Here is a 55427-nt window from a genome sequence, read left to right on the forward strand (position 1 = left end):
TGCCGTGTTCGTTCCTCCATCATCCCCTGTCGCTGTCCCCCTGCCTCATGCGCCCTGTCTGGAAGCCCTTGGTGAGGGTGCCGCCAAGGATCAAGTCCGCGGCCTGGTCGCCGAGTTCGAGTCGGTCACCGACCCGAGAGGGACTTGCGGGGTGCGCTACCGGCTCTCCTCATTGCTGGCCCTGATGGTCTGCGCGATGACCCCGTCCGGCCATGACTCGATCACCGCGGCGGCGGAGTGGTGCCGACGTGCGACGCCGGAGGAATTGGCCGCCTTCGGCCTGCCCTACCACCCACTGCTTGGCCGCTACCGGGTGCCGAGCGAGAAGACCCTGCGCAGCGTCCTGGGACGCCTGAATCCCGGTGAGATCTGTGCGGCGGCCTACGACTACCTTCGGCCCTTGCTATCCGCACAGCCCTGCCGGCCGGAGCCGGTCATGCCCGACGGTGGCACCGAGCGTGAACAGCGCCGGGCCCACCGGGCAGCCGCCTGCGCCGATCCGGTACGAATCCGGCGGCGGGCGATCGCGGTGGACGGCAAGTGCCTGCGGGGCGCCCGCCGCCCGGACGGCAGCCGGGTCTTCGTCCTGTCCGCCGTCCGCCACGGCGACGGTGTCACGCTCGCCTCCCGCGAGATCGGCGCGAAGACCAACGAAATCCCCGAGTTCGCACCTCTCCTCGACCAGACCGACGACGCGGGCCTCGCGGGGACGGTCGTCACCGCCGATGCCCTCCACGCCCAACGCGACCACGCCACCTACCTGCGCGAACGCGGCGCTCACTACCTGCTGACCATCAAGAACAACCAACGCGCACAAGCCCGTCAACTCCACGCCCTGCGCTGGAAGAAGATCCCCGTGATCCACCGCGACGACGCCCGGGGCCACGGCCGCCACGAGCAGCGGCTCGTGCAGGTCGTCACCGTCGACGGCCTGCTCTTCCCGCACGCGGCCCAGGTCCTGCGCATCCAGCGCAGACGCCGCCGCGGCCTCCCGGAAGGACCCTCTCTACGCAGCCTTCGTGCTCGCCGTAGCCATGGGCTTGCGCCGGGGAGAGATCGTCGGTCTCCGCTGGTCTGACCTCGACCTCGACAACCGCGTCCTCTACGTCCGCCAGCAGGCCCAGCGCCGCCGTGGCCTCCTGTACGACGACGATCCGAAGAGCCGCCGTCGCCGTGCCGTCCCGCTACCCGCCCTCTGCAGCGCGCCCCTTCGCTGGCACCGCATGCGGCAGTCAGCCGCTCGCACCAGGGCGGGGGAGAAGTGGCACGAGTCCGACTACGTCTTCGCCACCCGCACCGGCCGCCAGGTCGAGCCTCGGAACATCTACCGCTCGTTCACGCGCGTCGCAGAGTCCGCCGGCCTCCGCGTTATTCGCCTCCACGACGCTCGCCACGGCACGGCGACCCTCCTCACGGCGGCCGGCGTGGCACCCCGCGTCGTGATGGAGATCCTCGGGCACTCACAGATCAGCATCACCATGGACGTCTATACGCACGTCGTGCAGGACACCCAGCGCGAAGCCATGAGCCACATGGACCGGCTACTGCGAAAGCGGCGGCCCGGTCGTCAGTGACCGACCCCGTTGATGTCAGAAGTAGATGTCAAAGGCCCCGGACCATGATCGGTCCGGGGCCTTTTGCCTGGTGCCCCCGGCAGGATTCGAACCTGCGACACCCGCTTTAGGAGAGCGGTGCTCTATCCCCTGAGCTACGAAGGCGGGGATCTGTCGACAAACGTATCTAAAACGAGGTCGGTCACGCGACCGCGTTCTTGACATGTTCGGACAGGGTGGTGATCGGCCGGTGAGGGCCTGCTCGCCGCCGCCAGTGTAGCGGGTGGCGCGCTCGACGCCCTGGAGATGTGGCTTGCTGGCGGTCCCGTGCGAGGTGCGGGGTGCTTGGGGTGGCCGGGTAGGAGCGGCCTGCTGTGGGCGTCAGGAGAAGATCGCGTCGAGTGCTCGGGTGATGGGGTTGTTCAGCCAGGCGTATCCGAGACAGATGGCGTGGATCACCGTTGGCGCTCGGGGCGGACGCGGCTGGTCCTCTTGCCGGTGTCACAGAGCATGTCGTGGGCCAGCCAGGGCCCGGTCGATCCACAGGTCGCTGCCGATGTCACGGATCTTGTCGTGAGCGGGCTTGAGGTGTCGACGGAAGTAGTGGCTCCAGTTGCTGCGGGTGGGGCCGGTCGGCTTCAGCGCGTTGGCGGCCTCGTCGCCCATGTGGGTGCGGATCGCCGAGCGGACGGGCTCCCACCAGTGGGGTGCGAGGACTCCGGTGGTGCATTGAGTCCCCGGGCCGAGGCGGCGATGGCTCGCGGCGTCACGCGACGGGCCGTTGCCCGAAGTGCGAGCGCTGCCTGGGCGAGGCTGCCTGCCAGGACGATCCGCAAGGGCAGTGCGACATCGGCCTTGGGCTGCGTCCTTGTGCATGGGCCGCTCGGCTGAGAACCGATCACGCACCGTCCGAAATATAGCGGACGTCGATCGGTTTCAGTCTGTCGACATATGCAGGACAGGTTCATCAGGGAATCGGAAGGCCCGCTACAGGGGATTGACATGGAGTGGGCTTTTCCTTGCCTGCGTTAAAGCCGCGAAATACATTTACCCCACTCGAAATGGGGGCAACATGACACGCGAATTCAATGACACGACACGAGTGCCCTGCGCGGTGGCGGACCTCGCGGAATGCGCGGGCGTCGCATGCCGCAGCAGAAGTGGGGCAGCGGGGCGTCCCCGAGACCTCGCCGTGGCTGGAACCCGGCTCTGCGCGGCCTGCGTCCGCCGCCTGACCGGCGATCTGACGCGGCTGCCTCGCCTGTACGACGAGTGCGGACTGCTCCTTGGGGGCTCCGACCGGCCGCGCGAGCGTACTTCCGGCGGCGGCTCGTTGCCCGGACTCCCCTTCAACACCGCGGCGGCCGAGGCCCGCTCGGTGATCCTCGGTGTGCTGCGCGCCTGGGCCGGGCTGGTCGTCGGGGAGCGGGTCGTCGCCGCGCCCCGGGACACGGTGGCCGGCGTCGTGGAGTTCCTGATCCGGCACGCCGGGTGGCTGGCCGCCCACGAAGCCGCGGGGGAGCTGTCCGAGGAGGTGGCGCGAGCGATACGCCGGGCGCGGTATGTGATCGACCCGTCTCCCGGCCGAGGCTTGCGGGTCGGGACGTGCGTCGTGGCGGACTGCGAGGGCGGGCTGACGGCCGCGGTCAGCGTTGACCGGGCTGATTCGCAGGTCGAGATCAGCTGTGCCGCAGTTCCCTCGCACCGCTGGTCCGCACCGGAGTGGATGGCGCTGAGCCGCGGCGCGTCAGCGGTCGGGACGGAGCGGCCGGCCAGCCCGGCGCTCCCGGCGCCGACGGTGCGGTGGCTGAGTGCCCGGGACATCTCCCTGCTGTGGGGGATCCCCTCCGGCAGCGTGTATCGCCATGCCAGCGAACAGCGGTGGCGGCGGCGCACCAGCAAGGGCCGCACCTTCTACCACGAGGAGGATGTCCTGCGGTCTCTCGGAGCGCGCACTGGCGGTCGCTCCTGACGGATCGGTCCTCCGGAACGAGCGGGCACGGCCTCGGCGCCGTGCCCGCTCCTGTTTTCCGGCGAATATGCGGGCGCGTGCGAAACGGCGTCGCATCTGCACCCTGGCCAGGTGAAACAGCGTTGCCTGCGAAGCGGGATTTAACAATTCTCTGACACCGCCCTGTCGCTGCTTTGGGGAAGCGGCATTGACATCATCCCGTTCTTCGAAGAAGCTGTTCCATAACTTCCTCAGCGCTGTGTCCAGTCACCGGCTGGGTAATCGAAGGCCGTTTCGGAGTATTCCTCATCCGGCCCGAATGGAAATCTCTGTATTTCTTGCGCGGCGCACCGAGATGTATCTGGCGGACATCGAGGGCGAGGACCTGGAGCCACGCCTGATCGGCGAGACCTTCCCCGCGGCATGGCCGTGTCCGGCCCACTCGGCGACCGCGGCGTCACCCGCATCATCGTGTGCCGGTGAGGCACCCAGTCGTCGAGGTACCGAACCGCCGTCGTACGCGGAGGTCGCCGCAGCCTGCCAGCGGATCACCGGCATCGACATCTCGCACGCCGAACACGCACAAACGACTGCACGCGGGGCGGGGCGTTCCGCTCGGCCTTGGAGGACAACGCCGTTCTCCGCAGCCGGGCGTCGGGCTGGTCCGACCGTGTGGACATCGTGACCGCGGCTCCCTACGGGCTCCGGCCCGGCAGCCCGGTCACCGGCACATCGGCCCTCCTCGTCCGCCCCGACGGGCACGTGGCATGGGCCGCGCCCGCAGCCACCACGACCTGCCCATGGAACTCGAGCGCTGGTTCGGCCTCTCTCTGACCGTCCCGACAAGGAGATGTGGATGCACAGCACATTGATCGTGGCCCGGATGGAACCCCACTCGGCCACGGAGGTCGCGAGCCTCTTCGGCGCGTTCGACGACACGGAGATGCCGCATCGGATGGGAACCAGGCGCCGACAGCTCTTCTCCTACCGAGGTTTGTACTTCCACCTGCAGGACTTCGACGGCGAAGACGGTGGCGAGCGCATCGAGGAGGCGAAGACCGACTCCCGGTTCGTCACCATCAGCAACGATCTGAAACCGTTCATCACCGCCTACGACCCGGCGACCTGGCGCTCTCCCGCCGATGCCATGGCGGAGCGCTTCTACGACTGGACCGCACGGTGAGCGCGCCACACGGCCGGCGGGTCGCCATCACCGGAATCGGCGTCACCGCGCCCGGTGGTGTGGGCGTCAAGAACTTCTGGAGTCTGCTGACCGACGGCCGCACCGCCACCCGCCGCATCAGTTTCTTCGACCCGACCCCGTTCCGCTCGCAGGTCGCCGCCGAGGCTGACTTCGACGCCGAACTCCTCGGGCTGGGCACCCAGCAGATCCGGCGGATGGACCGGGCCGCGCAGTTCGCCGTGGTGACGGCACGCGAGGCGGTGGCGGACAGCGGACTGGACCTCACCGCCCTCGATCCGCACCGCACCGGCGTGACGATCGGCAGCGCGGTCGGCGCCACCATGGGGCTGGACGAGGAGTACCGCACCGTCAGCGACAGCGGCCGGCTCGAACTCGTCGACCACACCTACGCCGTCCCGCACCTCTACAACTACCTGGTGCCCAGCTCCTTCGCCGCCGAGGTGGCGTGGGCCGTGGGTGCCGAGGGTCCCGCCACGGTGGTCTCCACCGGTTGCACCTCCGGGCTGGACTCGGTGGGCCATGCCACCGAGCTGATCCGTGAGGGCTCGGCCGACGTCATGGTGGCGGGCGCGTCGGACGCCCCCATCTCACCGATCACGCTGGCGTGTTTCGACGCGATCAAGGCGACCACGTCGCGCAACGACGATCCGGAGCACGCCTCCCGTCCCTTCGACCACACGCGCAACGGATTCGTCCTGGGCGAGGGAGCGGCCGTCTTCGTCCTGGAGGAACTGGACAGCGCCAGACGCCGCGGAGCGCACATCTATGCGGAGGTCGCCGGCTACGCCACGCGCAGCAACGCCTTCCACATGACGGGCCTGCGCCCCGACGGACGGGAGATGGCCGAGGCGATCCGGGTCGCCCTGCACGAGGCTCGGCTCAACCCGGACGACGTCGACTACGTCAACGCGCACGGCTCGGGCACCAAACAGAACGACCGGCACGAGACCGCCGCCTTCAAACGGAGCCTGGGCGAGCACGCCTACCAGGTGCCCGTCAGCTCGATCAAGTCGATGGTCGGTCACTCGCTGGGCGCCATCGGTTCGATCGAGATCGCGGCCAGCGCGCTCGCGATGGAACACGGTGTCGTGCCGCCGACCGCCAACCTGCACACGCCCGACCCTGAGTGCGACCTGGACTACGTGCCGTTGACGGCACGTGACTGGCGGACCGACGCCGTGCTCTCGGTGGGCAGCGGCTTCGGCGGATTCCAGAGCGCGATGGTGCTGGCCCGTCCCGAAAGGAGCGCGGCATGAGCAGTGCCGCCGTCAGGACCGTGGTCACCGGTCTGGGCGTGGCCGCCCCCAACGGCTGTGGCACGGACACGTACTGGGCGGCTGCCCGCAAGGGGATCAGCGGCATAGGCCGTATCTCGCGGTTCGACCCCGCACAGTATCCGGCGCGGCTGGCGGGGGAGATCGACGAATTCGTCGCCGAGGACCATCTGCCGGGGCGGCTGCTGCCACAGACCGACCGGGTGACCCGGATCGCTCTGGCGAGCGCCGACTGGGCGCTCGCCGACGCGGGTGTCGACCCGCGGGAACTGCCCGAGTACGACATGGGCGTGATCACGGCCAGCTCGTCGGGCGGATTCGAGTTCGGCCAGCGGGAGCTGCAGGCGCTGTGGAGCAAGGGCGCTCGGTATGTGAGCGCCTACCAGTCCTTCGCTTGGTTCTACGCCGTCAACAGCGGCCAGATCTCCATCCGCAACGGCATGCGTGGCCCGAGCGGTGTGGTCGTCAGCGACCAGGCGGGCGGGCTGGACGCCATCGCTCAGGCGCGGCGTCAGATCCGCAAGGGCACCGGGCTGGTGATCTCAGGGGCCGTCGACGCCTCGATCTGCCCGTGGGGTTGGGTCGCCCAGATGGCAGGCGGCCGGCTGAGCACGAGTTCGGACCCGGAGCGGGCGTACCTGCCCTTCGACGCCGCCGCGAGAGGACATGTGCCGGGGGAGGGCGGGGCGCTGCTGGTCCTCGAGGATCTGGAGAGCGCCCGTGCCCGCGGGGCCCGGGTGGTCTACGGAGAGATCGCCGGATACGGCTCCACCCTCGACCCCCGGCCGGGCAGCGGCCGTCCCCCCGGGGTGGCCAAGGCGATCGAGCTGGCGCTGGACGACGCGGGCGTCGCTCCGGAGGAGATCGACGTGGTGTTCGCCGACGCGGCCGCGATTCCCGAGCTGGACCGTGCCGAGGCCGAGGCGATCTGCCGGGTGTTCGGTCCACGGGCCGTGCCGGTCACCGCGCCCAAGACCATGACCGGACGCCTCTACTCGGGCGCGGCACCGCTGGACGTGGCCGCCGCTTTCCTTGCCATGCGCGACGGAGTGATCCCGCCCTCCATCGGAGTCACCCCCGACCCCGGTTACGGCCTGGACCTGGTCGTTGAAGAGGAGCGCACCGCGACGGTCCGCTCCGCTCTGGTGATCGCCCGCGGCCACGGCGGCTTCAACTCCGCGCTGGTGGCACGCGCCGTCTAGCCCGGACCCGCAGACCAGACCACCGAGATGAAAGGACAGCCGTTCATGTCTGCCCATGAGTTCACCATCGATGACCTGAAGCGCATCCTGCGCGAGGGCGCCGGCGCGGACGAGGGCGTCGACCTCGACGGAGACATCCTCGACACCGACTTCGAGTCGCTCGGCTACGAGTCGCTGGCCCTGCTCGAGACCGGCAGCCGTATCGAGCGCGAGTTCGGCGTGACGCTGGACGACGACACGCTGACCGAAGCCAAGACGCCGCGAGCCCTGATCGACGCCGTCAACGGCGTACTGGTGCCGTCCGGCGCCGCCTGACCCCCGAGCGCGCCGCCGGTCACCGCTGATGCCCGGCGGGGCCAGCGGCGCGCCCCCCCACTTCACGCCCCCGCACGGCCGTGCCTCGGCCGGCGGTCCCGGCGTCGCCCACCGACGCAGTCAGGAGACAGCATGACGGAGCAGGAACCGAAGGTCGCCATCGTCACCGGCGCCACCAGCGGCATCGGCCTGGAGGCAGCCAGGCTGCTGGCCCGCCAGGGCCACCGCGTGTTCCTCTGTGCCCGCACGGAGGACGGCGTGACCCGTACCGTCAAGGGGCTCGTCAACGAGGGACTCGACGTCGACGGCGCCCCCTGCGACGTCCGCTCCGCGGCGGACATCCACCGCTTCGTGCAGCAGGCCGTCGACCGCTTCGGCACGATCGACGTGCTGGTCAACAACGCCGGCCGGTCCGGTGGCGGGGTCACCGCCGACATCGCCGACGAGCTCTGGTTCGACGTCATCAACACCAACCTCAACAGTGTGTTCCTGATGACCCGTGAGGTGCTCAACACCGGCGGCATGCGGCACAAGAACCGCGGCCGGATCATCAACATCGCCTCCACCGCCGGCAAGCAGGGTGTGGTGCTCGGTGCCCCGTACTCCGCCTCCAAGCACGGAGTCGTCGGCTTCACCAAGGCGCTCGGCAACGAACTGGGCCCGACCGGGATCACCGTGAACGCCGTCTGCCCCGGCTATGTCGAGACACCGATGGCCCAGCGTGTCCGCCAGGGGTACGCGGCCGCCTACGACACGAGCGAGGAGGCCGTCCTCCAGAAGTTCGAGGCGAAGATTCCGCTGGGCCGTTACTCCACCCCCGAGGAGGTCGCGGGCCTCGTCGGCTACCTGGCCTCGGACACCGCCGCCTCCATCACCGCACAGGCGCTGAACGTCTGCGGCGGCCTGGGCAACTTCTGACACGTGCGGAGAAGAGGACCGAGAGAAGAGGACCGATGACGAACCGCCTGGTCGAGCACGAGATCACGATCGACGCCCCGGCCGCCGCCGTCTACCGGCTGATCGCCGAGGTGGAGCACTGGCCCCGGATCTTCCCGCCCACCATCTGTGTCGACCCCGTGGAGCGCGGCGCCGACGAGGAGCGCATACGGATCTGGGCCACCGCCAACGGCGAGGCCAAGAACTGGACGTCGCACCGCACCCTGGACCCGCGAGAGCTGCGGATCACCTTCCGGCAGGAGGTCTCCAGCCCGCCGGTCGCCGCCATGGGCGGCACCTGGATCGTCGAGCCGCTGTCCGACTCGGTGTCCCGGGTGCGGCTGCTGCACGACTACCGGGCGGTCGACGACGACCCCGAGAGCCTGAAGTGGATCGACGAGGCCGTCGACCGCAACTCCCGCACCGAACTCGCCTCCCTGAAGCAGAACGTCGAACTGGCCCACGCGTCCGAGGAGATCACCTTCTCCTTCGAGGACACCGTCCAGATACAGGGCCAGGCCAAGGACGTCTACGACTTCGTCAATGAGGCGGGGCTGTGGGCCGAGCGGCTCCCGCACGTGGCGAGCGTCCGTCTGGAGGAGGGCACTCCCGGGTTGCAGATCCTGGAGATGGACACCCGCGCGCAGGATGGTTCCACGCACACCACCAAGTCGTACCGGGTGACCTTCCCGCACCACAGGATCGCGTACAAGCAGGTCACCTTGCCCGCCCTGATGACGCTGCACACCGGCTACTGGACCTTCACTCAGAACGAGCGGGGCGTCGCCGCCTCCTCACAGCACACCGTGGTCCTCAACACCGAGAACATCGCCAGGGTGCTGGGCCCCGAGGCGGCCGTCGCGGACGCCCGGGAGTACGTACGTAACGCGCTGAGCGCCAACAGCCGCGCCACGCTCGGCCATGCGAAGGACTACGCGGAGAACAAGCGCTGACCATGGCCGCGCACTCTGTGGACACCGACGTGATCGTCGTGGGTGCCGGGCCGGTCGGGCTGATGCTCGCCGGGGAACTGCGGACCGGCGGGGCGCGGGTGACCGTACTGGAGCGGCTGGCCGCACCCACCACCGAGTCGCGGGCGTCGACCCTGCACGCCCGCACCATGGAGATCCTCGATCAGCGCGGGCTGCTGGACGCGTTGGGGACGGTGCCCCACGACATGGCGGGGCATTTCGGTGGGATCCGCCTTGATTTCAGCGGCCTTGACAGCCGGTACCCGGGCCAGTGGAAGGTGCCGCAGGCCCGCACCGAGCACCTGCTGGGCAGCCGGGCAGCCGGTCTCGGCGCGGTCGTACGACGCGGTCACGAGCTCGTGGGCCTGCGGCAGACCGCGTCGGGGGTCGAAGCCGAGGCGGTGGGCCCCGGGGGCGGCGTCCGAATCCGGGCCGCCTACCTGGTGGGATGCGACGGCGAAGCCAGCGCCGTACGCCGGCTGGCGGGCTTCGCCTTCCCCGGCACGGACGCGACACACGAGCTGCTCCGCGCCGACGTGGCCGGTATCGACGTGCCCGACCGGCGGTTCGAACGCCATCAGCGCGGCCTGGCCATCGCCCACCGGCGGCCCGACGGGATCACCCGGGTGATGGTGCACGAGTTCGGCAGGGCCGCCGCAGCACGTGCCGGGGAGCCGGAGTTCGCCGAGGTCGCCGCCACCTGGGCGAGGGTCACCGGGGAGGACATCGGCGCCGGCGGACCGATCTGGGTGAACGCGTTCGGGAACGCCCGTCGGCTGGCCGAGCGGTACCGCATCGGCCGGGTGCTGCTTGCCGGGGACGCCGCCCACGCACAGATGCCGGTCGGCGGCCAGGCCCTCAACCTGGGCCTGCAGGACGCCGTGAACCTGGGCTGGAAACTGGCAGCCCAGGTGCGTGGCTGGGCCCCGGCGGGCCTGCTCGACAGCTACCACGACGAGCGGCACGCCGTGGGCCGCCGTGTGCTGGCCAACATCGATGCGCAGGCCACGCTGTTGCTCGGCGGCGCGGAGGTGGAGCCGATGCGCGCGATCCTGGCCGAACTGCTCGGCCACGACGAGGTGGCCGGGCACCTGGCCGGCATGATCAGCGGCCTGGACGTCCGCTACCCGGACGGAAAGGACGCCGCCCCGCTGGTCGGCCGCCGGGCGCCGCACTGGGAGCTGACCGCCGAGACCGGCCCCACGAGTACCACCGAGCTGCTCCGCACCGGCCGCGGGGTGCTGCTCGACTTCGCCGCCGGCCTGGCGTCGGGAGCCGTCGCCGGCTGGGCGGACCGGGTCCGCGTGGTGTCGGCCGCACCGTCGCGCGGTCCCGGGTCCACCACCGAGTCCGGCGGCACAACCAGCGGCGCGGTCCTGCTCCGTCCCGACGGTCACGTCGCATGGGTCGACGACGGTACGACACCACTTGGTGCCGCTCTGCACCGCTGGTTCGGCGCCCCGAGCACATGACCGAGAGGGTGTGCCCGCCATGAACGAGATCGACACGAACGTCGACCTGCCGGTGCGCGAGCACGGCGATCCGCCCCGGTGATCCGGGTGGAAAGAGGGCGCCCGACGGCCGAGGAGCCGGCCGCCGCGATGACGGTACTGCCGGCGCGGCAGGAGGCAGGCCCTCCCGCCCCTGGCCGGGCGTGCCGGGCCACCGCGGGCCGGCGGCGCCCCGAACGGGCACAGAGCCGGCCGTCGCCCCGCAGCCGGCAGTCGCCGACCGATGCGTGACGGGTGCGCTTCCGGTTCCCGGGCGGAGCCCAGAATCTGAACAGGAGACCTTTGATGGATGCCGCAATCGACGCCGAGGTCATCGTCGTCGGCGCCGGTCCGACCGGGCTCATGCTCGCGGGGGAGCTACGCCTCGCCGGGGTCCACGTCGTCGTGCTCGACCGGCTGACCGAACCCACCAGCGAATCACGTGGGTTGGGCTTCACCCCCAGGACCTCGGAGGTGTTCGCGCAACGCGGCCTGGTGGACAGGTTCGACGCGCAGGACACCTCGCTGCAGACGACCACCCGCGGGCACTTCGGCGGGCTGCCGCTGGACTTCGGGGTGTTCGCCCACGCCCATCCGGCCGTCGTGAACCTGCCGCAGGTCCACACCGAGACGATGCTGCGTGGCTGGGTCGCCGAGCTCGGATGCGACCTGCGCCGCGGCCACGAGGTCGTCGGCCTGACCGATGACGGCGAGACCGTGGAGGTCCAGGTCGAAGGGCCTGACGGGCCGTTGCCGCTGCGCACGCGATACCTGATCGGGTGCGACGGCGGCCGCAGCACGGTCCGTGGGCTGGCCGGGTTCGATTTCCCCGGCACCCCCGCCACCCTGGAGCTGTTCCTCGCCGACGTTCGCGGGTGCGCCATCCGGCCGCGCTTCATCGGTGAGTGGCTGCCCGGCGGCGTCGCGATGTCGGCCCCCCTCGGTGACGGGGTGGACCGGGTCGTCGTATGCGAACGGGACTCGCCCCCGCGACGGCGCACCGAGCCGCCGACGTTCGACGAGGTCGCCGCCGGCTGGCAGCGGCTCACGGGCGAGGACATCAGTCACGGCGAGGCGCTGTGGGTGAGCGCCTTCGGCGACGCCACGCGACTCGCGACCGAGTACCGCAAGGGGCGGGTGCTGCTCGCGGGCGACGCCGCGCACGTCCACCTCCCGGCGGGCGGGCTCGGCATGAACACCGGTATCCAGGACGCCTTCAACCTCGGCTGGAAGCTCGCCGCCGTGGTGCGTGGCAGGGCTCCGGGCACGCTGCTCGACACCTACCACGACGAGCGGCACGCGGTGGGCGAGCGGCTGCTCAACAACACCCGCGCCCAAGGGCTGCTCTTCCTCGGCGGCACCGAGATGCAGCCGCTCCGCGACGTGCTGAGCGAGCTCACGGACCACGAGGTCGTGCACCGGCATCTGGCCGGCATGGTCAGCGGGCTGGAGATCCGGTACCCGACGGGCCCGGGTGACCACCCGCTGCTCGGCCTGCGGATGCCCGACCTCGAACTCGCCGGCGAGACGGGGACGGTCACGGTCTTCCCGCTGCTGCGCGGCGCGCGCGGCCTCGTCCTCGACCTCGCCGACGACGCGTCCGTACGACAGGCGGCGCGGCCGTGGGCCGACCGGGTGGACGTGGTGAGCGCCAAGCCGGCCGCCGACTCCTCGGTCCCGCCGGTGGACGCCGTGCTGGTGCGGCCCGACGGGCACGTGGCCTGGGCCGCGCCCGGCGGGCAGGAGGAGCTGACCGACGCGCTGGGCCGCTGGTTCGGCGCCCCGGCCGCCCCGATGGGCTGAGAGCTGAGGAGGACGCACATGTCACACGACGCGGGCCGACTGCATCTGCTCGGCGACCGGATGGACGTCCAGGACCTGGTCGACCGCTATCTGGCCGGTCTGGACGAGGCGCGGTTCGACGACGCCTGGGCGCGGTCGATCTTCACGGAGGACGGCAGGTTCCAGTTCCTGACGGGTGGTCACAACGGTGTGGCCGGCATGGCCGAGTTCACCGCCGCGATGATGGGCAAGTGGCAGCGGACCCACCACGTGGCCGCCGGCCACCTCGTCGAGATCGACGGGGACCGGGCGCGAGTGAGGGGAAACCTGATCGCCACCCACGTGCACGCCCACGAGGCGACACCGGAGCAGTTGCCCGGGCAGCCAGGGGCGCACAAGACACCCGGGACACCCGAGCCCTTCCAAGTCGGGGACCGCTTCGAGGGCGAGGCGGTGCGCACCGACGCCGGCTGGCGCTTCGCCCGCCTCGCGTTCGAGGTGGTCTGGACCCGCGGCACGCCGCCGGGGCGCGTTGGCAACCACGACAACTAAGGCTGTTCACATGCGGATTCTCATCGCGGTCGCACCACTGACCGCTCACCTGTACCCCAGCGTCCCGCTCGCGTGGGCGCTGCAGAGCGCCGGACATGACGTACGGGTGGCCAGCAACACCGGTCTGGTCGAGCAGATCACCGCGGCCGGTCTCACGGCGGTCGGGATCGGCGAGCGCACCTCGCCGCCCCCGCCGATCACCGATGCGGAGCTGGACCGCTTCAGCGACGCGCTCGGGTTCGAGGCCGGCTCCGACTTCGACCGGCTCTGGCGGGCGACCCGCTACTACCTGGTGGCCGCGAACAAGCGATACCACCCGGACGAGGAGGGACGGCAGGAACTCGCCGACAACCTGGTCGAGTTCGCCCGGAACTGGCAACCGGACCTGGTGATCTGGGATCCGGCCTGTCCGGTGGGGGCGGTCGCGGCCCGCGAGTCCGGGGCCGCGTCCGCTCGGCTGATGTGGGGCCCCGACTACCTCGGCTGGGTCCGTAGCCGCTTGGTCGAACGCATGGATGACCCGGCGACCGCGGTGAGTGCGGACACCGACCCGCTGGCCGGGCTCCTGGCGCCGGTGTTCGGGCGGTTCGGCCACGACTTCTCCGAGGAGTTGCTGTTCGGCGACTTCACCGTGGACCCGATCCCCTCGCGGCTGCCCGGGCCCGAAGGGTTGCGCCGGGTCCCGATGCGCTGGGTGCCGTACACCGGGGCGGCCCCGGCGCCGCAGTGGCTGTCGCGGCCACCGTCGCGGCCCCGGGTGTGCCTGTCGCTGGGCGTCACGGGGCGCACGGTCCACGACGGCCCGGACCCGCGGGTCATGGCTGCCTTCGAGGCGGTCGCCGACATGGACATCGAGGTCGTCGCCACCGTCAACGCGGACCAGTTGGGGGAGGACGCGCGCGTCCCCGACAACGTGCGGATCCTCGACTACGTCCCGCTCACCCAGGTGATGCCGAGCTGCTCGGCGGTCATCCACCACGGTGGCTTCGGCACGTTCTTCGCAGCGGCCGCGCACCGGGTGCCCCAGATGATCGTCGGGGAGGAGTTGGGCAGCGCGCTGAACACCTCCCGCTACCTGGAGGCAAGGGGTGCGGGTGTGGTCCTGGCGAGCGACGGGCTGACCGCGCAGCAGGTGGGCGGCGAGCTGTCCAGGATGCTGACCGAGCCGTCGTTCCAGCAGGGGACCGCCGCTGTGTACGCGGACATGACCGCCGCCCCCGGCCCCGGCGAGATCGTGCCCGTACTGGAGCGGATGGCCGCGCAGTACCGGACCCGGGACTGAACCGGACATGGACGTGGTCGAGACCCGGGTGCCGGGTGCGTTCGTGTTCACCCCGCGGCAGATCCGCGACGAGCGGGGCGCGTTCTTCGAGGCGTTCCGCTCCGACCAGGTCGAGGCGGTCACCGGATGCCCGTTCCGGCCGGAACAGGTCAACTTCTCGGTGTCCCGGCGGAACGTACTCCGGGGTATCCACGGGGTGGCCGTACCGCCGGGGCAGGCCAAATACGTCACCTGCGTACGCGGGGCGCTCCGCGACATCGTCGTCGACCTGCGGGTCGGCTCGCCCACCTTCGGTACGCATCACGTGACCGAGCTGGACGCCGAGTCCGGGCGGTGCGTGTACGTGCCGGAGGGGGTCGGGCACGGATTCCTGTCGCTCACCGGCGACGCCTGCGTCTGCTACGTGGTCTCCACGGGCTACGTGCCCGGCACGCAGATCGACATCGATCCGCTCGACCCCGACCTGGCGCTCCCCTGGGGGTTCAGCGAGCCACCGCTGATCTCGGAGAAGGACGCGAAGGCACCCGGGCTGCGTGCGGCGCTCGCTGCGGGGTCGCTCGCGGGCTGGCACGACGTGCGGTCGTGACCCCGACCCGACGTCAGGTCTTCGGGTCCCGTAGTTCAGCCAATGACAACGCAAGGAGACTTTTCTTTGAGTACCGACGTGGGTACGGCGGCACCGCGGGCGACCCGAAGAGAATGGCTGGGGCTGGCGGTCCTCGCGCTGCCCACCATGCTCATCGCCATGGACCTGACCGTCCTGCATCTGGCTCTGCCCACTCTCACCGCCGACCTGCGGCCCGGCAACACCGAGTTGCTGTGGATCGTGGACATCTACGGTTTCCTCATCGCGGGCTTCCTCATCCCCATGGGCGCGATCGGGGACAGGATCGGCCGCCGGCGGCTGCTGCTGACCGGCGCGGTCGCGTTCGGAGCGGCCTCGGTGGTCTCGGCCTTCTCGGTCGACCCGGCGATGCTCATCGCCGCCCGGGCGCTGCTGGGAATCGCGGGCTCCACACTGATGCCCTCCACCCTCTCCCTGATCCGGATCATGTTCCAGGACCCCAAGCAGCAGGGTGCCGCGATCGGGGCGTGGACCGGCTTCTTCGGCGTCGGCACGGTGATCGGCCCGCTGGTCGGCGGCACGCTCCTGGAGTGGTTCTGGTGGGGATCGGTCTTCCTGATCGGCGTTCCCGTGATGGTGCTGCTGGTCATCCTCGGCCCGATCGTGTTGCCCGAGTACCGGGACCGCTCGGTCGCCCGTCCGGACCTCATCAGCGCGATCATGTCCGTCGTCGGCATGCTCGCCCTGATCTACGGCATCAAGCGGATCGCCCAGGAGGGCCTGGAGCCAGAGTCGTGCATAGCCCTCGTCGTCGGCCTGGCGCTGGCGGCGCTCTTCCTCTCCCGCCAGCGCCGGCTCGAGCAGCCGCTGGTCGACCTCACCCTGTTCCGTAACAAACTGTTCGGCATCGCCCTGGGCATGGTGGTGCTCGCCACCTTGCTCGCCGCCGGGTCACAGTTCCTCGTCCTGCAGTATCTGCAGCTGGTGCGGGGCCTGCCCCCGGTCCAGGCCGGGCTGTGGTCGCTGCCGATCACCTTCGGAGTGTTCGTCGGCTCCATGGGGGGACCGGCGCTCGCCGGACGGATGAAGCTGAGCAGCCTGCTGTCCGCGAGCCTGTTGGTCTCCGCGCTCGGCATGGTGCTGCTGAGCCGGGTCAACGGCCCCTCCGACCTGGTCATCGCGGTGGCCGGGACGTCCGTCATCGGTCTCGGGCTCGGCCCGTTGACCGTGCTGGGCACCGGAATGATCGTGGGAGCCGCCCCGCCCGAGCGGGCCGGCGCCGCGTCCGGGATGAGCGCGACCGGCTCCGAGCTCGGCAGCGCGCTGGGGATCGCGGTGATCGGCAGCATCGGCTTCGCGGTGTACCGGGCCAACTTGGCCGACAAGCTCCCCGAGGGGTTGCCCGCCCACGTCGGCAGGGCGTCCGAGGACACCCTCGCCGCCGCGGTGGACGTCGCTCGCACGCTGCCGGACGCCGACAGCTCCCGGCTGTTGTCGGCGGCCCGTGAGGCATTCGTGCATGGCCTGCAGACGACCGCGATCGTCGGTGCGGTGCTCGCCGTGCTGGCCGCAGCGGCCGCGACCCTGCTGCGCAACACCCGGTTGCCGGGCCCTCCGCCGCTCGCGGAGACGGCCGATACGGCGAAGTCCTCAGAGAAGACGGATGGCTGACATGCTGGATACGAACTCCGCGGCCGACGCGGGCCGGAGCCCCGTGGGTGTCTGGACCGGCTCGGTGCACCACGACGGTCAAACCGACCCTTACACCATCTCGTTCGCACCGGACGGAACGATCGCTCTGCGTACCCCCGTCACCGTGGGCACCGGGACCTGGGCCGCCGAGCAGGCGGGGCGCTTCACCTACGAACTCACCGAGACCTTCACCCCGGCGAGCGGCCACGCGGGGCATCTGCAGGCTCACGTCGAGGCCCACCTTGAGGGGGACGCGCACACAGGAGTCGGCACCGCCCGGATCTACACCCCCGACGGCGTGTTGGTGCACACCACCACGGCCGAGTCCGCGGGCGAACGAGTCGGTGACGAACCAGCGCCCTGGCACGACGTCGTGAGCCTGGGCGCACCGATCCGCGGACGCACGCTCCACCCTGGGGACGACGGGTTCGAGGAGGCGACCTCCGGCTGGCTGCTCACCGTCGAACACCGTCCTGTCGCAGTCGTGGTCGCCGCCGACGCCGACGATGTGGCCGCCGCCGTCCGGTTCGCCGCCACGGGGAACCGGCCGGTCGCGGTGGAGTCGACCGGGCACGGCAGGTCGGTGCCCGCCGCCGGCGCGGTGTTCGTCTCGACCAGAAACCTGCGGGAACTGTCCGTCGATCCGCGGGCTCGAACCGCCCGGATCGGGGCGGGGCTGCGTTGGGGCGAGGTGCTCGCCGCCGCAGCCGAGCACGGCCTCGCGCCGCTGTGCGGTTCCTCCGACCAGGTCGGGGTGACGGGCTACCTGACCGGCGGCGGACTGCCACTGACCTGCCGCACGTACGGCTTCGCCGCGGACCATGTCCGCTCCCTCGACCTGGTCACGGCAGACGGCCGCGTCCGCACGGTCTCGCCCACCCAGGAACCCGGCCTGTTCTGGGCGGTACGGGGCGGCAACAGCAACTTCGGCGTGGTCACCGCTGCCGAGATCGACCTGGTGCCGCTGCGGAGCGTCTACGGCGGCGAGCTCTACTACCCGGGTGAGAACCCCGCGCACGCGGCGCACGTGGTGCGGTCCTATCTGGCCTGGGCCAAGGAGCAGCCGGACGAGATGTCGTCCTCGGTGACACTGCTGCGGCTCCCGGACGTGCCACAGCTGCCCGATGAGTGGCGTGGCCGCTCGTTCGTGCAGGTGCACATCGTCTACACCGGCGACGAAACGCATGGCGCCCGGCTGGTGGAACCGTTGCGCGCGCTCGAACCGGAGAACGACACCTGCGCCGTGATGCCGTACGCGCGGATCACCGAGATGCACCACGACCCGAAGAACCCGGTCAGGGTGCACTTCCGCAGCGCACTGCTGTACGAGCTGGACGACGCGGCGGTCGAGACGCTGGTCTCGTTCATAGATCCGACGGCGCCCGAAGGACCGTTCCCCGGCATCGAACTTCGGCACCTGGGCGGGGCGCTGAGCCGGCCGCCCCACCGTGCGCACGCGGTGGGCACCAGGGACGCCGCGTTCCACATGTGGCTGCGGATGCCCGCCCCGGCCGAGGATGCGGACGCGGTGCGCCGGGCCGTGGACGAGGTGATGGAGCGGCTGAGGCCGTGGGACTCCGGCGCGCTGCTGCCGGGGTTCCTGTTCGACCACGACTCCGACCCCGAGCGGGTGCGACGGGCCTTTGCGGAGCCGGACTACCGGCGGCTGACCGCGCTGAAGGCCGAGTACGACCCGCACAACCTGTTCCGCATCAACCACAACATCCCGCCCGTCCGTGACGGTGCGTGAAAGGAGAACGACCGGCATGTCACTCTCGACAGAGACACAGGCGGCGCTGGCCGAGCTCGCCAAGCTGGCCGGGGCGCAGGCCGCGCAGGCCGACGTCGAGCGCAGGGTGAGCCCGGAGGTCATCCAGGCGATGGTGGACGCCGGGTTCGCCCGGTGGCGGGTGCCGACCCGTTGGGGAGGGCCCGAGCACAGCCACACGGACCTGACCGCCGCAGTGGCGAAGCTCGCTGAGGAGTGCCCCTCGACGGCGTGGCTCGCCAGCGTCGCCGCCTACTCCGCCCGGTACGTGTGCTGTATGCCGGAGCAGAGCCAGGCCGACATCTGGGCGGCCGGTCCCGACGTGATGTTGGCGATCGTCTTCAAGCCGATGGGTACGGCGGTCCCGGTGGATGGCGGGTACCGGCTCTCCGGGTCCTGGACCTACGTCAGCGGCGTCGAGCACTTCGACTGGGCGCTGTTGACCGGCCCCGCCCCGGGCCCGCAGTCCGGCGGGCAGCCGATGAGGCTCTTCGCGGTACCGCGCGAGGACTACACCTACGAAGACACCTGGTCCTCCCTCGGCATGCGGGCCACCGGCAGCCACACGGTCGTCCTGGACGACGTGTTCGTGCCCGAGCACCGCACCTGTCTGCGCGAGGACGCGATGCGGGGCGCGATGGTGGGCCTGCCGGGGTACACCCAACTGTCGAACCCCGCCGTGAGCGGGCTGATGTTCGTCGCTCCCGTACTGGGCGCCGCGCGTGCCGCGCTCGCCATCGCGGAGCAGCTCGTGGCGGTCGCCCCGACGGGTCCCCGGGCCGCGGCCGGCGAGCCCTACCAGGTGGACTTCGCCCGGGCCGCCGGAGAGATCGACGCGGCCCAGATGCTGCTGGAGCGGGCCGCCGCCGTCTCGGACGGTGCCGCCGTGCCGCCGGGGCTCGCGCTCCGCAACCGCAGGGACTGCGCGCTGGCGCTGGAGATGCTGGTCGGCGCGACCGACCGGCTGCTGAGGATCGGCGGCACCAGGGCCCAGGAGGACGGGCACCCGCTGGGGCGGTACTGGCGGGACGTGCGCTCGGTCGCGAGCCACGCGGTCATGCAGTTCGAGCCCGCGGGGCTCGCCTACACCATGAATCTCCAGGGTCTCGTCGGGCCGTCCTAGGGAGACAACAATGATCTTGGTAAGCGGAGCCACCGGGACCGTCGGCAGGCCGCTCGTGGACGAGCTGCTCGCGGCCGGTCGAAAGGTACGGGCCCTCAGCCGCGACCCGGCCAGGGCCGGCCTGCCCGCCGAGGCCGAGGTGGCCGCCACCGCCGATCTGCCCCTGGACGGCATCACCTCGGTGTTCTTCGTCATGAACGCCTTCCCGGGAGGCTCCGCGGAGCCCATCGCCCGGATGAAGGCGGCGGGAGTCCGCCGCATCGTCGCCCTGTCGTCCTACTCGGTCCTCGACGACGACCCCAAGAACATGATCGGCGTGAAGCACCGGGATCTGGAGCGTCAGATCGAGGAGACCGGTGTGGAATGGACCTTCCTGCGGCCCGCCGGAGGGTTCGCGGCGACCGCCCTGGAGTGGGCCGAGCAGATCAGGACCGACGGCGTCGCCCGTTTCCCCTTCGGGGATGCGTGGACCGCCCCCGTTCATGAGCGTGACATCGCGGCCATTGCCGCCCGCGCTCTGCTGACCGACGAACTCGTGGGCGACACACCGCTGTTCAGTGGGCCGGAGTCGCTCAGCTACGCCGACCGGGCACGGATCATCGGCGAAGTGACCGGCGAGCCGGTCCGATTCGCGGAGCTCACCCACGACGAGGCGCGGCAGGAGTGGCTCCGGGCCGGTGTCCCCCCGCATGCCGTGGAGGCACGGCTGCGGATGTTCGCGAGGATGGTCGGCCGCCCGCACGAGATCGCGCCGGTCGACCCCTATCTGGGCAGGCCCGGGCTGACCTTCGCCCAATGGGTGGCCGAACACATCAACACATTCCGAAAGGTGACGTCATGATTCTGATATCCGGAGCCACCGGCAACGTCGGCGGCGAGCTGCTGCGGCAACTGCGTGCCGAGGGGGTCGCCGTTCGGGCGCTCACCCGGGACCCGGCGCGGGCCGAGCTCCCGGCCGATGTGGACGTGGCCGAGGGGGACTTCAGCACACCGCGGTCGCTGGCCAAGGCCTTCTCCGGGGTGGAGTCCCTCTTCCTCATGATGTCCGGGAACGAGGCCGCGGTCCTCGAGGAGGCCGCCCGCGCCGGGGTACGGCGGGTCGTGCTGCTGTCCACCATGGCCGTGGAGACCCGCCCGGACTCCTTCATCGGCAAGGTGCACCAGGAGGCCGAGAGCGCCGTGGAGAAGTCCGGACTGGAGTGGACGTTCCTGCGTCCGGGCCAGTTCGCCTCCAACACCCGGTCCTGGGCGGCCCAGCTCGCGGCGGGCGACGTGATCCGCACGCCGTACGCGCAGGTGGCCCTGCCCGCCGTCCACTCCGGTGACATCGCGGCCGTGGCCCGAACCGCGCTCACCCAGGACGGGCACGCCGGCGCGGCCTACGCGCTCACCGGCCCCGCGCCGATCACGCCCGTCGAGCAGGTGGCGGCGATCGGCGAGGCGATCGGCCGGAAGCTGCGGCACGAGGAGATCACTCCGGAGCGGGCCCAGGAGTCGATGGCCGCGCACATGCCGGCCGAGATCGTGGCCGCCACCCTTGAGTTCCTCGGCAGCCCCACCGTGGCGGAGACCCAGGCCCTGCCCACCGTCGAAACGGTGACCGGGAAGCCGGCGAGGACGTTCGCGCAGTGGGCGCGCGACAACGCCGGCAGTTTTCGCTGACACCCGGGAAAGGGACGCGAGTGTGCTCACCCAGCGCAGTTTCCGCGATGTACTGGGATGTTTCGGCACCGGAGTGGTGCTGGTGACCGCGGAGTCGGACGGCGGGCCCGTCGGCATGGCGGTGAACTCCTTCACCTCCGTGTCACTCGATCCGCCTCTGATCGCGTTCTGCGCCGCGCTGACCTCGACCACGTGGCCGGCCATCCGGGCCACGGGCGGTTTCGCCGTCTCGATCCTCAGCGATACGCAGGAGGAGATCTGCCGGACCTTCTCGGCACCCGACGCGGACCGGTTCGCCGGCCGGGACTGGGCCCGGACCCCCGCCGGGCGCCCCGTGACAGTGGACGGACTGGGCTGGCTGGACTGCCGGATCAGGACCGTTCAGGTCGCGGGGGACCACCACCTGGTGATCGCCGAAGCAGAGGACTGGTCCCTGGGGCCCGGCGCGAGGCCGTTGATCTTCCAGGGCGGCCGCTTCGCCGGTCTGAGGGAGCGGTCACGTGCGGAATGACGTTGCCGAGGCTGATCCGGAGAGGCCGGAGACGGGGAGGGGTCCGTGTTCCTGGTGACCGGAGCGACCGGGAACGTCGGTCGTCATGTCGTCCGTCAACTGCTCGCCGCGGGCGAGTCCGTGCGCGCGCTGACCCGTAGCCCCGAGGGAGCCCGCCTGCCGGCGGGGGCCGAGGTGGTCGGTGGAGACCTCACCCGGCCGGAGACGGTGGAGCCCGCGCTGGAGGGCGTCTGCGCGCTGTTCCTGTTCCCCTCGCCGGGCACGGCGGGGCCGGTCCTCCGGGCCGCAAGAGAACGCGGGGTACGCCGGGTCGTCATGCTCTCGTCGTCCTCCGTCGAGTACACCACCGACGGCGCCGACAACGCGATCGTGGCGTACCACAGGGAGATCGAGCACGAGGTCGAGACGTCCGGGCTGAAGTGGACCCTCGTCCGGCCCTGCGGTTTCGCCGTCAACACCCTGCAGTGGGCACCGCAGATCCGCGCCGGTGGTGTGGTGCGCGGGCCGTACCCGGAGGCCGAGACGGCGCTCATCGACGAGCGTGACATCGCGGACGTCGCCACCCGCGCGCTGCGGACGGACGGGCACGTGGGCGCGAAATACGTGCTGACCGGGCCCGAGCCGCTCACCCAGGCCGAGCAGGCCCGGCGGATCGGCGAGGCCGTCGGACGTCCGGTGCGGTACGAGGAGGTGCCGCGGGCCGTGGCGCGCGAGCAGATGATCCGGAACCGGGTCCCGCCCGAACTCGCGGACATGACCCTCAGGTTCCAGGCGGGGCGCGCCGGCGTACCGGCGGAGATCTCACCGACGGTCGAGGAGGTCACCGGCCGCCCCGCACGCACGTTTGACCAGTGGGCCGCCGATCACGCGGCCGACTTCCGGTAGGGGGCAACGGGGGGCCGTCGGCGGTCGGCGGCCTCCCGCACACCCCGAGACGACTGCCGTGGAGCCGTCGACGACATCGCCTGCACGCAGATGCACGGCGGAACAAGAGAGGTGTCCTGTGGCGGATGTGATAGTCGCCGGTGCCGGCCCGACCGGGCTGATGCTCGCCTGCGAGCTGCGGCTCGCCGGAGTGGACGTGCTGGTGCTGGAACGGCTCGCGGAGCGAAGCGGTGAGTCCCGGGCCGGCGGCCTCCACGCCCGGAGCGTGGAGCTTCTCGACCAGCGCGGGATCGCGGACCGGTTCCTCGCGGTCGGCAGGACGGGGCCGCTCGCACACTTCTCCTTCATACCTCTGGACATCGGGAACCTCCCGACGAGACATCCGTACGCGCTCGCCCTCCACCAGTCCCGGGTCGAGCGACTCCTGGAGGAACGTGCGATCGAGCTGGGCGTACGGCTGCGCCGGTCCGCCGAGGTCATCGGCCTGCGCCAGGACGGGACCGGGATCGAGGTGGAGGTCGCCGGGGTCCAGGGCACCGAGCGGCTGCGCGCCGGCTACCTGGTGGGCTGCGACGGCGGCCGCAGTGCCGTACGCAAGCTGGCCGGCATCGGCTACCCCGGCACGCCGGCCACCGTGACCGCACTGCTCGGCGACGTCAAGCTCACCGACCCGCCCCCCGGAATCATCTTCGGACCCGAGGGCCGACGGGAGCACGGGTCCTTCATGATCTTCGACTCCGACCAGCCCGGCACGCACCGGGTGATCACCATGGAGTTCGACAAGGCCACGAGCCGAGACACCCCGGTGACCCTGGAGAGGCTCCGCGAGGCATGCGTCAGGATCGCCGGAACCGACTTCGGCATGCACAGCCCGCACTGGCTCAGCAGCTTCAGCGACGCCGCCCGGCAGGCCGACAGGTACCGCGACGGACGGGTCCTGCTGGCCGGAGACGCCGCGCACATCCACTTCCCCTCCAGCGGACAGGGAATGAACCTTGGGGTCCAGGACGCCGTCAACCTGGGCTGGAAGCTCGCCGCCGTCGTGCGCGGGCAGGCCTCCGAGGAACTGCTCGACAGCTACCACGACGAACGGCACCCGGCCGCCGAGCGCATGCTCGGCAGTACCCGCGCACAGACCGCCCTCTGGCGCCCGGACGCCCAGACCGAGGCGCTCCGCGAGGTGTTCGGCGCCCTTGTCCGGTTCGCGGACGCCAATCGGTACCTGGGCGGCGCCTGCACGCAGCTCGACGTCCACTACCCGGTGGGCGACGGGCATCCGGCCCTCGGTCGCCGGATGCCCGACCTCGACATCAAGTCACCCTCGGGGCAGACACGCGTCTTCGAGCTGCTGCACACCGCACGACCCGTTCTGCTCGACCTCACCGGACGACCCGAGCTCCGTGCCGCCCTCGACGGCTGGACGGACCGGGTGGACCTCGTCGAGGCGGAGTGCCAGGACGATCACTGGACGTACCCGGTGATCGGCGACGTCCCGGCCCCCGCGGCCGTTCTGATCCGCCCCGACGGCCATGTCGCCTGGGTGGCGCCCATCGGCCCCGCCGGCCCGGCCACGCCGGAAACCGCCACCGCGGCCCTCAAGACCGCGCTCACCAGGTGGTTCGGCCCTGCACACGAACAGGGCTCGACATCGCCCACGTCGATCGGAGAATCACATGTCCAAGGATGAACTGACGTCCCCCTCCGTGGTCGCTGAACTCCCCCCGGAGTTCGCCACGTTGATGCGGCTCGGTGACCTTGTCACCCCCATGGCGCTGCGGGTGGCCGCGAACCTGCGGCTGGTCGACCACATACAGGACGGCGTCCATGACGTCGAGTCGCTCGCGAAGGTGACCGATTCCCATGAGGAGACACTGGGGAGGCTGATCCGGCACCTGGTCGCCATCGACGTGCTGGCGGAGTCCACGCCGGGCCACTACGTGCCCACCACCCTCGGCGAGCTGCTGGCCCACGGTCACCCGGTGTCCCAGGTGGGGTGGCTGGACCCGACGCACATGATCGGGCGGGCGGACCTCGCGCTCATTCACCTCTTCGACGCCGTCCGCGACGGCGGCTCCGTCTACAGGAAGCGGTACGGCAGGGAATTCTGGGACGACGTCTCGGACGACGCGGTCCTCGGCTCCACTTTCTACGACCTGATGGCGCACGGCCAGAAGCGCATCTTCAACGAGGCGGTGGAGCGCCATGACTGGACCGGTGTGCGTCACCTCCTCGACGTGGGCGGCGCGGACGGTGACCTGATCGCCACCGTGCTGGCGAAGGAGCCCGGGATCAGCGCCACCCTGCTGGAACTCCCCGGCCCGGCGGCCAGGGCGCGAGCGAAGTTCGAGGAGACCGAACTGGCCGCCAGGGTCAGCGTGGTCGACGGCAGCTTCTTCGATCCGCTGCCGGTGACGGCCGACCTGATCACGGTGTCGTTCGTTCTGCACAACTGGTCGGACGACGACGCCGTGCGGATTCTGCGCCACTGCGCGGAGGCGCTGGAGCCGGGTGGCTCCGTGCTGCTCATCGAGTGCGCCGACCAGTCGCCTTCCAGGCCGGATCCGGGTTTCACGAGCGGGGATCTCCGGATGATGGCCTACTTCGGGGGGCGGGAACGCACGTACGCCCAGTGGCAGGATCTCGCAGCTGCCGCGGGCATGAGGATCGACTCGGCGTCCGATGCCCTCGCCTACGGCGCACGCGTGCTCAAACTCGGGAAGTCGTCCGGCTGAGCCTCGTGCCGCGATGGTTCCTCAGTGAATTCCCGGTTGCCTTATGGCCGAGAGTCTGATTCATGACAGGGCGGCTGGTCAGCCCCAAAAAGGGGTTGGTGAATAACCCCCGATCGACGCGAGCTCCATATGTCGGTACAGGAAACCCGATTCCTTGGCCGAATTTGATCGGAAGTTCCATGTCGGGTTTGACAAGGGAAAGGTGCGGGTGGCACAGTCCGGGCGCCTATGCCCAGAAATCGGTCCGACTTCACCCGGAGATCGGCCCGGATCGGCTGAGCGGACCGCCGGCGCATATTAAGCACATAGAGCGGAAGGGGAAGCACTGTGGCGCACGACGAGGTCCAGGCGGCAGCGATGGAGGACCGCGGATACGTCGTTCAACTCATGTTCGGGAGCTTGGCGGCGCACACCGTGCGCGCGGCCGTCGACTTGAGGATCGTCGAGCTGATGGGCGACAAGGAAAGGCTCGCCACCGACGTGGCCGAGGAAGCCGGCACGGCCCCGCAGCCCACACTTCGGCTGCTCCGTGCCCTGGCCGGCCTGCGCCTCCTCGAGGAGTCCGCGCCGGGCGCCTTCTCGGTGACGTCCGCGGGCACCCTCCTCGACCCGGGGCGCCCCGGCTCCATGGCTTCGCTGGTCACGTCCTCCGGGTTCATGGAGCGGCTCATGCAGCCCGGCTGGGAGCACCTGACCGACAGCATCCGTACCGGGGACACCTCGTTCGAGAAGGCCTTCGGCAAGGACTTCTTCAGCTATCTCAAGGACCACCCGGAGCGCTCCGCGGGCTTCAACGAGGCGATGAGCCAGGCGACTCGGGCCACCGCGGCGGTGCTGCCGGGCGCCTTCGACTTCGGCCGCTTCGCCACGGTCGCTGACATCGGAGGCGGCGACGGCACCCTGCTCGCCGGCGTCCTGCGGGAACACACCTCCCTCACGGGCATCCTCTACGACACCGAGGAGGGCTTGGCCCAGGCTTCGGAGACCATGCGGCGCGACGGCTTGACGGACCGCTGTTCCGTGGTGCCGGGGGACTTCTTCACCTCGGTTCCCGAAGGCGCCGACGTCTACCTGATCAAGAGCATCCTGCACGACTGGCCGGACGACCGGTGCGTCACGATCCTCGGCCACGTCCGCGAGGTGCTTCCGGCGGACGGGCGCGTCCTGATCGTGGAGCCCGTCCTGTCCGAGGTGGTCGACCCCCATGCCGTGGGGCTCTATCTCGGCGACATCAACATGCTGGTGAACTGGGGCGGCAGGGAGCGCACCCGCGCCGAGTTCGACGAGGTGTGCCACAGGGCGGGCCTCGACGTCGTATCCGTGACACAGCTCGGGGGGCCCGGGTTCTGCCTCATCGAGGCCAGGGCAATCTGAATAGGGCCTCTATTCGAAGCACTTCCTGGTGCGGCGCGGGAGCTCGTACTGAAATGGTTCCTCGGCACGCGAGAAATCCGCCGCGAGGGCACGTGTCCGCATGCTGGGCGTGGGCAACTCGATGTCACTCGATTTTGAGTGGACTTTCCTCTGGGGTTTGACAGGGAAAAGACTCGGGTGGCAGGGTCGGAGCGTCTGCAGAATCCCGTGGACCGGAGACGCAAATCAACCAGCGACGGATATTAAGGAGTCACTCTGTGACAGCACCTCTCGGCCGCATTCCCCTGTCTGTCGGGGAACTCACCGATGAGCAGTACGGACAGGTCATCAGGCCTGGTAGTGCCGAGTACGAAGCGGCGCGCAGCGTGTACGCGGGCGACATCGACCGCAGGCCCGCCGTCATCCTGCGCCCGGGGAACGCCGCACAGGTGGCGAGCGTCGTGGCGCTGGCGCGAGAGACCGGGCTCGAGTTGGCCGTCCGCAGCGGTGGACACAGCCCGGCCGGGCACAGTGTCTGCGACGGCGGCATCGTCCTGGACCTGTCCGACATGAGGGCGCTGGAGATCGACATCGAGGCCCGTACCGCCTGGGCCGAGACCGGCATCACCGCCGGCGAGTACACCACAGCCGCCGCGGAGCACGGGCTCGCGACCGGATTCGGCGACGGCGCCCTGGTCGGGGTCGGGGGCATCACCCTGGGTGGCGGCATCGGTTACCTGACCCGCAAGCACGGAATGACCATCGACGATCTCCTCGCCGCGGAGATCGTCACGGCTGACGGTGAACTGCTGGTGGTGGACGAGCACAACCACCCCGACCTGTTCTGGGCCATCCGTGGCGGTGGCGGCAACTTCGGGGTGGCCACCCGCTTCAAGTTCCGGTTGCACGAACTCGACGGCGTGTACGGCGGCATGATGGTGACCCCGGTGACCCCCGAGATCCTCGAGGCCTTCATCGCCGAAGCCGAGGCCGCCCCCGAGGAGCTCTCCACGATCGTGAACGTGTGGACCGCGCCCCCCTTCCCGTTCGTGCCCGAGGAGTACCACGGCAAGCCGATCATCCTCGCGATGATGTGCTACGCCGGCCCCGCCGAGGCGGGTGAGGAGGTCATCGGCCGGTTCCGGGCGATCGTCCCGCCGCTGGCCGACATGGTGCAGGCCATGCCGTACCCCGGGATGTTCCCGCCGGCGGACCCTTTGGAGCACCCCATCTCCGTGTCGCGCAACATCTTCGTCGACAAGGTCGACAGCGCGACCGCCGAGACCATCCTGGAGCACGTCACCGCCTCGAGCGCGATGGTCGCCGGGGCGCAGCTGCGGGTGCTGGGCGGGGCCATGGCACGGGTCCCGTCCGACGCCACGGCGTTCGCTCACCGACAGAGCAAGATCATGGCTCACCTGTCCGCCATCTACGCCGACGCGGCCGAGGCCGACCTGCACGCGACCTGGGTCGAGGAGTTCACGGCCGCCATGCGGCAGTCCGACTCCGGCGCCTACGTCAACTTCATCATGGACGTGGAGCAGGAGCAGATCCGGGAGGCGGTCTTCCCAGGGGCCACAGGGGACCGGCTCGCCCAGATCAAGGCGAAGTACGACCCGACCAACCTGTTCCGCTCCAACCACAACATTCTGCCCGCTGCATCGTGAGTTCTTCTTCCGGCTGACGTCTCGGAGCGATGCTCCGGATTGTCCCAGGGGACGCCGTTTTCCGGCGTCCCCTTTCTGGTTTCCACAGTTGAACACCACCCACCCCTTTGGAGAAAAGGTCATGACACAGGGATCGATGACCGTGGTGCTCGGCTACGAGGGCGGCCTCGCGGCCGTGAGGTCGCGGAGAGAGCAGTGACTTCCCTCGACAGAGCGGAGATACGCAAGCGGGGGGCAGGCCCGCAGGAAGGGGCGCCGCCTGCCCCGGCCGACCGTGCCAGGCTCGACTCGCTGACCGGGCTGCGTTTTTTCGCGGCGCTCTCGGTCTTCGTGAGCCACTCCTCGAGCCTGGTCTTTCCCACCTTCGCCGACCAGCGGACCCAGGCCTGCTTCAATACCGCGGCCGGCGCGCTGGGCGGCCTCGGCGTGAGCTTCTTCTTCGTCCTCAGCGGCTTCGTCCTTGCCTGGTCCGCACGTCCCACCGACCGCACCGGCGGCTTCTACCGCCGCAGGTTCGTCAAGATCCTGCCGCTGTACTACGTGGTCGGCGCCGCGGCGGCCGTGCTGCTGTGGGACGTGGGCATCCGGTGGCAGGACCTGCTCGCCTACGCGAGCCTCGGCCAGGTGTGGGTACCGAACCCGCAGGTCAACTTCAGTGTCCTGGCGCCGGGCTGGTCCCTCGCCGTGGAGGCCGCGTTCTACCTGGTGTTCCCCTTCGTCATCCGGAGGTTCCGCGGCGTGGGCCGACGCGCGGCCTGGACGGGCCTGGCCCTCTGCGTGGCGGGCGCCTTCCTCGTACCGATCCTCGCGTACGTCCTGCCCGCCGGAAAGCTCGTGGGCGAGCCGAACGTGGCGGGCTTTCAGATGTGGTTCGCCTACGTCTTTCCGCTCGGCCGCCTCTGCGACTTCTTCGCCGGAATATTCGCCGCGCTCCTCGTGACCTCCGGCCGCTTCCCGCGGGTGAGCCTGCCGTGGGTGCTGCTTTCGTTCGTTCCCTGCTACGTCGTGGCGAGCTACGGCCCGATGCTGTTCGGCTGGCGGGCACCCCTGCTGATCCCAAGTGTGCTGCTCATCGTCGCCGCCGCACAGCGGGACATCGCACGGCGCCCGACGTTTCTGTCGTCGAGCACGATGGTGCCGCTCGGCAACGCGTCGTTCGCCTTCTATCTCTGCCACTACCTGGTGCTCCACACCCTCAACATCAAGGTGCTGCACGGCCCGTTCGACTCCGTGGCCATGGTGATCGTCTATCTCACGTCGGCCCTTGTCTCCTCCGTCACCCTGGCATGGCTGCTGTACCGGTACGTGGAGATGCCGGTCGTCCGACGCTTCAGTACAGCCGCGGAGCGACACTGACCCGAGCCCATGCCACTGCTCGGGTCGGGCGTGGCACTCCGCCCCAGCGGCGCACCAGCCCTCCCCTTCGGCGATGCCCCCCGCCAGGTGACCGAGTACTGCCGCGGCCGAGGATCTGCGCCGCCCTGAGAACCACACGAACCGAGAGGACCTCTCGATGAAGGCTCTGGTGCTTGCAGGCGGATCCGGTACCCGCCTGCGGCCTTTCAGTTACTCCATGCCCAAGCAGCTCATCCCCATCGCGAACACGCCCGTCCTGGTCCACGTACTGCGGGGCGTCCGGGATCTGGGGGTGACCGAGGTCGGCGTCATCGTCGGCAACCGCGGGCCGGAGATCGAGGCCGTGCTCGGCGACGGCTCTCGGTTCGGCCTGCGGATCACCTACATTCCCCAGGACGCGCCACGCGGACTGGCCCACACCGTGTCCATCGCCCGCGACTTCCTCGGCGACGACGACTTCGTGATGTACCTGGGCGACAACATGCTGCCCGACGGGGTCGCCGGCCCGGCCGAGGAGTTCACCGCGCACCGCCCGGCCGCCCAGGTAGTCGTGTACAAGGTGCCTGACCCTCGCTCCTTCGGGGTCGCCGAACTCGGCCCCGAGGGCGAGGTGCTGCGCCTGGTGGAGAAGCCGCAGGAGCCGCGCAGCGACATGGCGCTGATCGGCGTGTACTTCTTCACGTCCGCCATCCACGAGGCGGTAAAGGCCATCGAGCCCAGCACCCGTGGCGAGCTGGAGATAACCGACGCCATCCAGTGGCTGGTCTCCTCCGGCGCGGACGTCCGGGCCAGCCGGTACGACGGCTACTGGAAGGACACCGGGAAGGTCGAGGACGTCCTGGAGTGCAACGGCCATCTCCTCGACGGCCTGACCCGGCGCGTCGACGGTCACGTCGACGCCGGAAGTGTCCTCGTCGGCCAGGTCGTGGTCGAGGTGGGCGCGCGCATCCTGCGGTCCCGGGTCGAGGGCCCGGCGATCATCGGTACCGGCACCGTCGTGGAGGCGAGCCACGTGGGCCCGTACACCTCCATCGGGCGGGACTGCCTGGTGACCGACAGCCGGCTGGAGAGCTCCATCGCCCTGGACCAGGCATCGGTCACCGGCGTCCACGGTCTGCGCGACTCACTGATCGGGCGCGCCGCCTCCATCAGCACCACCGGCCGGGGCACGGACCATCACCGCCTGGTCATCGGGGACCACACCAAGGTGGAGGTCGCGGCATGAGGATCCTGGTCACCGGAGCGGCCGGATTCATCGGCTCCCACTTCGTCCGCAAACTGCTGGCCGACGAGTACTCCGCCTGGGAAGGCGCCCAGGTCACCGCCCTGGACAAGCTGACCTACGCGGGCAACCGGGACAACCTGCCCGCTTCGCACGAGCGGCTGGTGTTCGTCCGCGGCGACATCTGCGACCGCGAGCTGACGCGCGAACTCGTACCGGGTCACGACGCCGTGGTCCACTTCGCCGCCGAGTCCCACGTCGACCGCTCCCTGGAGGGCGCCGGCGAATTCTTCCGCACCAACGTCCTGGGCACCCAGACCCTGCTGGACGCCGTGCTGGAGAGCAACGTGGAACGGGTCGTGCACGTCTCCACGGACGAGGTGTACGGCTCGATCGATGAGGGTTCCTGGACCGAGGAGTGGCCGCTGGCGCCCAACTCCCCGTACGCCGCCTCGAAGGCCGGCTCGGACCTGGTCGCCCGGACGTACTGGCGCACACACGGCGTGGACCTGTCCATCACGCGCTGCTCCAACAACTACGGGCCGTACCAGCACCCCGAGAAGGTCATCCCCCGGTTCGTCACGAACCTGCTGGAGGGCCGCAGAGTCCCGCTGTACGGCGACGGGCGCAACGTCCGCGAGTGGCTGCACGTGGACGACCACTGCCGTGGCATCCACCTGGTGCTCAACCACGGGCATCCCGGCGAGATCTACAACATCGGCGGCGGCAACGAGTACACGAACCTCACCCTCACCCACAAGCTGCTCGAACTGACCGGCGCGGGCGAGGAGATGATCCGCCGGGTCCCGGACCGCAAGGCGCACGACCTGCGGTACTCGATCGACGAGTCCAAGATTCGCGAGCAGCTCGGCTACGCTCCGCTGACAGGCTTCGAGGAAGGCCTGGCCGAGACGGTCGCCTGGTACCGGGACAACCCCGACTGGTGGAAGGCCGTCGAGCACGGGGCGAGCCGTGGCGCCTGACGCCCGTCCGGCGGCCGGGCTCTCGGTCGTCGTCCTGGGCGGCACCGGATTCCTGGGCCGCCACATCGGCGAGGCCTTCGCCGCGCTCGGCGCCCGGGTCCACCCGGTGTCCCGCACCGGTGGGTACGACCCCGCGAAGGACCGCACGTCGGTACGCCTGGATCTGCTCGCGGCGGCGCCGGAGGAGATCGCCGGGTTGCTCGACTCGACCGGCGCCGACGTGGTGGTCAACGCGGCCGGCCGGGCCTGGCGGGCAGACGAGGATCAGATGGCCGCGGGCAACGTCGAACTGGTCGAGCGCCTCGTCGCGGCGCTCGCCGAGCTGTCCGGTCCGCCGGTACGGCTGGTCCAGCTCGGCAGCGTCCACGAGTACGGAGCGGTCGCACTGGACGCGGCCACCGGCGAAGACCACGTGCCGGCCCCGGTCACCGCGTACGGACGCACCAAACTCCTGGGCACACGGGCCGTCCTGCGCGCCGCCTCCGAGCGGGGCGTCGACGGCGTGGTGCTCCGGCTCGCCAACGTGCTCGGTGCCGGAGTGCCGGAGGGCAGTCTCTTCGGCCGGGTCGCCGCCCATCTCGGTGAGGCCGCGCGCGCCGACGTGCGCGGCGGGAAGGCCGCCGAGCTGCGGCTCCCGCCGCTGCGCGCGGCCCGCGACCTGGTGGACGTCGGCGACGCCGTCGCCGCGGTGCTGGCTGCGGCCACGGCACCGGGAGCGGCCGTCACGGGCCGGGTGATCAATGTGGGCCGCGGCGAGGCGGTTCCGATGCGCGGGCTGATCCACCGGATGGTCTCGCTCAGCGGCTTGGAGATCCCGGTCGTCGAGGACCTCGACGGCCCGCCCTCGCGCACCGACGTCGCGTGGCAACGGCTGGACATCGCGCGCGCCGAGCGGTTGCTGGGCTGGCGGCCACGCCGGTCCCTCGACGACTCCCTGCGCGATCTGCTCGCGCCCGTACTGCCGCCCGGGCGCCCACCGCTCGGCGTCACGGCCAACGCACCGGACATGGAGGAGGAATCACCGTGAGCGATCGCAAGGAACAGGTACTCGAAAAGGTCCGCGAGTACCACCAGGAGGTCTCCGCGGAACGGGAGTTCGTCCCCGGTACGACGGAGATCTGGCCGTCCGGCGCGGTGCTGGACGAGGCGGACCGGACGGCCTTGGTCGAGGCCGCGCTGGAGATGCGCATCGCCGCCGGGCGGAGCTCCCGCAAGTTCGAGTCGGCCTTCGCCCGACGACTCGAGCGCCGCAAGGCGCACCTGACCAACTCCGGTTCGTCGGCGAACCTGCTGGCCGTGTCGGCGCTCACCTCGCACGTCCTGGAGGACAGGCGGTTGAAGCCGGGCGACGAGGTGATCACCGTCGCGGCGGGCTTCCCGACAACCGTGAACCCGATCCTGCAGAACGGCCTGGTCCCGGTCTTCGTGGACGTGGACCTCACCACCTACAACGCGACAGCCGACCGGGTGGCGGCCGCGATCGGCCCGAGGACACGGGCCGTCATCATCGCGCACGCGCTGGGCAACCCGTTCGCCGTCACCGAGATCGCCCAACTCGCCGAGGAACACGACCTGTTCCTGATCGAGGACAACTGCGACGCGGTCGGCTCGCTGTACGACGGGAAGCTCACCGGATCCTTCGGCGACATGGCCACCGTCAGCTTCTATCCGGCGCACCACCTCACCATGGGTGAGGGCGGCTGCGTACTGACCTCGAACCTGGGCCTCGCCCGGATCGTGGAGTCGCTGCGGGACTGGGGCCGGGACTGCTGGTGCGAGCCCGGCGAGAACGACAAGTGCCTCAAGCGCTTCAAGTACCAGATGGGCACCCTGCCCGCCGGGTACGACCACAAGTACATCTTCTCCCACGTCGGCTACAACCTGAAGGCGACCGACATCCAGGCGGCCCTGGGGCTGACCCAGCTGGCCAAGCTGGACGACTTCATCGACGCCAGGAAGCGCAACTGGCGGCGGCTGCGGGACGGCCTGGACGGTGTACCGGGCCTGCTGCTCCCGGAGGCCACCCCCCGCTCCGACCCGAGCTGGTTCGGCTTCGTGCTCACGGTGGACCCCGAGGCGCCGTTCAGCCGCGCCGAGCTGGTGGCATTCCTGGAGGACCGAAAGATCGGCACCCGCCGGCTGTTCGCGGGCAACCTGACCCGGCACCCGGCCTACATCGGCCGGCCGCACCGGATCGTGGGCGAGCTGACGAACAGCGACATCATCACCGACCACACCTTCTGGATCGGGGTCTATCCGGCGCTCACCGACGAGAAGCTGGACTACGTCACCGCCTCGATCAAGGAGTTCGTGGCCGCGCGCGGCTGAGCCCGCGGACCACTTCTCTCCCGGAGACCGGGACGACGTACGGACGTTGTGGGAACCGGATTCCTGATTCTGCGGGTGGGGCATCTGGTCGGGCCCACCAGCCGGAGCACCAGCTTCTGCCGTTGCTGACTCGGGTGCACAAGGGGGCCGCCCGCGACCTCATCGACGTCAAGGACGTGGTCGCCTCGCGTCCGGGCTTCGGGCCCGACAACCACCGGCGGACATCCGCCGACTTCACCCACGCCGTCGTGTCCGGCCCCCGCGGTCCGGCACACCGGACCCAAGGAGTCCTCTGATGCCTTTTCTGTCCCTTCGTTCGCCGCTCCAGGCGCGCGCGGACGTGCGCCTGCCGTCCCGCATCGCGCTGTCCGCGGCGGCCACGGAAGGCGACCAGCTGCGCACCAGGGACTTCGCTGCATGGCTGGCCGAGCGCGGCCGGGCCAACGATTTCCGCGTGGACCGCATACCGTTCGCGGAGCTGGACGGCTGGTCGTTCGACGAGTGCACCGGCAATCTCGCGCACCGCAGCGGCCGCTTCTTCACCGTCGAGGGGCTGCACGTCACGGAGGAGGACGGCCCCTACGGGGACGGTCCGTACGCCGACTGGTACCAGCCCATCATCAAGCAGGCCGAGGTGGGCATCCTGGGCATCCTCGTCAAGGAGTTCGACGGAGTGCCGCACTTCCTGATGCAGGCGAAGATGGAGCCGGGCAACCCGAACCTGCTCCAGCTCTCGCCCACGGTCCAGGCCACCCGCAGCAACTACACCAAGGCACACCAGGGCGCGGACGTGAAGTACATCGAGTACTTCGTCGGTCCGCGCCGCGGCCGGGTCATCGCCGATGTGCTGCAGTCCGAACACGGCTCGTGGTTCTACCGGAAGTCCAACCGCAACATGATCGTGGAAGCGACCGGTGACGTGCCGCTGCTCGACGACTTCTGCTGGCTCACCCTCGGCCAGATCAGCGAACTGCTGCACCGGGACGACATCGTCAACATGGACTCGCGCACCGTGCTGTCCTGCCTGCCCCACCCGGACACCGGAGAGCGAGCGCTGCTCAGCGACATCGACCTGTTCTCCTGGATCACCGGGGAACGCGCCCGGCATGATGTGCGGGTTGAGCGTGTCCCGCTCGCGAGCGTTCCCCGGTGGAAGCGCGGCGAGAGCGCCATCGAGCACGAGTACGGCCGCTATTTCCGGGTGGTGGCGGTGTCCGTGCGGGCGGGCAACCGCGAGGTCGCAGGCTGGACCCAGCCTCTCTTCGAACCGGTGGGCCAGGGTGTCACCGCCTTTCTCACCCGCGAGTTCGAGGGCGTGCCCCACGTCCTGGTGCACGCCCGTGTCGAGGGCGGCTTCCTCGACACCATCGAGCTGGGCCCCACCGTGCAGTACACCCCGGACAACTACGCCCACCTCGACGCGCGGGACCGGCCGCCCTTCCTCGACACCGTGCTGCGTATGCGCGGAGACCGTATCCGCTACGAGGCCGTCCACTCGGAGGAGGGCGGGCGCTTCCTGAACGCCGAGAGCCGCTATCTGATCGTGGACGCGGACGAGGCCGACGCACCGCAGGACCCGCCGCCCGGCTACGCCTGGGTCACCCCGGCACAGCTCACTTCCCTGGTCCGCCACGGCCACTACGTCAACGTCCAGGGGCGCACCCTGCTGGCGTGCCTCAACGCGATGGCGGTGACGGCCCGATGAGCGAACCGGTGCGCATAGGGGTGATCGGCTGCGCGGACATCGCGGTGCGCCGGATGCTGCCCGGCTTCGAGGCCGATACGGACACCGAGATCGTCGCGGTCGCCAGCCGCTCCCTGGAGAAGGCGGAACGGGTCGCGGAGCGCTTCGGCGGCCGCGCGGTGCGGGGCTACGCCGAACTGCTGGACCTCAAGGACGTGGATGCCGTCTATGTGCCGCTGCCCGCTTCGCTGCACGACCGATGGGTCGAGGCCGCTCTCGGCGCCGGCAAGCACGTGCTCGCGGAGAAGCCCCTGACGACGAACGCCGTCCGCACCGGGCAACTCCTCGGCCTGGCCCGGGACCGCGGGCTGGCGCTGATGGAGAACGTCATGTTCGTCCACCACCCGCGGCACGAAACGGTGCGGCGCCTCGTGGCCGACGGCGCGATCGGCGAACTCCGGGCGCTGCACGCGGCGTTCACCATCCCGGCCCTGGCAGACACGGACATCCGTCACCGGCCCGAGCTCGGCGGCGGCGCGCTGGCGGACGTCGGCCTCTACCCGCTGCGCGCGGCCCTGCACTTCCTCGGCCCCGGACTGGAGGTCGTCGGGGCCGAGCTCACGCGGGGGAGCGGTCGCGAGGTCGAGACCTCGGGCGCCGTCCTCCTGCGCACACGCGAGGGGAGTGCGGCACAGATCACCTTCGGTATCGAGCACGCGTACCTCTCCCGGTACGAGCTGTGGGGCAGTGCAGGCCGGATCACGGTGGACCGTGCGTTCACCCCGCCGGCGGACCTCGTCCCGGTGGTCGAACTGCACGGGGACGGGGGCCACGAGGAGATCCGGCTGGCACCCCACGACCAGGTGGCCACCACGATCGCCGCCTTCGTCGCCTCGGTGCGCGTCGGCGCCGCTCCGGCCGAGGAGACGCTGCGCCAGGCCCGCCTGCTGGACGACGTGCGCAACCGGGCCGCATGACCGCCCCACGGTCACCGCTCGGGGCCGCGCCACGGCTTCGGCCGGGCAGGCTGGACCTCTGGCTGCTGCCCGAGCCCGAGACGGCCGGCCTGCACGGTCCCCTCGCGCTGCACGAGCTGGACGAAGCCGAGCGCGGTCGCGCGGACGCGTTCCGGCGGCCCGCCGACCGCGAGCGGTACGTGGTCGCCCACATCGCGCTGCGGCGGCTGCTGGCGGCGTACTTGAGGACGGCGCCGCAGGACATCGCCTTCTCACGGGCGGAATGTCCTCGGTGCGGCGCTTCGCACGGGCGCCCGGTGCTGGTCGACTCGGATGCGCACTTCTCGCTGTCGCACAGCCGGGGCGCCGTCCTCATCGGTGTGGCCTGCTCACCGGTCGGCGTCGACGTGGAGCGGCTACCGCGACCGGAGCGCGTCGATGTGTGCGCTTCGGCACTCCACCCGAGCGAGCGGCACGAGCTGGAGGAGCACGCGCCCGGGGACCGCCCGGCCGTGTTCGCCCGGCTGTGGGCCCGGAAGGAGGCGTACCTCAAGGGGACCGGCATCGGGGTCGGCGGCTGGATGTCGGACGTGTACCTCGGCGACGGAGGGTCGCACACCCCGTCACGGCCCGCCGACTGGACCGTCGTGGACGTGCCCTGCGGCAGGGACCACGCCGCGGCGGCCGCGATCCGGGGACGCGCTCCGCGGCAGGTCGTGCGCCGGCTGCCGCCCCAGGCGGTGCTTGACGGCGGACGCGTCCGGGCGCTGCCGAGGCAGGCGCCACGCAACAGCCCGGAACAGTTGTGAGGAGAAAGGCAGATGACCGTCTTGGACGACCGCCCCGGGGAACTCGACGCCTTCGCCGCGCGCTACGGCTACCCGTTCATCGTCAAGCCGGCCGACGGCACCGCGAGCCCGGGTGTCTGCCACACCGAGGTGTGGATCGGCGCCAGAGGCCCCGCGGTCATCGAGAGCCTCAACCGCGTCGCCGGAGACGCCATCACCGACCCGGTGGCGGGGGCGTACGGCATCGGCCTGGTCACCCATGCCCTCGGCCGGCCCTTCGGGCCGGTGCTGGAGCCGCCCGGCAGACCGGAGGCCCGGGCCGGGGCGAGAACCCGGTTCCTGGGCGTCGATCCGGGGCGGGTTGTGCGCGCCCTGAAGGACAACTGGGACTTGCCCGGCCCGGTGGCCGTCACCGGACCGGACGCAGACGCTCACGTCACCAGGGGTGCGGCATGAGCGTGCTGATCCTGCACCGAGACCCGTTCGAGCCCTTCCCCTACGGGCGTTGGCTCGCCGACTACCCGGGGGGCATCGTCGTGCTCGCCGCCCGCGACAAGCTGACCGCGTTCGGTGAGCAGGCGCCGACCGGGGAACACGGCTTCGCGTACCTGGAGCTCCTCGACGACTTCGAGGACGAGGAGCTGGTACTCGCACGGGCCCTGAAGCTGGCGGACGGGTTCGCCGTCCGTCATGTCGTCGCGCACCACGAGGGCGACGTGATCCCGGCAGCCTGGCTGCGCGAGTGCCTGGGGCTGGAGGACGCCTGGACCGCCGACGTACTGCCGTTCCGGGACAAGGCGCTGATGAAGGAGCGCCTTGAGCAGGCGGGTATCGAGATCGCCCGGTACATCGTGCCGCAGAGCGCCGCGGAGGTCCTGGCCTTCGCCGAACGGCACGGATTCCCGCTGGTGCTCAAGGATCGGGCCGGCTTCAACGCCATCGGCCTGCGCATACTGCGCAACCGGGACGAGCTGCTCCGCCACGCCGCGCACGAGTTCACCGGCGCGCCACGCGACGACCTGATCCTGGAGTCGTACGTTCCGGGCCGCATGTGTCACGTCGACGGTCTCGTGCTCGACGGACGCACCGCGGTGGCCTGGCCCTCCCAGTACCAGTACGACCCGGCATCCTGCGGCTCGGACCCGGGCGTCCGTGTCGACCTGACCCTCGATCCGCACGACCCGCTCACCGGGCGCCTGCTGTCGCTGACCAACCGGGCGCTGGCCGCCCTGCGGCAGCCCGGCGGCAGGCTGCAGCACCACGGCTTCCACGCGGAGATCTTCCACACCTCGGACGACCGTCTCGTGGTGTGCGAGATAGCGTGCCGCCCGGGCGGCACCAAGGTCCGGGAGGTCTTCCACGCCTTGTTCGGCTTCAATCTCGGCGAGTATGCGACCCGGGCGGGCCTCGGGCTCCCGCTGCCGCTGCTGGAGCCGAGCCTGCGCGGCGGCATCCGGCCACGGCCGCGGTCCATGGCGGGACAGGTGCTGATGATGAAGCGGCCGGGCCACGTCCGCTCCCTCCCCGCCGTCCCGGACGACCCCTGGGTGGAACGCTTCTGGCTCTACGGCCGGGTGGGGCAGGTGATCCCGCCCGCCTCTGGCTCGTCGGACTTCCTCACCTGTGCCGTCGCGTCGGCGCCCACGCGCGCGGAGTGCGAGCTCAGGCTGCGGGACCTCGGTGCGCGTTTCGAGGCACAGACCGAGATCGCGACGACACCATGAAGTGCCCTGAATCCAGGCGGGATGCTTCGTCGCAGGTGGAGCTGGTGGCGCTCCTGGAACGGTTCAAGGCCGCTCGGTCGGGCCTCTGAGGGCCGCATGCGCGCGTCGCCGGCCGTGTCGTTCGGAGCTCACGACCGGGGCCCCAGGGGCTGTGCCGGCCCCGGAAACCGCGATCGCCGTTGATCGACGGGTCCCGGATCCTGTGTCACAGGGCCTGGAAAGTGCCGGAGTTCTGTGAGGAGTTCAGTCGGGGCGACAGCCGTGCGGCTGCCCGCCGAAAGATCAGAAAGGTCCGAAACGGAAACCGACACCGCGCACGGTGGTGATCCACCGACTGGAACCGAGTTTACTGCGCAGGCTGCTGACATGCGTATCTATGGTCCGGCCGGGCTTCCCTCTCGGATCGCTCCACACCTGGGTCATGATCTGTCGGCGCGAAAAAACGCTGCCCGGCCGTGAGGCGAGCAGGTAGAGTAGATCGAATTCCTTTCGGGTCACCTCTATGTACCGGCCGTCGAGGCGGATTTCCCGGGCGCGTTGATCGATGTGCAGCGAGCCGACCGCGATGACGTCATCGGGGACGAACGGCTGCAGCCGGACCCTGCGCATCACGGCTTCTATGCGAGCGGCCAATTCGGTCGGACTACATGGCTTGACGGCATAGTCGTCCGCTCCCGCGCGCAGACTGAGGACCCTGTCGAGTTCCGTGTCGCGAGCGGTGACGACGATGATGGCGACGTCACAGACGGCCCGGATGCTGCGGCACAGTTCGATACCTTCCAGGTCCGGCAGGTCCAGGTCGATGAGCAGCAGGTCGGCCTTCCGATACTGCTGGAGCGCCTCGGCGCCGGTTCGGACCTGCTCGGCCTCGTACCCATGTCGGCGCAGTCCCAGAATGAGCAGGTCGGCGTCCTCGGACTCGCTCTCCACGGCGAGTACGCGCACGGCCTTGCGATCCGTCCGCTCCTGCGGTCGAGTGGGCGCGGATTGTGCGGATAATTGATGCGAAATGCGTGGTGCGACCGATTTCGTGGACTGGTAATTCATGGCGAGACAGCCTCCACTTATTCCCAATAGAACGCTGTTTGAGTAAGCATCTCCATGCACGCATAGCAGGGTTGCGCATCGCCAGGCATCCGGCTGAAGTCGGAGGCGTGGCGGACGGCGAAGGAAAGGGATCCGGTTTTGCGTCGGAACGAAGTGAAAGCCGATGCGTACCGGGGTCATCGGTTGGTCCTCCACTCGGCAGCAGGGTCAGCGAAGGACGGCTCGGCCAGGGTGACGTGCCACGGTGATCGGTGGCATTGCTCGGCCAAGTCTTCGAGCACCTCTGGGGCGACGGGGTGAACGCCGTTCGGAACAGGGCGAATACACCCACGGCTTCCCCGCCGGGAGCACGGAGTTGCTGATACGCATGTGAAGCGCCTCCTCACCCGCGCCTCGGAGGTACGTGCGCGCCGCATCCTGGCGTCGCGACCTTGGTCACCGCATCCGTCCGCACTCGAGAGTGGTGCAGACTTATTGGCGAGACGTCCAATATATTAGCACGGAGCCGGAGTAAGATCGTACTAGACTGGGATGCGGTCCAACAAGTGCTGCAAGTTGACGGCTGCAGCATCGCGAACGTGACGGGTCGAACTGGCGCGAGGAGCGTGGCCATGGAGTCGGAGGGCGACCAGGAGCGGCAGCAGTCATTGGCCGAGCGTTTGAACTCGCTGTTCGCGATGGTGCGATGGACCGACGCCCACGGTCGGCAACGGGAGTACTCCACCCTTGAGGTGGCAAAGGCAGTCACCGCTGACCCGTCGCATCCGGCCACCTTGTCCCGGAGCTATCTGTCGATGCTCCGCAACGGCTCGCACACCAACCCGACGTTGAGCGTGCTGGAGGGTCTTGCGAAGTTCTTCGACGACCACCGCCCATCGGGGACACCGCCGATCACGGTGCAGTGGCTGGTCGCTCAAGAGGACCCCGAGGACGAGTTGTTGCGGCATCGACTCGCCGATCACCAGGTGCGGGTGATCGCGATGAGGGCGGGCGCGATGACGCCGGCAATGCGCAAGCAACTGATCAAGATGATGGCGATCCTCGATCAGGACGGCGCCCCCGACCTCGGCCCTGGAGAATGAGAAGGAAAAGTGTGACTTTACGGGAACGTGAACTCCGTCGCCACTGCAGGCATCTGTTACGGAAACTCGATATTCAACCGCGCCTGCGCGTTGACGAGTTATGCCTCAGGCTTGGCGAATATCTGAACAAACCCATCCGGCTGATTCCGTGGGCGCTTCCGGTGCCAGGTCCCTTCGGACTCTGGATGTCCCGGCCGCACGAGGAGGTGATCTTCTATCAGGAGGAGACCACGCGTGTTCACCAGGATCACATTATCCTGCATGAAATAGGCCATATCCTCGCCGATCACCAGGACGACGGTGGCCCAGGTGAGGACCTCCCCGATCTCGGCCCGGACTTCCCTCACGACTTGACCACGCGAGGCTTTCGTCGCACCTGCTACACCGAGGACTACGAGCGCGAGGCCGAACTCGTAGCGACGATCATCCAGGAGTGGGCGGTGGTCATCGACTACGTCACTCCCCGTACGTCCGAGGACCCGGCTCTCGGTCCGCTGCGTTCCGCACTGAACCCCCACTGGGGGTGGATGTGATGTTCCAACTACCTTTAATCACCCTGCTGAGCATCGGGGTGCTGTGGAAGGGCCTCGACCTGGCACGCGCCACACACGACAGGGTGCTGCGCTTCCTTGTCGCCTCCCTGCTCCTGCTGCTGGGCGGAGAAGTCCTCAGCTTTCCCGAGGTCAACGGCGCGATCGACGCGGCCACGGCCGTCGGTGTCGGCAAGGTGGCATTCAATGGAATCTACATGTCCGGCCTGTTCGCCCTCATCCTGTTCTTCGCCTCCTCCACGCGCGCCACGGACGCCGCTTATCGCCGGCGCCTACGGCTCAACGTCGGCCTCCTCGCCGGTGCCCTTATGGCCCAGGTGATTTTCATGATCGCCACACCCGCGACGATGCGCGGTCACTCATTGGGTACCCCGTACATGGCGGAGCCGGCCATCGCCTCGTTCTACATCGTCGGCAACGCCTACTTCGTTTACGCCTATCTGGCATCCGCACTCTGGGCCCTGCGCTACGGGTGCAGGGCGTCCCGGCACCTCGGACTCGGCTTGCGGACCATGGCCCTGGGACTCCTCGGACTGGCGATCACCTCGTTCAACCGAATGATCCTGGTGGTTCTGCGCATCGACGAACCCGGGTCGCACAAGGCGTTCAACACGGTGAACTGGTCCATCTCCAACTGGGCCATGGGAAGCGTCCTCATCGGAATCTGCTACTCGGCCTGTGTGCAGCTGATCACCCGCCTGCGGTCGATCGTGCACCACCGTCGCATGCACGAGGAACTCACTCCCCTGTGGACGGTCCTCACCACCGCGTACCCCGAACTCGTCCTGAACCAGGCACCGGCCGGTTCCAAGTGGCATCGTCTCCACCAGCGTCGTACCCACGAGCAGCGGTTCTATCGGCGGCTCATCGAATGCCGTGACGGACTGGTGCGGCTGAGCCCCTATCTGACACGTGTCGCGCCTGACGCCGATCTCGCCCGTGGCCCGGCCGACCGACTCGCTCGGCACATCACCGAGGCGCTGGTGCTGAAGCCGGCGACCGAGTCCCCGCACACCGAATTGCACGCCGCTCGCATCGCGTCACCAGCCAGCAACGACCTGGGCGCCGACGCCCGTGAACTCATCGCCATATCCCACGCCTTACGTGAGAGGGAATTGTGAACAAGGTACTGATCACTGCGGATCGTGTCATCGCCGGGCCCGCGGATCAGGTGACCGTGGACGGCGCCGTGCTCGTCGAATCCGGCGTCATTGCCGCTGTCGGTACCGCAGCCGAGTTGGACGCATCGGTGGATACGCACGTACCTCGGTTGCGGTGTCCCGGAGCGACAGTGATGCCCGGATTGCTGGACTGTCATGTCCACCTTGCCTTTGGCGCGGGTCCGGACCTGATCAGCGCGGTGGCGAACGCCGACCCGGGCGAGCTCTCCACCGCCATGGCGGAGCGCGCCAGGCAGCTGCTGGGCGCTGGGGTGACGACCGTACGGGATCTCGGTGACCGTGACGGGCTCACCGTGGAGTTGCGTTCCTCCATCGACTCCGGGGCCACAGTCGGACCCCGTATCGTCGCAGCGACCGCACCATTGACCTCGCACGGGGGTCATTGCGGCTTTCTCGGCGGTGAAGTGACCACGGACGACAACATCCGGGCACAGATCGCCCGCAACGCGGCAGCCGGTGCCGACGTGATCAAGGTGATGGCCTCGGGCGGCGCACTCACCCCGAATGGTCCACGTATGTGGCAGGCGCAGTTCACTCCCGGCCAACTCCGCCTGATCGTGGAGGAAGCGGCACGCCATGGCCTGGGAGTCGCCGCTCACGCTCACGGCACCGAGACCATTGGTCATTGTGTGGACGCCGGCGTCCGCACCATCGAACACTGCTCCTGGCGCACCGCGGAGGGCATCGTCTACGACCCGGCGATCACTCGGCGTATCGTTGACAACGATATCTCCGTCTGCCGCTGTGTCTCCGGGGACTGGCGGCTGTTCCTTGAGCAGATGGGACCCGAACGCGGCAAGGCCATGGCCGAGGTCATTCAGTCGATGCGCGAGGCCGGTGTCCGGTTCATCGCCGGTACAGATGCCGGCGTGCCGGGGGCGCGATTCGGCGACTACGTCGGAATGCTTGAGTTCTTCGCCTCGCTCGGCTTCGGGTTCGGCGAGATCGTCGACATGGCCACCGTAAACTCCGCCCACGCACTCGGACTCTCCGACACCGGCGTCCTGGCTCCCGGAATGCGCGCCGACCTCATCGTCGTCGACGGCGACCCTTTGGCTGAGTTGGGCGCCCTCCGCCGGATCCGGCACATCTTCACCGCAGGCCGCCCAGTCACCAAGTGAAGGATGATGGACGGGGCCTGTCCTCCCGGCCTCGATCCTGCATGACGGCCCGTCGGTTCTACCGGCGGGCCGATTCGCCGTTGCGGGCGGGTCATGAGGATGCCGGTGGCCGGCAGTCGCGTCGGGTGGGCGCCGGGTCCCGGAGCAGGGCCAGGGCCGGTCGCGTGGCGGTGATGTGGTCGGCGGGGGCTGTCGCTGCCCGCGTTCCCCGCCGGCGCGCGCCGGTGCCGCCCCGCGGCCTTGTCTGCGGAGCGGCACGGACACTGTGCTGCCGGGGTGTGTCCGACTGCAGTGAGTCAGCCGCCGTCGACGTAGGCACGCGCAGCGACCATGACGTCCCTGAAGCGTCCGTCGGCGATCACCGTAAGAGGGGCTTCGTCCTCCAGCTGCGGGTTCATTCCGATCATCCAGGCACGGGCGGTGTAGAGACTCTCGGCGTCCTGGATGAGTTGGAACACCTGCAGGGCCGCACGGAGGCGGTCTTCGGCTTCCTGGCGTGGTGCTGAATCGCCCGAAGCCCACTTACCGACCTGCCGGGGGTCGCTGATGTTGGTGATTCGAGCGGTCAGGCGCTGGCCGAGGTTGTCCTGCAGGAAACGGGCGATGTCCGCGATGGACATGCGCACGGTTGTGGCGTGGGCTCGCTCGGCGCTTGCTGCGCTCCTGGAGGCTGCAGGATTGTCGGCTGTGGTGGCCATGGCATTTCCTCCCTCGTGTTCTGACTGCACGCCTGGCTCTGGTGGCCGGCTGGTCGCGTGTCAGGCAACGGGTGCAGGACTTGATTGCGGACAACTCGGCCTGCCGCACGTCCGATGGCATGCAGATGCGGGCTCGGCGCCGCTAGCTGGTGTGAACGCTTCTGATAGGTGAATCCGCGGGGAAGCGTGACCTCTACGGAACCTGACGGCGCTGGACGCCTGTGGTCAGCATCGCTGCATGCCGGTCTCGGAGACAGATCCGGTGCTGGGCTGACTGAGAGGGTGCAGGCTGTGCAAGAGCTTGGTACGACGCCGGTTGCTCAGCCGGCCGGCCTGCGGAGCGCCGTCAGGGCGTATCAGCGCGATCGCGGGCGTGGCGATGGCGGCTGTTTGTAAGTGACGGCTGACTGTGTTCATGGTCCCTCCCCAATAGTTCATGCGTTAAGGCTACCCAGAATCCACCTCTAACTCCACCGTTTTTGCGCTAACTTCTACTGTCTGATGGTCTATCAAGATCAGCTGGCCGGGCTGAGGTTGGGCTGGTGACGTGCGGTTTCATTCTGTCCTGTGGTCTGACGTTGTCAGGTGGCGGCTGGGGTTTTCCTTCGTTCGGGTTACGGGATCGGTGGAGGTTTCAAGGTGGGTGCCACCAGGGGGTGGTGGGTGTGTGACGCTGCGGCGTCAGCGGATGGTGAGTCTGTACTCGTCAGCGACTCTGCGTAGCCCCTCGGTCTCCGGCCAGATGGGCTGCCTCTCCACCTCTTCCAGGTCGACATCGCTGAAGACGGCCCAGCACTGACGCATCCCGAAGCGGGAGCGGTAGGCGATTCCGTGGATCAGCCGGCCCTGTTGCGGGTCGCGCTGCGCGATCGCCCAGGCGGCGATCTGGCGCGTCACTCTGCGGTTCGTGCCCCGGATGTGTTCGGGGGTCAGGTCGGTGATGCCGAACTGCGTCAGCTCTTCCTTGAGTTCTCCCGACAACGTGCGCAGGGTCAGCTCGTCGTCGACGTCCAGGAACCGCGCTTCCTTGGCCGGCTGTAACCGCACCAGCGTGTGCCGGGTGCGCCAGTCCTGGGGAAGGTTGCCGGGATTCATGAAGTAGGGCTCGTTCCAGTCGTCCCCGATGAACTCACGCAGTTCGGGATCCACGCGGAACGGCGCCAGTGCCTCGGCGAAGCACCCGTCGAGGTCGGAGGCGCAGTACAGGGTGCCGTAGCTCACCAGGCTCCACCGGTTGCCCCCCGAGCGGCTGTCGTCTTCCCGGCTGATCTTGTTGTACTTGCGCGGGTTCTTCGCCTTCCCCAGGCGCCAGATCCCGCGCTCCGGTGCCGGTATGAGACTTACCTCTAACGGTGTGCCCTCGCTCATGGGCCGCTCCTCACTCGGATACGCACGTGCGCGTGTCGGTTCTCGGTCTGGCTCGTCGCCCGCCGCGTGTGCGGCAGGGGGCGCGTGCTTCGCCGCGCGCAGAGGTCAGGCTCCGTCATCAAGACACCTGCCTCTCACGCAGCGTTGTGACGGGTGTTGGGCAAGCACTCGCGGATGCCCAGGCGTCTGAACGCAGCCGAACGATCATTTTCTGCTGCCGGGAAGGCGAGAGCAGCTGATCCGGCCGATCCCATGAGGGGCGCACGAAGGATTTGAGGGGGCGCACGGCCTATCTCGTAGGTGACAGGTCTTCCAAGTCCACTGCGAGAACGGCCACCCCGGCCTCTCCCGCCATGGCGAGGACGACCCTGCTGGTGGATCCGTCGGCGAGATGCGCGGACAGCGTGTGCACAGGACTCCCCGTGGCCAACCGCAGAACGCAGCGCGATGTCGCCGCCTCCCAGAATCGGATCGTGCCGTCCCGGGAGGAGCTGGCGACGTAGGGGCGAGGGACATCGGCGGAGGTCGTCCAGGTGGCGATGGCCTCGACGGCATCCGTGTGCCCTTGGAGCGGCTCGCCGATGGGCGCGAGGGCGGAAAGGTCCCACAGGCGCACGGTGCCGTCATCTCCACCGCTGGCGAGAAAAGGGGGCAACGGGGAGGGGCCTGCGTTGACGGCTACGGCATTGATGATTCCCTGACGACAGTAGAAAACGTGTCTGGGCGCACCGTCTCCGGCGTCCCACAGGCGCACTGTCCCGTCGGTGCTGCCCGAGACGAACCAGTCTGCGCTGACTCCGTCGGACGCGGCGGCCACCGCTCGGACCGTGAAGGAATGCCGCCACAGCCGCAGCGGTCGTCCGCTGTCCAGGTTCCACAGCCGGACCGTGAAGTCGTCGCTGCTGATTGCCAACCGCCGGCCACCGCAGGCCACAGTCGAGGCCAGGCCGCGTATCGGCCGGGAGTGTCCCTTGAGAAGGGTGCCGGCGGCGGTGCTGCGCACAGGGTCCCAGGACCGGATGCTGTGGTCGGGAGCCGCCCAGAGGAGCGAGCGCCGGCCCTGGTCCTCCGGTGCCCAGGTGAGGGCGGGCGGAGGGTGCTCCGGTTCACCGCCGAAGGCGCCGGTGGCCGTCCCGCTGTGGGTGTCCCACAGCTGGGTCTGTGCGGTGGCGTAGCTGACGGCCAGGTGCGGTTGGGCAGCGGAGTCCGGGGTGATGGCCGCGGCTACCGCGGCGGGGGCTGTGGCGGTGCCCTGAATCGCGTGGTGGATGGCGCGTGTGTCCCACAGCCGGACGGTGTTGTCCCGGGCCGTGGAGGCGAGTCGGTCGGCGCCGTCGGCAGAGATCGTGCGCAGGGCGGTCACGGCGTCAGTGTGTCCGGTGAGCTGACCGGCCCGCTGTCCGGCGCCGATGTCCCACAGGTCGATCGGTGATCCGGAGCCTGCTGCGGCGAGCAGGTCCAGGCCGTCGATACGCAGTGCCACCAGGGCGGTGACGGGCTCTCCCTCCCCTGGGAAGGTGGCTCGGGCGCCTGAGCCCGTGTCCCACAGGGTGATGGAGCCGTCGCTGTGGCCGGTGGCGACACAGCCGGGCACCGTCGTGCCGGTCAGGGACCTGACCGGAGTGCCGACAGGGTACTCGTGCAGTAAACGATGATCCGCGATGTCCCAGATCTTCAGTGTGTGTCCGGCGCCGACCAGCAGCTGCCGATCGCCGGGGCCGGCGGCGAGGGCCAGTGCGAATGCGGCCCGTTCCGACGGGTGAGCGCTCATGTCGGCCAGGTGGTGTTCCTCGGAGTGCTCGCGCCACAGTCTCACGGCGCCGTCTCCGTTGACCGCTGCCACGGTCAACGCCCCGGCGTCGTTGCGGTATCCGGTGACGGCAGAGGCCCAGGTGTGTCCCCGAAACGTCATGTGGTCGAGCAGCGTTCCCCGGATCGTGTCCCAGACGCGCACCGTGCCGTCGGTGCTGCCTGAGACAAGCGCTCCACCGCCGGTGGAGTGCGGCACGAAGAACAGGCACCGCACGTCGCCCTCGTGTGCGGGAATCCGGTCCCCGACAGGTGCACCGGTGGTCGTGTCGATGAGCTCGATGCTGCCCGACACTGTGCCCACGGCCAGGAGTGCGGCACCACCGGGGCCTTCGGCCGTGGCCAGCGACAGACTGCGACGGCTGAGGGTCGCGAGCACGTTGGACGGGGGCGCCCATTGTGACCACAGGACACACAGTCGGGAGCCCGGGAAGTCGGTGGCCTCCCGGGGGAGGAGCCGGTGAGGGACGCCGGGGAACCGCAGAGCGGTGTAGGCCAGGTGCAGGCTCGAGCACCGGGAGGGAAGATCCGCATCCTGGGCATAGGGCTCGACGGCAGCCCATGCGGTGAGCCACGCGCGGTCCGCGCGAAGGGCGTGCGGGAGACCAAGGAGCCCCCGGACACTGTCGCCGGTGACCCACGGCAGCAGACCCGGCGGCACATGGCTGTCGTCGAGTGCCCCGCCGAGCGCGGCATGGTGAGCCAGATACCGGCTCAGATAAGGGTGGGGCACGGTCACCGCGTCAGGCCTGACCAAACGCGCCAGTGCGGCCGCGATGCGCGCATGAGCCTGCCGCTCGCCGGCATGGGGATCTTGCTGCTCGTCATCCGGATTCATCCACGGCCCCCCGCATCTCATACGGCGGCTGCGGCCACCGGCGCAGCATGACCCCGAGTCGCTCGTGGGCGGGCCGGTACACGACATGGTCATCCTCGATGTCATGCGTGAGATACCCGGCGAGCCGGCCTCCCAGCAGCCGCCGGATCTTCTCGTCGGCGTGATCGAGGCGGGCCCGCAGCAGCTCCGAGGCCACAGCCGGCCACACCTGGGCCCAGGGAATCCCCCGGCCCAGCCCGAAAGCGGTGGCGCGCAGCAGCGCGAGTGCCTCCTCACTGTTCAGGCCGTCGTCGGTGACCTGGTTGAGGTCTTGCTCGAACAGGCCCACCGTGCCCCGGTCGAGCTGTGAGAGCCACAGCGGGTCGCCGAGCAGCGTGACTCCGTCGCCGCGGCGCAATTGTTCTGCGGCCAGGCGCGCATCGAGGAAGGACCGGCCCGCATGACGCGCCACACACTCCGCCGCCGAGGTGACCACCGCCGCGTCGGTACCCCAGGCGGCCCCGGTCAGCAGAGCAGCCGCATAGGCGGCGATGTCCGCCCGCACCTCCTCACCATCCGTACGCACCACCTGCGCCGCAGGGAAGACGACCAGCAGTTCCTGCAACAGCCCTCGCAGGCCGCTGGCGACGGCCGCCTGCGGTGTACCCGGGCTGGTGCTGCGGACTCCGAGCAGAAGACGCAGGCCCCGGTGAGCGGGGGGCGGCACCGCGGGCGCGGGGCCGGCAGCCTGCGCGGGGATGGAGATCCTGCCCGCACTGCCCGGCCCACCGGCATAGGCGGCGAGGGGCACGAGAACATCGCGGATGCAGGCAACAGCGTCGGGGGATTCGTCGAGGCCGTCGACGACCACGGTGACCGTGTCTTCCTGACAGGTCGTGAAGAAGGCGCGCAGCCCTTCCTGCCACTGCCGCACGGCATCCGTCGCGGGTTGCGTGCGGTCCCGCTCACAGCCCAGTCGAGTGCCGATGGCCTCGATCAAGCTCAGCGGCCCGCGGTTGCGGGCGGACACCGCAACATCGATGGACCCCTCGTCCGGAACGCTGTCCGCGGCCGACTTGCTCGCGGCTTCCGCGTAGCGCGGTGACGCACGGAAGGCGGAATCGCTGAGGGTCACCGCCCGGGCCAGTACCGCGGACTTTCCGCTGGCGGCGGTGCCCGTCACGATGAGCACGCCCGCAGGACCTCCGACGAAGCTCGTCAGTTGCCGGTTGAGTTCACGGCGGCCGGAGAAGTACCAGCCGGGATCATCGGTGCCGGCGCGGCCGCTGGCACGGTCCAGCCAGTACTCGAGTTCCTCGGGCGTGGCCGCGACCTCCTCCCGGGCGCGGGTGACCACTTGCGGCTTGGGCCGGTAGCCCGGGTTGGGCAGAGTGGGGGTCGGCGCGCCGAGCCTCGCCTGGAGGACCGTTCGTGGACCGGCGAGCGAGAGATCACGTTCTTCGTTGAGCCGCTCGGTGGCCTGCTCCAAGGCCTGGACGAATTCGGAGATCGACAGGTGAGGGCGCGCGATGCCGGCCGCGTCCTGCAGCCAGTCGAAGGCCATGCGCAGGACGACGGCGAACTCGCGGCCCAGTACCGGGGAACGTGTCGCTGTTGTCGCCACGACGTTCAACGTCCTCTCACCGGTCCGTGGCTGGACAAGGTCGCGGGCGAGGGTCCTCAGCTCCACGTCGATGCCTTCCGCCTCACAAGCGTTGACGATCACCAGTACATGGCGGGCTCGTGAGTCGAGAGCGGCGATGACGACCTCGTTCGTCGGCATGCCCGTCGCCAGCAGGCGGTCGGTGTCGGTGCCCGGCAGGAGCAGAAAGTGTCTGGTGGACGTGCCGACGGCACCGTGTGAGGTGATGTAGACGACCAGCGCCTCGTCCTCTGCCGCCTCCCGGATGCCGGAGGTGTGCAGGAAACGCTCCACGTCGTGACGCTCTTCCGGCGCACGGAGAACCGTCTGGACGAATCCCTTCCCCGGTGCCGGCCCGGCCTGCCACCACGCGGTGACGACCGACAGTTGCTCCTCGATGGCTTTGGTGAACTCGGGATCCCCGTCCTCCACCGTCACGATGACGAGTGAGCCGGAGTGCGCCACCCCCATGCCCTCTTCGCCCTTGGACGAGCACGCCTGCCCGACCAAGCCAATCTCCCCGTGCTCCCCCGGCATGTTCTCTATTGTTCACAGCCATGAATCGCCATGGGCCAGAACATGCGAAGTCCGCCGCCGGCGCATCGGCTGTGATCGCCGACATCACCCAGGACGCCGTCGTCATCGTCCCGGGCATCATGGGCAGCGAGCTCTACGACACCGTCACACGGAAGACCGTCTGGGGCTTGTCCGGTGTGTCATGGCTCCTCAAGGCGTGGACCCGGCCCAAGGGCCTCGAGCCGCTGCGCCTGACCTCGGAGGAACTGGAAGGCAAGACCGGCCGCATCAAGGCCACTCAGCTGATGCGCCACTCGTCCTGGACGCCCTACCTCCAGGGGTTCGAGCCTTACACCGGCCTGGTCAAGACGGTCCGCGGCTGCGTCGCCGACCCGGCCGCCGTCCTGGAGTTCGCCTACGACTGGCGCCTGCCTGTCGGTCTCAACGGCCGCCTCCTGGCCGAGGCCGCCCGCCGCCACCTGACCACCTGGCGACAGCATCCCGCCCACGAAGCGGCCCGCCGCAACCGCGTCGACGAGCGCCCCGCACGCCTCGTCTTCGTCGCCCACTCCATGGGAGGTCTCGTCACCCGGTCCGCCCTCGATGCCACGTACGACAGCGACCTGGCCGAAGACACCCGCGCCGTCCTCACCCTCGGCACGCCCTTCTACGGCGCGGTGAAGTCAACCGCGATCCTCAACACCGGGCGCGGCGCCCCCGTCCCGCTCCCGCACCGGCAACTGCGGTCCATCTCCGCCACCATGCCCGGCCTCCACGACCTTCTGCCGCAGTACACCTGCCTCATAGACGGAAACAACATCCGTCGCCTCACCCCGAGCGATGTGACAAGCATCGGCGGCAACGCCGAACTCGCCCGGGCCGCAGCCGACTTCCATGGGAAACAAGCCCACGTCGCGCTGCCCGGCCACTGGGCCGTAGCGGGCACCAACCAGGCCACCCTGCAAAGTCTCACCGTCCGCGACGGCGTCGTCCACGCGCATCACCACGGAGCTCGCCAGCACTCCGGCGGCGATTTCATCCGCGACCCGCACGGCCGTCTGAGGTTCTACGACGTCAAGGGAGACGGCACCGTCTACAAGGATTCCGCAGCCGTCGGGCCCGCCGTCACGCCTCTCCCGCTCCAGCACGGAGCCATTGCCTCCGACCCGGTCGCACTCAAGGCGGTCGCGGAAATACTGCGGGACGACGAACATCTCGGTCCGCCCCAGGGCGCCCCCGGCTGCGGACTGGACGTCCCCGATCTGGTGGAAGCCGGAACGCCCTGGACCATCACGCTCAGCGGTGTGGACTCTTTGGCCGGCCTCCGGTGCGAGATCGCTGATGTGGCGGGTCGGAACCCGCAGTCCCCCAGACTGGGCTGGGGTGACGGACATATCAAGGCCAGGACGACCGTGGCCGTACCAGGCCTGTACCGCGTCACCATCCGCACCATCGACGCCCACACCGTCACCCAGCTCGTACTGGCCGGTGAACCCGGTACCGGGGAAGAAGCGGACTGAGAGACCGCGCCGACGGATCAGGGACGTCGGCTGGGGCCGGTGTCCCCGGTGGGTGGCCGGTCCAGGCCCGGACACAGAGCCGGATCAGCCACCGCCGGGTAACCGGCTTCCGGCGGGATGCCGAACAGGGCCGCGTGCGTCGGTGAACTCATGTGGTGCGAAGGCTTCTTGTGGTCACGATGCCGCGGTGGACGTCGAGGGCCGCAGTGGAGCGGTTGAGGGTGATGTAGTGCAGACCGGGGGCGCCCTCGGCGAGGAGGCGTTCGGCCATGGCGGTGGCGTGGTCGACGCCGATGCGGTGGCCGTCGGCGGGGTTGTCGCGGGCCGCTTCGAGACGGTGGGCCAGGTCCTCGGGGAAGGCCGCGTGGGACAGTTCGGCGAAGCGGCTGATCTGGCGGACGTCGGTGGCCGGCATGATCTCCGGGATGATCGGTATGGTGCAGCCCGCCGCCGCCACCCGGTCGCGCAGCCGTAGGTAGTCGTCGACGCGGAAGAACATCTGGGTGATCGCGTAGTCGGCGCCCGCGCGGCACTTGGCGACGAAGTGGCGGATGTCCGACTCCCAGTCGGCCGAGCGCGGGTGCATCTCCGGGAATGCGGCCACGCCGACGGTGAAGGCGCCCAGTTCCCGGACGAGTTCGACGAGTTGGGCGGCGTACGTGAAACCGTCCGGGTGTGCCGTCCAGGGGCCGTTCGGGTCGCCTGGCGGGTCGCCGCGCAGGGCGAGCACGTCGCGGATGCCCGCGTCGGCGTACTGACCGATGACGTGGCGCAGTTCGGCCGTGGAGTGGCCGACCGCGGTGAGATGGGCGACCGGGCGCAGAGTGGTCTCCGCGGCGATGCGCCGGGTCACGTCGACGGTCCGCTCACGGGAGGAGCCGCCGGCGCCGTAGGTGACGGACACGAAGGTGGGCGAGAGTGCCTCGACACGGCGGACGGTGTCCCACAGAGTGCGCTCGCCTTTGCCGGTCTTCGGCGGGAAGAACTCGAAGGAGAAGGTCGGTTGCCCATCGGCGAGGGCATCGCGCACCGCGGTCATGCATGGCCTCCTGCGTGGAAGTGGACACCGGTGCGCTGGGGACGGGGCAGGCCGGCGGCGCCGGGGCCGGTACGTGTTCCTTGACCGTGCGCAGACGCGCGGGCGGTCCGGGTGCGCGCCGCGCCGGCCCCGCGGGCCACGCCCGGGTGCCGCACCTTACCCTCCTCGTCGCGGCCCTCCCGAGAACCGCTCACGACACGCCCACCAGGCGCGGCTCGATCTCGCGGGCTGCGTCGCGTCCGTAGGCGCGCTCGGCCCGGTCGACCAGGTCTGCGGCGAGGGGCTTGTACTCCTGTGTACCGACCGACTCCAGAACCACGGAGGCGAGGGCGCAGCCGAGCCGGGCGGCGCGTTCGTAGGGCCAGTCCCAGGCCAGCCCGGCGAGGAACCCGGAGCGGAACGTGTCGCCGGCTCCCGTGGGGTCGGCGATCTTCTCGGTCGGTACGGCGGGCACGTCGAGGCGGGGCCGCCCCGAGCGGGACAGGCTGACGCCCTCGGCACCGCGGGTGACGACCCAGGTCCCGACCCTTTCCAGGATGTCCCGCTCACTCCAGCCCGTACGCTCCCGCAGCAGGGCGGCCTCGTACTCGTTGGTGAACAGCAGGTGCGCGCGATCGACCAGACGGCGGGTCTGCGGTCCGTCCAGGCGGGCCAGTTGCTGCGAGGGGTCGGCGGCGAGGCGGGTGCCCGCGAGGTGCGCGGCCTCGGTGTGCCGCAACATCGCCTCGGGATCGTCCGCGCCGACGTGGACGAGATCGAAACCGCCGACGCGTGCGGCCACCGCGGCGAAGTCGATCTTCGAGGCCTCGGCCATGGCACCGGCGTAGAAGGTGGCGATCTGGTTCTCCGCCTCATCCGTGGTGCACACGAAGCGGGCGGTGTGCAGGGTCTCACTGATCCGTACGGAGTCCGTGTTCACGCCGGCGGCACGCAGCCAGGCCCCGTACTCGGCGAAGTCGAGCCCCGCCGCGCCGACGAGGTGAGGGGTCAGCCCCAGACGGCCGAGCCCGAAGGCGATGTTGGCCGCGACGCCGCCCCGGCGCAGATCCAGGCGGTCGGCGAGGAAGGACAGGGACACCTGTTCCAGGTGGCCGGAGATCAGCTGGTCGGTGAACCGACCGGGGAAGTACATCAGATGGTCGGTGGCTATCGAGCCGGTCACTGCGATACGCACGGCGTTTCTCCTTGAACCCGTGGGCGGGACGGCCGGACTGCGAGCGAGGGGAGGTGCTGGGCCCTGTCGTCGGATTCCCGCCTGCCCCGCGACGCCGTGCACGCACTCTCGCCGCACCGGGGGCCCTTGCCCACGTACATCCAGTACGAGGGCAAGGGCCCGGCACGCCGAGCGCACGCACCTGACGGCGCGGGGCCCGCCCTCCGGGCGGACGACGGGATGTGACGACCGGATCTAGTGCCGCGTCAGCCAAGGATCGCCCCGTCGCGACGCCCGGCACGCTCCCCCACTGCCTCAAGGGCGTGGGAGGTGCCCCCACTCGCCGCACCGGCCGAAAGCCCAAGTACGTCC

At 69.8% G+C, this 55427-nt stretch carries 49 protein-coding genes, 1 tRNA gene and 2 pseudogenes; 43 read left to right on the top strand and 9 right to left on the bottom strand.

All coding sequences use genetic code 11. From position 1 onward, the window contains the following. Positions 1–4: 4 nt before the first annotated feature. Together ACZ562_RS35810 and ACZ562_RS35815 are read left to right on the top strand one after the other, a co-directional pair. A pseudogene (locus tag ACZ562_RS35810) lies at positions 5–982 on the top strand (ISAs1 family transposase); the annotation flags it as partial. Then, a pseudogene (locus tag ACZ562_RS35815) lies at positions 975–1574 on the top strand (site-specific integrase); the annotation flags it as partial. The pseudogenes ACZ562_RS35810 and ACZ562_RS35815, both read left to right, overlap by 8 nt. 68 nt (positions 1575–1642) lie before the next feature. Here ACZ562_RS35815 and ACZ562_RS35820 read toward each other — a convergent pair. Both ACZ562_RS35820 and ACZ562_RS35825 read right to left on the bottom strand, forming a co-directional pair. Beyond that, a tRNA-Arg gene (locus ACZ562_RS35820) sits at positions 1643–1718 on the bottom strand. Between the two features lie 336 nt (positions 1719–2054). After that, positions 2055–2219 (bottom strand): hypothetical protein, encoded by a 165-nt coding sequence (locus ACZ562_RS35825; RefSeq protein WP_471188274.1) that lies wholly within the window; start codon positions 2217–2219, stop codon positions 2055–2057. Between the two features lie 526 nt (positions 2220–2745). On the opposite strand from ACZ562_RS35825, the gene ACZ562_RS35830 reads away from it, so the two are divergent. The 36 genes from ACZ562_RS35830 to ACZ562_RS36005 all read left to right on the top strand — a co-directional run bounded on the left by ACZ562_RS35830 (position 2746) and on the right by ACZ562_RS36005 (position 39511). Further along, entirely contained in the window at positions 2746–3525 is a 780-nt protein-coding gene (locus ACZ562_RS35830; RefSeq protein ID WP_471188278.1) for a hypothetical protein, read from the top strand. Positions 3526–4041: 516 nt separating this feature from the next. Next, the gene (locus tag ACZ562_RS35835; protein ID WP_471188385.1) at positions 4042–4338 is read left to right on the top strand and encodes an aromatic-ring hydroxylase C-terminal domain-containing protein; all 297 of its coding nucleotides are present in this window, start codon (positions 4042–4044) and stop codon (positions 4336–4338) included. 22 nt (positions 4339–4360) lie between these two features. Beyond that, positions 4361–4687: a TcmI family type II polyketide cyclase gene (locus ACZ562_RS35840; RefSeq protein WP_471188280.1), complete on the top strand. Its 327-nt coding sequence runs from the start codon at positions 4361–4363 to the stop codon at positions 4685–4687. After that, a complete protein-coding gene (locus ACZ562_RS35845) occupies positions 4684–5964 on the top strand; it encodes a beta-ketoacyl-[acyl-carrier-protein] synthase family protein (protein ID WP_471188283.1) in 1281 nt (426 codons plus the stop codon). Before ACZ562_RS35840 ends, ACZ562_RS35845 begins: the two co-directional genes overlap by 4 nt. Continuing rightward, complete coding sequence (locus tag ACZ562_RS35850) at positions 5961–7184, top strand: ketosynthase chain-length factor (RefSeq protein ID WP_471188286.1); 1224 nt, start codon at positions 5961–5963, stop codon at positions 7182–7184. The genes ACZ562_RS35845 and ACZ562_RS35850 overlap by 4 nt, the downstream gene beginning before the upstream one ends. A gap of 45 nt (positions 7185–7229) precedes the next feature. Continuing rightward, positions 7230–7499, top strand: a complete 270-nt coding sequence (locus ACZ562_RS35855) for an acyl carrier protein (RefSeq protein WP_471188288.1) — start codon at positions 7230–7232, stop codon at positions 7497–7499. Between the two features lie 132 nt (positions 7500–7631). Continuing rightward, positions 7632–8417 (top strand): 3-oxoacyl-ACP reductase FabG, encoded by a 786-nt coding sequence (gene fabG, locus ACZ562_RS35860; RefSeq protein ID WP_471188291.1) that lies wholly within the window; start codon positions 7632–7634, stop codon positions 8415–8417. Positions 8418–8452: 35 nt separating this feature from the next. Then, complete coding sequence (locus ACZ562_RS35865; protein WP_471188293.1) at positions 8453–9388, top strand: aromatase/cyclase; 936 nt, start codon at positions 8453–8455, stop codon at positions 9386–9388. Between the two features lie 2 nt (positions 9389–9390). Beyond that, entirely contained in the window at positions 9391–10878 is a 1488-nt protein-coding gene (locus ACZ562_RS35870; RefSeq protein WP_471188296.1) for an FAD-dependent monooxygenase, read from the top strand. An 87-nt stretch (positions 10879–10965) separates the two neighbouring features. Continuing rightward, entirely contained in the window at positions 10966–11148 is a 183-nt protein-coding gene (locus ACZ562_RS35875) for an acyl-CoA carboxylase epsilon subunit (RefSeq protein ID WP_471188298.1), read from the top strand. Between the two features lie 66 nt (positions 11149–11214). Continuing rightward, positions 11215–12699, top strand: coding sequence for an FAD-dependent monooxygenase (locus ACZ562_RS35880; RefSeq protein WP_471188387.1), 1485 nt, complete (start codon positions 11215–11217; stop codon positions 12697–12699). 18 nt (positions 12700–12717) lie between these two features. Continuing rightward, positions 12718–13230, top strand: a complete 513-nt coding sequence (locus ACZ562_RS35885; RefSeq protein WP_471188301.1) for a nuclear transport factor 2 family protein — start codon at positions 12718–12720, stop codon at positions 13228–13230. A gap of 10 nt (positions 13231–13240) precedes the next feature. Beyond that, entirely contained in the window at positions 13241–14512 is a 1272-nt protein-coding gene (locus ACZ562_RS35890) for a nucleotide disphospho-sugar-binding domain-containing protein (protein ID WP_471188304.1), read from the top strand. 7 nt (positions 14513–14519) lie between these two features. After that, positions 14520–15098, top strand: coding sequence for a dTDP-4-dehydrorhamnose 3,5-epimerase family protein (locus tag ACZ562_RS35895; RefSeq protein ID WP_471188305.1), 579 nt, complete (start codon positions 14520–14522; stop codon positions 15096–15098). 42 nt (positions 15099–15140) lie between these two features. Further along, positions 15141–16748 carry an MFS transporter gene (locus ACZ562_RS35900; RefSeq protein ID WP_471188307.1) on the top strand — a complete coding sequence of 536 codons (1608 nt, stop codon included), beginning with the start codon at positions 15141–15143 and terminating at the stop codon, positions 16746–16748. Beyond that, on the top strand, positions 16741–18519 hold the full coding sequence (locus ACZ562_RS35905) for an FAD-binding oxidoreductase (protein WP_471188309.1): 1779 nt from the start codon (positions 16741–16743) through the stop codon (positions 18517–18519). The genes ACZ562_RS35900 and ACZ562_RS35905 overlap by 8 nt, the downstream gene beginning before the upstream one ends. Before the next feature lie 16 nt (positions 18520–18535). Then, positions 18536–19660 carry an acyl-CoA dehydrogenase family protein gene (locus ACZ562_RS35910; RefSeq protein ID WP_471188312.1) on the top strand — a complete coding sequence of 375 codons (1125 nt, stop codon included), beginning with the start codon at positions 18536–18538 and terminating at the stop codon, positions 19658–19660. A gap of 10 nt (positions 19661–19670) precedes the next feature. Next, entirely contained in the window at positions 19671–20501 is an 831-nt protein-coding gene (locus ACZ562_RS35915; protein WP_471188314.1) for an SDR family oxidoreductase, read from the top strand. Then, positions 20498–21322 (top strand): NAD(P)H-binding protein, encoded by an 825-nt coding sequence (locus tag ACZ562_RS35920; protein ID WP_471188316.1) that lies wholly within the window; start codon positions 20498–20500, stop codon positions 21320–21322. Before ACZ562_RS35915 ends, ACZ562_RS35920 begins: the two co-directional genes overlap by 4 nt. Before the next feature lie 22 nt (positions 21323–21344). Continuing rightward, positions 21345–21833, top strand: a complete 489-nt coding sequence (locus tag ACZ562_RS35925; RefSeq protein WP_471188319.1) for a flavin reductase family protein — start codon at positions 21345–21347, stop codon at positions 21831–21833. A 45-nt stretch (positions 21834–21878) separates the two neighbouring features. Continuing rightward, entirely contained in the window at positions 21879–22718 is an 840-nt protein-coding gene (locus ACZ562_RS35930) for an SDR family oxidoreductase (protein ID WP_471188322.1), read from the top strand. Between the two features lie 118 nt (positions 22719–22836). Then, a complete protein-coding gene (locus ACZ562_RS35935) occupies positions 22837–24405 on the top strand; it encodes an FAD-dependent monooxygenase (protein ID WP_471188325.1) in 1569 nt (522 codons plus the stop codon). Next, on the top strand, positions 24392–25450 hold the full coding sequence (locus tag ACZ562_RS35940) for a methyltransferase (RefSeq protein WP_471188328.1): 1059 nt from the start codon (positions 24392–24394) through the stop codon (positions 25448–25450). Before ACZ562_RS35935 ends, ACZ562_RS35940 begins: the two co-directional genes overlap by 14 nt. A 327-nt stretch (positions 25451–25777) precedes the next feature. Next, on the top strand, positions 25778–26824 hold the full coding sequence (locus ACZ562_RS35945) for a methyltransferase (RefSeq protein WP_471188330.1): 1047 nt from the start codon (positions 25778–25780) through the stop codon (positions 26822–26824). A 257-nt stretch (positions 26825–27081) separates the two neighbouring features. Beyond that, a complete protein-coding gene (locus ACZ562_RS35950) occupies positions 27082–28470 on the top strand; it encodes an FAD-binding oxidoreductase (protein ID WP_471188332.1) in 1389 nt (462 codons plus the stop codon). Positions 28471–28665: 195 nt separating this feature from the next. After that, on the top strand, positions 28666–29826 hold the full coding sequence (locus ACZ562_RS35955) for an acyltransferase family protein (RefSeq protein ID WP_471188334.1): 1161 nt from the start codon (positions 28666–28668) through the stop codon (positions 29824–29826). 157 nt (positions 29827–29983) lie between these two features. Continuing rightward, positions 29984–31051, top strand: a complete 1068-nt coding sequence (locus ACZ562_RS35960; RefSeq protein WP_471188336.1) for a glucose-1-phosphate thymidylyltransferase — start codon at positions 29984–29986, stop codon at positions 31049–31051. After that, the gene (gene rfbB / locus ACZ562_RS35965) at positions 31048–32031 is read left to right on the top strand and encodes a dTDP-glucose 4,6-dehydratase (RefSeq protein ID WP_471188337.1); all 984 of its coding nucleotides are present in this window, start codon (positions 31048–31050) and stop codon (positions 32029–32031) included. Before ACZ562_RS35960 ends, rfbB begins: the two co-directional genes overlap by 4 nt. After that, positions 32021–33058, top strand: a complete 1038-nt coding sequence (locus ACZ562_RS35970; RefSeq protein ID WP_471188339.1) for an NAD-dependent epimerase/dehydratase family protein — start codon at positions 32021–32023, stop codon at positions 33056–33058. Before rfbB ends, ACZ562_RS35970 begins: the two co-directional genes overlap by 11 nt. Further along, complete coding sequence (gene rfbH, locus ACZ562_RS35975; protein ID WP_471188340.1) at positions 33055–34359, top strand: lipopolysaccharide biosynthesis protein RfbH; 1305 nt, start codon at positions 33055–33057, stop codon at positions 34357–34359. The genes ACZ562_RS35970 and rfbH overlap by 4 nt, the downstream gene beginning before the upstream one ends. 122 nt (positions 34360–34481) lie before the next feature. After that, a complete protein-coding gene (locus ACZ562_RS35980) occupies positions 34482–34655 on the top strand; it encodes a hypothetical protein (RefSeq protein WP_471188343.1) in 174 nt (57 codons plus the stop codon). Continuing rightward, positions 34655–36064 (top strand): NDP-hexose 2,3-dehydratase family protein, encoded by a 1410-nt coding sequence (locus ACZ562_RS35985; RefSeq protein ID WP_471188346.1) that lies wholly within the window; start codon positions 34655–34657, stop codon positions 36062–36064. Before ACZ562_RS35980 ends, ACZ562_RS35985 begins: the two co-directional genes overlap by 1 nt. Then, positions 36061–37020, top strand: a complete 960-nt coding sequence (locus tag ACZ562_RS35990) for a Gfo/Idh/MocA family protein (protein ID WP_471188390.1) — start codon at positions 36061–36063, stop codon at positions 37018–37020. The genes ACZ562_RS35985 and ACZ562_RS35990 overlap by 4 nt, the downstream gene beginning before the upstream one ends. Then, a complete protein-coding gene (locus ACZ562_RS35995) occupies positions 37017–37808 on the top strand; it encodes a 4'-phosphopantetheinyl transferase family protein (protein ID WP_471188349.1) in 792 nt (263 codons plus the stop codon). Before ACZ562_RS35990 ends, ACZ562_RS35995 begins: the two co-directional genes overlap by 4 nt. A 12-nt stretch (positions 37809–37820) precedes the next feature. Next, on the top strand, positions 37821–38243 hold the full coding sequence (locus ACZ562_RS36000) for a hypothetical protein (protein ID WP_471188352.1): 423 nt from the start codon (positions 37821–37823) through the stop codon (positions 38241–38243). Continuing rightward, positions 38240–39511: an ATP-binding protein gene (locus tag ACZ562_RS36005; protein WP_471188355.1), complete on the top strand. Its 1272-nt coding sequence runs from the start codon at positions 38240–38242 to the stop codon at positions 39509–39511. Before ACZ562_RS36000 ends, ACZ562_RS36005 begins: the two co-directional genes overlap by 4 nt. Positions 39512–39793: 282 nt before the next feature. On the opposite strand, the gene ACZ562_RS36010 is transcribed toward ACZ562_RS36005, so the two are convergent. After that, complete coding sequence (locus tag ACZ562_RS36010) at positions 39794–40558, bottom strand: response regulator transcription factor (protein ID WP_471188357.1); 765 nt, start codon at positions 40556–40558, stop codon at positions 39794–39796. 611 nt (positions 40559–41169) lie between these two features. Here ACZ562_RS36010 and ACZ562_RS36015 point away from each other — a divergent pair. The 4 genes from ACZ562_RS36015 to ACZ562_RS36030 all read left to right on the top strand — a co-directional run bounded on the left by ACZ562_RS36015 (position 41170) and on the right by ACZ562_RS36030 (position 44493). Next, positions 41170–41640 carry a hypothetical protein gene (locus tag ACZ562_RS36015; protein ID WP_471188360.1) on the top strand — a complete coding sequence of 157 codons (471 nt, stop codon included), beginning with the start codon at positions 41170–41172 and terminating at the stop codon, positions 41638–41640. A gap of 350 nt (positions 41641–41990) precedes the next feature. Beyond that, positions 41991–42173: a hypothetical protein gene (locus tag ACZ562_RS36020; RefSeq protein WP_471188362.1), complete on the top strand. Its 183-nt coding sequence runs from the start codon at positions 41991–41993 to the stop codon at positions 42171–42173. Then, positions 42173–43312: an MAB_1171c family putative transporter gene (locus ACZ562_RS36025; protein ID WP_471188364.1), complete on the top strand. Its 1140-nt coding sequence runs from the start codon at positions 42173–42175 to the stop codon at positions 43310–43312. The genes ACZ562_RS36020 and ACZ562_RS36025 overlap by 1 nt, the downstream gene beginning before the upstream one ends. 173 nt (positions 43313–43485) lie before the next feature. Beyond that, a complete protein-coding gene (locus ACZ562_RS36030; protein WP_471188366.1) occupies positions 43486–44493 on the top strand; it encodes an amidohydrolase family protein in 1008 nt (335 codons plus the stop codon). Between the two features lie 296 nt (positions 44494–44789). Here ACZ562_RS36030 and ACZ562_RS36035 read toward each other — a convergent pair whose 3' ends face one another. The 4 genes from ACZ562_RS36035 to ACZ562_RS36050 form a co-directional block, all read right to left on the bottom strand. Next, entirely contained in the window at positions 44790–45191 is a 402-nt protein-coding gene (locus ACZ562_RS36035) for an XRE family transcriptional regulator (protein WP_471188368.1), read from the bottom strand. Positions 45192–45872: 681 nt separating this feature from the next. After that, positions 45873–46559 carry an RES family NAD+ phosphorylase gene (locus ACZ562_RS36040; protein WP_471188371.1) on the bottom strand — a complete coding sequence of 229 codons (687 nt, stop codon included), beginning with the start codon at positions 46557–46559 and terminating at the stop codon, positions 45873–45875. A 289-nt stretch (positions 46560–46848) separates the two neighbouring features. Further along, a complete protein-coding gene (locus ACZ562_RS36045) occupies positions 46849–49206 on the bottom strand; it encodes a WD40 repeat domain-containing protein (RefSeq protein WP_471188373.1) in 2358 nt (785 codons plus the stop codon). Beyond that, positions 49193–51337, bottom strand: coding sequence for a hypothetical protein (locus tag ACZ562_RS36050; RefSeq protein ID WP_471188375.1), 2145 nt, complete (start codon positions 51335–51337; stop codon positions 49193–49195). Before ACZ562_RS36050 ends, ACZ562_RS36045 begins: the two co-directional genes overlap by 14 nt. A gap of 47 nt (positions 51338–51384) precedes the next feature. Between ACZ562_RS36050 and ACZ562_RS36055 the strand changes: the two genes are divergently transcribed. Next, positions 51385–52863, top strand: a complete 1479-nt coding sequence (locus ACZ562_RS36055) for a lipase/acyltransferase domain-containing protein (protein WP_471188378.1) — start codon at positions 51385–51387, stop codon at positions 52861–52863. 148 nt (positions 52864–53011) lie between these two features. Here the strand turns inward: ACZ562_RS36055 and metF are convergent, their stop codons facing one another. Beyond that, positions 53012–53902, bottom strand: coding sequence for a methylenetetrahydrofolate reductase [NAD(P)H] (metF, locus tag ACZ562_RS36060; protein WP_471188380.1), 891 nt, complete (start codon positions 53900–53902; stop codon positions 53012–53014). 190 nt (positions 53903–54092) lie between these two features. Beyond that, a complete protein-coding gene (locus ACZ562_RS36065; RefSeq protein ID WP_471188383.1) occupies positions 54093–55076 on the bottom strand; it encodes a carbohydrate kinase family protein in 984 nt (327 codons plus the stop codon). Between the last annotated feature and the right edge of the window lie 351 nt (positions 55077–55427).

The organism is Streptomyces sp. NPDC040410, from assembly GCF_055595715.1.

Bases quoted from the DNA above. Each gene is read 5' to 3' on its own strand.
- ACZ562_RS35825 (WP_471188274.1), bottom strand. From the start codon at position 2,219: ATGGGCGACGAGGCCGCCAACGCGCTGAAGCCGACCGGCCCCACCCGC.
- ACZ562_RS35840 (WP_471188280.1), top strand. From the start codon at position 4,361: ATGCACAGCACATTGATCGTGGCCCGGATGGAACCCCACTCGGCCACG.
- ACZ562_RS35850 (WP_471188286.1), top strand. From the start codon at position 5,961: ATGAGCAGTGCCGCCGTCAGGACCGTGGTCACCGGTCTGGGCGTGGCC.
- ACZ562_RS35855 (WP_471188288.1), top strand. From the start codon at position 7,230: ATGTCTGCCCATGAGTTCACCATCGATGACCTGAAGCGCATCCTGCGC.
- fabG (WP_471188291.1), top strand. From the start codon at position 7,632: ATGACGGAGCAGGAACCGAAGGTCGCCATCGTCACCGGCGCCACCAGC.
- ACZ562_RS35865 (WP_471188293.1), top strand. From the start codon at position 8,453: ATGACGAACCGCCTGGTCGAGCACGAGATCACGATCGACGCCCCGGCC.
- ACZ562_RS35870 (WP_471188296.1), top strand. From the start codon at position 9,391: ATGGCCGCGCACTCTGTGGACACCGACGTGATCGTCGTGGGTGCCGGG.
- ACZ562_RS35885 (WP_471188301.1), top strand. From the start codon at position 12,718: ATGTCACACGACGCGGGCCGACTGCATCTGCTCGGCGACCGGATGGAC.
- ACZ562_RS35890 (WP_471188304.1), top strand. From the start codon at position 13,241: ATGCGGATTCTCATCGCGGTCGCACCACTGACCGCTCACCTGTACCCC.
- ACZ562_RS35895 (WP_471188305.1), top strand. From the start codon at position 14,520: ATGGACGTGGTCGAGACCCGGGTGCCGGGTGCGTTCGTGTTCACCCCG.
- ACZ562_RS35900 (WP_471188307.1), top strand. From the start codon at position 15,141: ATGACAACGCAAGGAGACTTTTCTTTGAGTACCGACGTGGGTACGGCG.
- ACZ562_RS35905 (WP_471188309.1), top strand. From the start codon at position 16,741: ATGGCTGACATGCTGGATACGAACTCCGCGGCCGACGCGGGCCGGAGC.
- ACZ562_RS35910 (WP_471188312.1), top strand. From the start codon at position 18,536: ATGTCACTCTCGACAGAGACACAGGCGGCGCTGGCCGAGCTCGCCAAG.
- ACZ562_RS35915 (WP_471188314.1), top strand. From the start codon at position 19,671: ATGATCTTGGTAAGCGGAGCCACCGGGACCGTCGGCAGGCCGCTCGTG.
- ACZ562_RS35920 (WP_471188316.1), top strand. From the start codon at position 20,498: ATGATTCTGATATCCGGAGCCACCGGCAACGTCGGCGGCGAGCTGCTG.
- ACZ562_RS35940 (WP_471188328.1), top strand. From the start codon at position 24,392: ATGTCCAAGGATGAACTGACGTCCCCCTCCGTGGTCGCTGAACTCCCC.
- ACZ562_RS35960 (WP_471188336.1), top strand. From the start codon at position 29,984: ATGAAGGCTCTGGTGCTTGCAGGCGGATCCGGTACCCGCCTGCGGCCT.
- rfbB (WP_471188337.1), top strand. From the start codon at position 31,048: ATGAGGATCCTGGTCACCGGAGCGGCCGGATTCATCGGCTCCCACTTC.
- ACZ562_RS35985 (WP_471188346.1), top strand. From the start codon at position 34,655: ATGCCTTTTCTGTCCCTTCGTTCGCCGCTCCAGGCGCGCGCGGACGTG.
- ACZ562_RS35990 (WP_471188390.1), top strand. From the start codon at position 36,061: ATGAGCGAACCGGTGCGCATAGGGGTGATCGGCTGCGCGGACATCGCG.
- ACZ562_RS35995 (WP_471188349.1), top strand. From the start codon at position 37,017: ATGACCGCCCCACGGTCACCGCTCGGGGCCGCGCCACGGCTTCGGCCG.
- ACZ562_RS36000 (WP_471188352.1), top strand. From the start codon at position 37,821: ATGACCGTCTTGGACGACCGCCCCGGGGAACTCGACGCCTTCGCCGCG.
- ACZ562_RS36005 (WP_471188355.1), top strand. From the start codon at position 38,240: ATGAGCGTGCTGATCCTGCACCGAGACCCGTTCGAGCCCTTCCCCTAC.
- ACZ562_RS36010 (WP_471188357.1), bottom strand. From the start codon at position 40,558: ATGAATTACCAGTCCACGAAATCGGTCGCACCACGCATTTCGCATCAA.
- ACZ562_RS36015 (WP_471188360.1), top strand. From the start codon at position 41,170: ATGGAGTCGGAGGGCGACCAGGAGCGGCAGCAGTCATTGGCCGAGCGT.
- ACZ562_RS36025 (WP_471188364.1), top strand. From the start codon at position 42,173: ATGTTCCAACTACCTTTAATCACCCTGCTGAGCATCGGGGTGCTGTGG.
- ACZ562_RS36030 (WP_471188366.1), top strand. From the start codon at position 43,486: ATGCCCGGATTGCTGGACTGTCATGTCCACCTTGCCTTTGGCGCGGGT.
- ACZ562_RS36035 (WP_471188368.1), bottom strand. From the start codon at position 45,191: ATGGCCACCACAGCCGACAATCCTGCAGCCTCCAGGAGCGCAGCAAGC.
- ACZ562_RS36040 (WP_471188371.1), bottom strand. From the start codon at position 46,559: ATGAGCGAGGGCACACCGTTAGAGGTAAGTCTCATACCGGCACCGGAG.
- ACZ562_RS36045 (WP_471188373.1), bottom strand. From the start codon at position 49,206: ATGAATCCGGATGACGAGCAGCAAGATCCCCATGCCGGCGAGCGGCAG.
- ACZ562_RS36055 (WP_471188378.1), top strand. From the start codon at position 51,385: ATGAATCGCCATGGGCCAGAACATGCGAAGTCCGCCGCCGGCGCATCG.
- metF (WP_471188380.1), bottom strand. From the start codon at position 53,902: ATGACCGCGGTGCGCGATGCCCTCGCCGATGGGCAACCGACCTTCTCC.